Source organism: Nocardioides panacisoli, assembly GCF_019448235.1.
In the GTDB taxonomy this organism is placed as follows: Bacteria; Actinomycetota; Actinomycetes; order Propionibacteriales; family Nocardioidaceae; genus Nocardioides; species Nocardioides panacisoli_A.
This window is the reverse complement of the sequence record NZ_CP080409.1, coordinates 3,496,292-3,549,718: the sequence shown is the minus strand read 5'-3', so window position 1 is coordinate 3,549,718 and position 53,427 is coordinate 3,496,292. Positions and strand designations below refer to the sequence as shown.

Below are 53,427 nucleotides of genomic sequence, written 5' to 3'. Positions count from 1 at the left end.
GCGGCCGACGGGGCCGAAGATGCGGGTGCCACGCGGCTCGCCGTCCGCCTTGAGGATCACCGCGGCGTTCTCGTCGAAGGCGATGTAGGAACCGTCGGCACGACGGCGCTCCTTGACCGCACGGACGATGACGGCCTTGACGACCTCGCCCTTCTTGACGTTGCCGCCGGGGATCGCGTCCTTGACGGTGGCGACCACGATGTCACCGATCCCGGCGTACCGACGCCCGGAACCACCGAGCACCCGGATGCACAGGATCTCCTTGGCACCGGTGTTGTCGGCGACGCTGAGTCGCGACTCCTGCTGAATCACTTTGCACGCTCCAGAATCTCCACGACGCGCCACCGCTTGGTGGCCGACAGCGGGCGCGTCTCCATGAGGCGGACCCGGTCACCGACGCCGCACTCGTGCTCGTCGTGCGCCTTCAGACGGGTGTTGCGGCGCATGACCTTGTGGTACTTCGGGTGCTTGACCCAGTCCACGACGGTGACGACGACGGTCTTCTCCATCTTGTCGCTGACGACGAGGCCCTCACGGACCTTGCGCGAGTTGCGCTCGGTCCCGGCCTGCTCGAGCTGCTCGCTCATGCGCTCTCCTCTTCCCCAGCCGGGGCAACCCGGATGCCGAGCTCGCGCTCACGCACCACGGTGTAGATCCGGGCAATGTCCTTCTTGACCTCACGAAGCCGACCGTGGCTCTCCAGCTGGCCGGTGGCCGCCTGGAAGCGGAGGTTGAACAGCTCCTCCTTGGCCTCGCGCAGCTTGGTCTCGAGGTCGATGTTGTTGAGCTCGTCCAGCTCGTGTGCCTTGGTGGCGGCCATCAGAACTCACCAGCCTCTCGCGAGATGATCCGGCACTTCATGGGCAGCTTGTGGACCGCGCGGCGCATGGCCTCGCGAGCCACCTCGTCCTCGACACCGGACAGCTCGAACATCACGCGACCGGGCTTGACGTTGGCGATCCACCACTCCGGCGACCCCTTGCCCGAACCCATGCGGGTCTCGGCGGGCTTCTTGGTCAGCGGGATGTCGGGGAAGATGTTGATCCACACCTTGCCGCCACGCTTGATGTGGCGGGTCATGGCGATACGAGCAGCCTCGATCTGGCGGTTGGTCACGTAGTGACCCTCGACCGCCTGGATGCCGTAGTCACCGAAGGCCAGCTTGGTGCCGCCCTTCGCCATCCCCTTGCGCTTGGGCGCGTGGGGCTTGCGGTACTTGGTGCGCTTGGGCATCAACATGGCTCAGGACTCCTTTCCTGCGGTCTGCTCCGCGGGCGCCTCGGCGCCGGCGGAGGAGGAGTCCGCGCGACCCGAACGGGTCGGGCGGTCACCGCGAGCCGGACGGCGTGCGCCACCGCGGCCGCCACCGCGGCCACCACGACCGGGGACGCCCGCGCGGGCCGCGGCCTGGGCCTGGCGCTCGGCACGGGTGCCGGCGACCTCGCCCTTGTAGATCCAGACCTTCACGCCGATGCGGCCGAAGGTCGTGCGGGCCTCGTAGGCGCCGTAGTCGATGTCGGCACGCAGCGTGTGCAGCGGCACCTGGCCCTCACGGTAGAACTCCGTGCGCGACATCTCGGCACCGTTGAGGCGACCCGAGCACTGGATGCGGACACCCTTGGCGCCCGAGCGCATCGCGGTCTGCATCGCCTTGCGCATCGCGCGGCGGAACTGCACGCGACCGGCGAGCTGCTCGGCCACGCCCTGCGCGACGAGCTGCGCCTCGGTCTCGGGGTTCTTGACCTCGAGGATGTTGAGCTGCACCTGCTTGCCGGTCAGCTTCTCCAGGTCACCGCGGATGCGGTCGGCCTCGGCGCCGCGACGGCCGATGACGATGCCCGGCCGGGCGGTGTGGATGTCGACGCGGACGCGGTCGCGGGTGCGCTCGATCTCGACCTTCGCGATGCCCGCGCGCTCCATGCCCTTGGACAGCAGCTTGCGGATGGCGACGTCCTCGCCGACGTAGGCCTTGTAGTCCTTGTCGGCGTACCACCGCGACTTGTGGTCGGTGGAGATGCCGAGCCGGAACCCGTTCGGGTTGATCTTCTGACCCATCAGGCGTTCTCCTCGATCGTTGCGGGCTGGACCGCGAGGGTGATGTGGCTCGTGCGCTTGTTGATCCGGGTCGCCCGGCCCTGCGCACGCGGCCGCCACCGCTTCATGGTCGGCCCCTCGTCGACCCGCACCACGGTGATGACCAGGTCATCGGCGGTGAGGCCCTCGGTGGACTCGGCGTTGGCCACGGCGCTCTCGAGGAGCTTCGCGATGGTCTGCGAGGCGCCCTGGGGGGCGAACTCGAGGATCGCGCGCGCCTCGTCGACCGACCGGCCACGGACCAGGTCGGCCACGCGACGGGCCTTCATCGGGGTGATGCGCTGGTGACGCGCGCTCGCGAAGGCGCCCGGCTGGTCGCCGAGCAGCGACTCGCGGCGGGCGCTGGTGCGCCGGCGCTCAGTAACGCTCATGCTCGTTGTCTCCAGTCTCTTCTCGGACCGGCCGCGCTCAGCGGCGGCGGCCCTTCCGGTCGTCCTTCACGTGCCCGCGGAAGGTGCGGGTGGGGGCGAACTCGCCCAGCTTGTGGCCGACCATCGAGTCGGTGATGAACACCGGCACGTGCTTGCGGCCGTCGTGGACCGCAATCGTGTGGCCGATCATCGACGGGACGATCATCGAACGGCGCGACCAGGTCTTGATGACGTTGTGCGAGCCCTTCTCGGTCTCGGCGTCCACCTTCTTCATGAGGTGGTCGTCGACGAAGGGACCCTTCTTCAGGCTGCGAGGCATTGGTGGCTTCCTTCTCTCAGCGCTTCTTGCCGGTCTTGCGGCGTCGGATGATCTGGGCGTCGCTGGCCTTGCGCTTGCGCGTGCGGCCCTCGGGCTTGCCCGACGGCGACACGGGGTGACGACCACCGGAGGTCCGGCCCTCACCACCACCGTGCGGGTGGTCCACCGGGTTCATGACGACACCACGGACGGTCGGGCGCTTGCCCTTCCAGCGCATGCGGCCGGCCTTGCCCCAGCGGATGTTGGTCTGCTCGGCGTTGCCGACCTCGCCGACCGTGGCGCGGCAGCGCACGTCGACGTGGCGCATCTCGCCCGAGGGCATGCGCAGCGTGGCCTTGCTGCCCTCACGGGCGACCAGCTGGGCGCTGTTGCCGGCGGAGCGGGCGATCTTCGCGCCGCCGCCCGGCCGCAGCTCCACGCAGTGGATGGTCGTACCGACCGGGATGTTGCGCAGCGGCAGGTTGTTGCCGGGCTTGATGTCGGAGCCGACACCGGCCTCGACGTTCATGCCCTGCTCGAGCTGCTTGGGCGCGATGATGTAGCGCTTGTCGCCGTCGGCGTAGTGCAGCAGCGCGATGCGGGCGGTGCGGTTGGGGTCGTACTCGATGTGGGCGACCTTGGCCGGCACGCCGTCCTTGTCATAGCGACGGAAGTCGATGATCCGGTAGGCGCGCTTGTGCCCACCACCCTGGTGACGGGTGGTGATCCGCCCCTGGTTGTTGCGGCCGCCCTTCTTGGGCAGCGGCTTGGTGAGCGACTTCTCCGGCGTGGTCCGGGTGACCTCGACGAAGTCCGCCACCGAGCTGTTGCGACGACCCGGGCTGGTCGGCTTGTACTTGCGGATAGCCATGTGTGTTCAGTCCTCTTGTCCGCTCCGGCCGATCAGGCCGGGCCTCCGAAGATGTCGATGCGGTCGCCCTCGGCGAGGCTCACGATGGCGCGCTTGACGTCCTTGCGCTTGCCCATGCCGTAGCGGGTACGACGCTGCTTGCCCTTGCGGTTGATCGTGTTCACGCCGGTGACCCGGACGTTGAAGATCTTCTCGACCGCGATCTTGATCTCGGTCTTGTTCGCGTCGGGACGGACCTCGAAGGTGTACTTGTTCGCGTCGAGGAGGCCGTAGCTCTTCTCCGACACGACCGGCGCGATCAGGACGTCGCGGTGGTCCTTGTGCAGGGTGCTCACTTCTCGCCCTCCTTCGTGCCGACGAACGCGTCGTAGGCAGCCTTGGTGAACACGACGTCGTCGCTGGCGAGCACGTCGTAGGTGTTGAGCTGGTCGACCGCCACCAGGTGGACCTCGGGCGCGTTGCGCAGCGAGAGCCAGGTGAGCCGGTCCGAACGCTCGAGCACGACCAGGAAGTGGCTGCGCTCGCTGATGCCGGCCAGCGCCGCGACGGCGGCCTTGGTCGAGGGCGTGTCGCCGCTGACCAGCGAGTCGACCACGTGGATGCGGTCGTTGCGCGCCCGGTCAGAGAGGGCACCGCGCAGGGCGGCGGCCTTCATCTTCTTCGGGGTGCGCTGCTCGTAGCTGCGCGGCTGCGGGCCGTGGACGGTGCCGCCGCCGACGAACTGCGGCGCACGGATCGAGCCCTGGCGGGCGCGACCGGTGCCCTTCTGACGGTAGGGCTTGCGGCCACCGCCGCGGACGGCGCCGCGGGTCTTGGTGGCGTGGGTGCCCTGGCGCGCTGCGGCCTGCTGGGCCACGACGACCTGGTGGATCAACGGGACGTTGACCTCGACGTCGAAGATCTCGGCGGGGAGATCGACCTTGACGGTGTTGGTGGTCATGCTCAGGCCTCCTGCTTCTGCTTCAGCTTCACAGCCGAACGGAGCACCACGACGCTGCCCTTGGGGCCGGGAACGGCGCCCTTGAGGAGGATCAGGCCCTTCTCCACGTCGACCGCGTGCACGGCGACGTTCTGGGTCGTCACGGTCTCGCTGCCCATGCGACCGGCCATGCGCATGCCCTTGAAGACACGGCCGGGGGTCGCGCAGGCGCCGATCGCGCCGGGCTTGCGGTGGTTGCGGTGGGCACCGTGGGAGGCACCGACGCCACCGAAGCCGTGACGCTTCATGGTGCCGGCGAAGCCCTTGCCCTTGCTGGTGGCGGTGACGTCGAGGAGGTCGCCCGCCTCGAAGGTGTCCACGCCCAGCTCCTGGCCGGGGGTGTACTCGGCGGCGTCACCGGTGCGGATCTCGACCACGTGGCGGCGCGGCGTGATGCCGGCCTTGGCGAACTGGCCGGCCCGCGGCTTGTTCACCTTGCGGCCCTCGATCTCGCCGTAGCCGACCTGGATGGCGTTGTAGCCGTCCGGCTGGGGCTGGCGGACCTGGGTCACGACGTTGGTCGCGGCGGAGACGACGGTCACCGGGACGACCCGGTTGTCCTCGTCCCACAGCTGGGTCATGCCGAGCTTGGTGCCCAGCAGTCCCTTGACGTTGCGTTCGGTCTTCAAAGTCATCGTTGCTCCCCTGAACTAGAGCTTGATCTCGATGTCGACGCCGGCCGGCAGGTCGAGCCGCATCAGGGAGTCGACGGTCTTCGGGGTCGGGTCGAGGATGTCGATGAGGCGCTTGTGGGTGCGCATCTCGAAGTGCTCGCGGGAGTCCTTGTACTTGTGGGGCGAGCGGATCACGCAGTAGACGTTCTTCTCGGTCGGCAGCGGCACCGGGCCGGCAACCTTCGCACCCGTGCGGGTGACCGTGTCGACGATCTTGCGCGCCGAGGTGTCGATCACCTCGTGGTCATAGGCCTTGAGCCTGATGCGGATCTTCTGTCCCGCCATAGGTCTCTCTCGTCCTTCTGTAGTCCGCGTCACGTATCGAGGCCGTCCGGGTTGGAACGGTCCCGCCCTGTTGTCCACCCCACCGACCCCCGAGGTCGGGCGTGTCGGCAAGTCGTGACACGCGTGACCGCGTTGATCGTCGTGCTGTGTTGTGGGGCGTCCGACGGTTCGTCGGACTGATCGGGTCTCCAGGTGCAGCGGTGACACACGTCGACCACCGGACCCAGTCACGAGGCAGCCCGGAGGGGCTGCTTCGGGAGACGCGATTCAGTAGTCAAATGTGTGTCGCACCCGACGCACCCGTCGGAGCAACCTGAATATCTTGGCAGAGAACGCGCGGCCCGCCAAATCTCCGGGACCATCGGTCCGCGGAGGGGCCCGCGGGGGCGTCGACCGGGGAGGTCGAGGGCCACCGTCTCCGTCACACCCTAGTGCCTCGCCCGACCGTCCACCGAGCCAGTGCGAGGATGTGCAGGCCCCCGATCACCCCCGAGACGAGCCGAAGGAGTGGGATGAGCGACGGCCCCACGCCCGAGTTCCCGCCACCGGGTGCCACGCCCCCGCCCGAGCCGTCCGGGACGTCGTACGGCGCCGCGGGCCACCCGCCCCCGCCGGCGTACGCACCGCCACCCCCGGGCGGGCCGCCACGGACGTACGGCGAGATGCTCGGCGCCGCCCACAAGCCCGGCGCCATCCCGCTGCGCCCCCTCACCCTGGGCGCCATCTACGACGGGGCGTTCCGCATCATCCGGTTCAACCCGAAGGCGACCGTCGGCGCCGCGGTGCTGGTGACCGCGATCGCGAACCTCATCCCGGTGCTGGTGACCGCGGCGATGACCTTCGCCCTCTCGGTGCCCTTCGAGGGGGTCATGACCGAGGACCCCGAGACCCTGGACGAGATCAGCACCGCCGACGTCGCCGGACTGGTGGCGCTGGTGAGCTCGCTGTTCCTGGGCGCCGTCGCGACCTGGTTCGGCATGGTCTTCGTCACCGGCATGGTCGCCCACGTCGCCCGGGCCGCCGCCGTGGGGCGCCGGCTGAGCCTGGGCGAGGCGTGGCGGGCGACCCGCGGCAAGCGCTGGCGGCTGGTCGGGCTCAACGTCGTGCTCTCCCTCGGCCTGCTCGTCGGCTTCACCGCCTACGCCCTGCTGTGGGTGGTCCTGGTGGTCGCGGGGACCGATCCGCTGCTGCTCCTCGGGTTCGGCCTGGTGAGCGTGCCGGCCCTGCTGGTCGCGCTCTTCTGGTTCTGGATCCGCGTCTACTACCTCCCCGTGCCCGCGCTGATGCTGGAGGACGTCGGCGTGTTCGGGGCGATCGGCCGCGGCTACCGCCTCACGTCCCGGCAGTTCTGGCGCACCTTCGGCATCGCGCTGCTCACCTGGCTCCTCACCACCATCGCGGGGCAGGTGCTCAGCACCCCCGTCAGCCTCGTCGGGCAGCTGCTCGCCCTCGCGGTGCCGGAGTACGGCTGGCTGGTGCTGGTGCTGACCAACTCGCTGGCCTACGTGCTGCTCTACGCCTTCGTCGCCCCGTTCACCTCCGCGGTCGTCGCGTTGCAGTACCTCGACCAGCGCATGCGCAAGGAGGCCCACGACGTGGAGCTGATGCGCGACGCCGGACTGATGCCCCGGTGAGAGCCCTGCTGCGCGTCACCGAGCCGCCCCTGGACCCCGACGGCGACCGGGGCCGCTCCCTGCTGCGCGACGAGCTCGCGGACCCGCAGTACTACTCCGACGACCTCATCGAGCGGGCGCTGACCTGGATCTCGCGCTGGCTGGACGGACTCGTCGACACCGCCACCCGCGCCGACGGGCTCAGCGCCTTCCTCGCGATCGTGGTCGCTCTCGCCCTGCTCACCGCGCTGCTGCTCCTCGCCGGCCGGGCGCGGCGTACGACGCGGCTCGAGCGGGCCGACCGGGCCGCCCTGCCCCGGGAGCGGGTCTCCGCCGCCGAACTGCGGGACCGCGCCGAGGCCGCGCTCGCCGAGCAGCGCCACGACGACGCCCTCGTGGACGGCTTCCGGGCGCTGGCCGTGCGCCAGATCGAGCACGGCCGCATCGCCGACGTGCCGCAGGCCACCGCCCACGAGCTCGCCCACGAGCTGGCGGGCCGCTTCCCCGACCACGGCCCGGCCATCGCCGCGCTCGCCGACACCTTCGACGCGGTCCTCTACGGCGACCACACCGCGACCGGCGGTCGGGCACGGGACGCCCTCGCCCTCGACGACCTCCTCGCGGGGGTCCGCCGGTGACCACCACGACCACGGCGCCCCCACCGACCGGCTTCTGGCAGCGCAACCGGATCTGGTTCGCCGTCGCGCTCGCCCTGGTGGTGGCGGTGGCGATCTCGGCCTGGGCCAGCAGCGGGGACGGCGAGTACGACGATCCGCTGGACCCGCAGAACCCCGGGCCGCAGGGCGCGCAGGCACTCGCCGCCGTGCTGGACGGGCAGGGCGTCGACGTCAGCGTCGCCCGCGACGCCGCCGCCCTCGAGGACGCGACCGTCGACGCGGACACCACCGTGGTCGTCACCGGCAGCGACGAGCTAGCGCCCAGCACCACCGAACGGCTGCTGGACCACGCCGCCCCCGGCCGGCTCGTCCTCCTCGACCCCTCCCGCGCGCTCACCGATGCCGTCGCCGACGACCTCGGCACCCGCACCCGCGTCGAGCCCGACGGCGTCGCCGCCGGCTGCCCGGCGTACGACGGCCTCCGGGTGACCGTCGACGCGGCCGTCGGGTGGCGCGGGGGCGAGGGCTGCTTCACCACCGGCGGCGTCACGCTGCTGCACCGCACCGGCGACGACACCGCCCTGTTCGGTGCGGGCACCGCGGTGAGCAACGACCAGGTGCTGCGTGCCGACAACGCCGCCGTCGGGCTGCGGCTGCTGGGGGCCACCGACCGCCTCGTCTGGTACGTCCCCACCGCCGAGGACGCCGCGAGCGACGAGGCCCCCGCCCTCACCGACCTGATCCCCGACTGGATCGTGCCCGGCCTCTGGCTGGCCCTGGCCGCCGCCACCGCACTCGTCCTGTGGCGCGCACGTCGGCTCGGCGCTCTCTCCACCGAGCCGTTGCCCGTGGTGGTCCGGGCCGTCGAGACGGCGCGCAGCCGCGGCCGGATGTACCACCACAGCAACGACCGCGGCCACGCCGCCGCCTCCCTGCGCGCCGCGTCACGACGACGCCTCGCCCACGGCCTCGGGCTCGCACCGGGCGCCCACCCCGACACGGTGATCGACGCGGCCCACCGACGGCTCGGCCACGACCGCGACGAGCTGCAAGGCCTGCTCGCCCCCGACGCCCCACCCCCGACCGACGACGAGGCGCTCGTGCGCCTCGCCGACGCCCTCGCCCGACTCGACGATGAGGTGATCCGCCGATGACCGACGCCTACCCACCCCCGCCGCCCGGCACCCAGCCGGTCTCCCCCGACCCCACGCCCGCCGAGGACGGGCCCCGCGGCCGCCTGCTCGCCGTACGCCGAGAGGTCGCCAAGGCCGTGGTCGGCCAGGACTCGGCGGTCTCGGGCCTGCTCGTGGCGCTGCTGTGCGAGGGCCACGTGCTGATGGAGGGCGTGCCGGGCACGGCCAAGACGCTGCTGGTGCGCAGCCTCGCGGCATCGCTGTCGGTCGACACCCGACGGGTGCAGTTCACCCCCGACCTGATGCCGGGTGACATCACCGGCTCGCTGGTCATCGACTCCCAGCGCGGCGGTGAGCTGACCTTCCGCGAGGGTCCGGTGTTCACCAACCTGCTGCTCGCCGACGAGATCAACCGCACGCCGCCCAAGACCCAGTCCGCGCTGCTGGAGGCGATGGAGGAGGGCCAGGTCTCCGCCGACGGCGCGACGCGGCCGCTCCCCCGGCCGTTCCTGGTGGCCGCCACGCAGAACCCCGTCGAGCACGAGGGCACCTACCCGCTGCCCGAGGCGCAGCTGGACCGCTTCCTGCTCAAGCTCGAGCTGCCGGTGCCGCCGCGGCAGGACGAGGTCACCATCCTCACCCGGCACGCCGACGGGTTCGACCCGCGCGACATCGCCGCCGCGGGCGTGACGCCCGTGGCCGGTGCCGACGACATCGCCGCCGGACAGCGTGCGGTCCGCGAGGTGCAGGTCTCGGCCGAGGTGGCGGCGTACATCGTCGACGTGGCGCGGGCGACGCGGGAGTCGCCGTCGCTGTCCTTCGGCGTCAGCCCCCGCGGCGCGACCGCACTGCTGCGGGCCGCACGGGCGTGGGCGTGGCTGTCGGGTCGCGACTTCGTCACGCCCGACGACGTGAAGGCGTTGGCCCGCGCGACGCTCGCGCACCGGCTGGGCCTGCGCCCGGAGGCCGAGCTCGAGGGCGTCGACGCGGCGCAGGTGCTGGAGTCGGCGCTCGGATCGGTCCCGGTGCCGCGGTGAGAACGTGATGGCGATCTCCGGTCGGGTCCCGCTGCTGCTCCTGCTCGGGGTGGGCGCGGTCGTGCTGCGCCCGCTGGCGGGCACCGCGTGGCTGTGGCTGCTCGGCGTGCTGGTGCTGGTGGGCCTCGACCTGCTGCTGGCGAGGTCGCCGGCGCGGACCACGCTGCACCGCCGCGAGGTCGGCAGCGTGCGGCTCGGCGAGGAGACGGCATCGACGGTCGTGGTCGGCAACGATGCGAGCCGCCGGGTCCACCTGGAGGTCCGCGACGCGTGGCAGCCCTCCGCCGGGGCGACCGGCAACCGGGCGCGGTTCTCGCTGCCGGCGGCCGGCCACGACACGCTCCACACCGGCCTGCGACCGACGCGCCGTGGTGACCTGGCCGCGGACGGGGTGACGGTGCGCAGCTGGGGGCCGCTGCGACTGGCCGCCCGGCAGCGCACGTTTCCCGTGCCGGGCACGGTCCGCTCCCTGCCGCCGTTCGAGTCGCGCAAGCACCTGCCGTCGCGGCTCGCGCGGCTGCGCGAGCTCGACGGCCGCGCCGCGGTCCGGGTACGCGGCCAGGGCACCGAGTTCGACTCACTGCGCGAGTACGTCCGTGGCGACGACGTCCGCTCCATCGACTGGCGTGCCTCGGCGCGGTCCGCACAGGTCGTGGTGCGCACCTGGCAGCCCGAACGGGACCGCCGCGTGGTGCTGGTGCTCGACACCTCGCGTACGGCGGCCGGGCGGGTCGACGACGTCCCCCGGCTGGACGCGGCCATGGACGCCGCGCTGCTGCTGGCCGCCCTCGCCTCGCGCGCGGGGGACCGCGTCGACTTCGTCGCCGGCGACCGGCAGGTGCGGTCGCGGCGGCGCCTGACCGGTGCCCGGGACGTGGCCGGCCGACTCCAGGACGCGATGGCTCCGCTGGCCGCCGAGATCGTCGAGGCCGACTGGGACGCGCTGGCCAGTGCCGTGCAGCAGTTCGGCAAGCAGCGCGCCCTCGTGGTGCTGCTGACCCCGTTGGAGCCCTCGGCGATCACCGAGTCGCTGCTGCCCGTGCTGCCGGTGCTGACCAACCACCACCGCGTGGTGCTCGCCTCCGTCCGCGATCCCGAGTTGTCGCGGATGGCCCGGGAGCGCTCCTCCGTCGCGACGGCGTACGACGCGGCGGCGGCGGAGTCGGAGCTGGCCCGCCGCGCCGACCTCGCCGAGGTGCTGGGTCGGCTCGGCGTCGACGTCCTCGACGCCGACGCTGCCTCCCTCCCGCCGCGCCTGGCCGACCACTACCTCTCGCTGAAGGCCCGCGGCCTGCTGTAGGCGCCGAGTCGGCGTGAACTCGGCGAATGACCCGCGCGAGTCGGCGTGAACTCGGCACTCACCCGGCCGCGAGTGCCGAGTTGGCGCCGACTCGGCACTCCCGACAGCCGAGTTGGCGCCGACTCGGCGCTCAGGACTGGGTGGCGACGCGGTCCTCGAGGAGGGACTCGGCGACGTCGCCGGTGATGCCGCGGACGACGGCGCGGCGGCCGAGCACGAAGACGTAGGCGAGGAAGACCAGCTCGGCCAGGATGCCGATGCCGACCCGTGCCCACGTCGGCAGGGGCGACGGGGTCACGAACGCCTCGATCACGCCGCTGACCGCCAGCACCGCGACCAGGCCGAGGGCGACGGTGATGGCCATCCGCCCGGCACGGGCGAGGGCGGCGGGGCGCGACCGGTCCCCCGGTTCGACCCAGGACCAGAACAGCCGCAGGCCGACACCACCGGCGACGAACACGGCCGTCAGCTCCAACAGGCCGTGCGGCAGGATCAGGCCCCAAAACAGGTCGGCCCGGTCCGCGCGGGTCATGATCGAGCCGATGATGGCCAGGTTCGCGATGTTCTGGAACAGCAGCCAGATCACCGGCAGCCCGAGGATGCCGAGCGCGATCGCCAGGCCCGAGACCCAGGCGTTGTTGATCCACACCCGCGTCGCGAAGGCGCTGGCGGCGTTCTCGGAGTAGTAGCTCTCGAAGTCGTTGTTGACCAGCTGGTCGACCTCGCCCGGCGACATCAACGTCTGCTCGACCGTGGGGTTGCCGACCAGCCACCACATCATCACCGCGGTGACCAGCACGTTGCCGGCCAGGCAGCCGAGCCACCACCACCGCATGCGGTAGAGCGCGGCCGGGAACTGCTCGGTGAAGAACCGCCCCGCGGCACGCCAGTGCAGGACGCGCGCGCCCAGCATCGCCACCCGGGCCCGGCTCAGCAGGGAGGACAGGTGGGCCACCAGCTCCCCGTCCGGGGCCGCGGTGCGTACGACGGACAGGTGCGTCGCGACCTGCTGGTAGCGGTCGACGAGCTCGTCGGCCTGGGCCCCCGTCCGGCGCCGGGTCCGCACCAGCTCCTCCAACCGCTGCCACTCGTGGTGGTGCGCCATCACGTAGGCGTCGAGGTCGATGCGGGGCACGCGCCCAGCGTAGGGGTCTCGACAGGCTCGACCAACGGGGCCGACGGCTCGACCAACGGGACCGACGACTCGACCAACGGGGACGGGCTCGATCATCAGCCGCCCGAGCCCGACCGACGGAACGGTGCCGCGACCAGCCGGTGGCCGCCTAGGCTGGGCGGTGATGTCGACGCCGGCCCCGGAGTTCGCGACGCTCACCCGTGACGACCTGGTCACCGGGGAGGGCGTCGCCCTCGACCTGCCCCCGGCCAGCCTGGGCGTGCGGATGGCCTCGGGCGTGATCGACGTGGTGGCGGTGGCGCTGCTCCTGCTGATCTCCTTCCTCGTGCTGGGCCTGGCCGCGCTGCCGGCCCGCGACGACGCGCTGATGGCGGCCGCTGCCGTGGCCGCCAACGTGATCACCTTCCTGGTGTTCCCCACGACGCTGGAGACGCTGACGCGGGGCCGGTCGCTCGGCAAGCTGGCGATGGGGCTGCGGACGGTGCGGGACGACGCGGGCCCGATCACCTTCCACCACGCGCTGACCCGCGCCCTGATCGGCTTCGTCGAGATCTACGCCCTGGCCGGCGTCCCTGCGTTCTTCTCGATGCTGCTCAGCGGCCGCGGCAAGCGGCTCGGCGACTACGCCGCCGGGACGTACGTCGTCCGCGACCGCGTCCGCCTCCGCCTGCCCGAGCCGACCCCGATGCCGCCACACCTGGCGGGGTGGGCGCACCGCGCGGACGTCGCGGCCCTGCCCACCGGGGTGGCGTTGGCGGTGCGGCAGTTCCTGGGCCGCCGCGCGCAGCTGGACCCCGCGACGCGGCACCGGGTCGCCGGTCAGCTCCTGGCCGACGTGTCGCCGTACGTCGCCCCTGCGCCGCCGACGCAGGCACCGGCCGAGGACGTGCTGGCTGCGGTCATCGCGGTCCGGCGCGAGCGCGACCTGCAACGACTCCAGCGCGACGAGGACCTGCGACGCCGTCTCACCTCCTCCCGTGACTTCCACGGGGGTGGGTAGTTTTGTCATCGCCGTTGTCTCCGCCCACGGCGTCGGCTCCGGCCGAGTGAGGAACCCGCCACGAATGCCAGGAGTCCGACCGTCATGACGACCACTCCCGACACCTCCGCCTCGGCGGCCAGCACGATGACCGCCGCCGAGCTGGCGCGGGCCACCGAGACCATCGAGCAGGTCAGCGCGGCGTTCTCGAGCCGTGTCGTGGGCCAGGAGCGCGTGCGCACCGCACTGCTCGTCGCGCTGCTCGCCGAGGGACACATCCTGCTCGAGAGCGTCCCCGGGCTCGCCAAGACGTTGGCCGCCTCGACGTTGGCGCGGTCGGTGGACGCGGAGTTCGCCCGCATCCAGTGCACGCCGGACCTGTTGCCCAGCGACATCATCGGCACCCAGGTCTACGACCCGCGCCACCACGAGTTCGAGACCCAGCTGGGTCCGGTGCACCGCAACTTCGTGCTGCTGGACGAGATCAACCGCGCGAGTGCCAAGACCCAGTCGGCGCTGCTGGAGTCGATGCAGGAGCGGCAGACCTCGATCGCCGGGACGATCCACAAGCTCCCCGAGCCGTTCATGGTGATGGCCACCCAGAACCCGCTGGACGAGGAGGGCACCTATGTCCTCCCCCACGCGCAGATGGACCGCTTCCTGCTCAAGGAGGTCATCACCTACCCCGCCGAGGCCGACGAACTGGGCGTCCTGGACCGCATCGACGACGACCGGCTGGGCCAGCACGCGCCGGAGCTGGAGGCGGTGGCCGACCTGGTCCAGGTCCGTGAGCTGCAGGCACTGGTCCGGCGGGTGTACGTCGACCCGGCGGTGCGCCGCTACGTCGTCCAGCTGATCCGGGCCACCCGCAACGTCAGCGAGGTCGTGGGCCCCGAGCTCGGCTCCTACGTCGAGATCGGGGCGAGCCCCCGCGGCTCGATCGCGTTCTTCCAAGCCGCCCGCGCCATGGCGGTGGTCCAGGGCCGCCACTACGTCATCCCCGAGGACGTCCGCGAGCTGCGCCACAGCGTGCTGCGGCACCGCCTGCACCTCACCTTCGAGGCGCTGGCCGACCGGGTCCCGCCCGAGACGATCATCGACGCGGTGTTCCGCGCCGTCCCGACGCCATGAGCTCCCACCTCACCCGGGTCAAGACGCACCTGTCACTCCACGCCCACCGCAAGGTGCGCGGCATGTTGGAGGGCGAGTACGCCTCGGTCCAGGTGGGGCGCGGCATCGACTTCAGCGACCTGCGCAGCTACGTGCGCGGGGACGACGTCAAGGACATCGACTGGAAGGCGTCGGCGCGCACGCGCCAGTTGCTGGTCAAGCGCTACGTCGCCGAGCGCAAGCACACCATCCTGCTGACGGTCTCGACCGGCCGGAGCATGGCCGCCCTCAACGACGTCGACGTGAGCAAGCGGGACCTGGCCGTCTTCGCGGCGGGCCTGGTGGGCTACCTCGCCGCCAAGCACGCCGACCTGGTCGGCCTGGTGCACGGCGACGCGGCCGAGCAGCACGTCCGGCGGGCCGCCGGCGGCGAGGTGCACCTGGAGCGCCTGCTGGCGACCGTCCACGACGCCACCTCCCCCACCGGCGCCGCGAGCGACCTCGGCGCGGTGCTCGACTACGTCCGGCGCGCCGTACGCCGCCGCACGATCATGGTGGTGGTCTCCGACGAGACCGCGCTGTCGGAGGAGGTCGTGCAGCTGCTGCGCCGCCTGCGGGTGCAGCACGAGATCCTCTACCTCACCATCGGCGACCTGGACCCCACCGCGGCGGCGCTGCCGGTGGGCGCCGGGTCGGGTCCGATGGTCGACGTCGACACCGGCCGCGAGGTGCCGGAGTGGTTGCGCGGCGACGCCCGCCTCCAGCAGGAGTACGCCGCGCTGGTCGCGACCGAGGAGAGCACGATGCGCCGGCAGCTGGACCGGCTGGGGATCGTCCACGAGCGCATCCACGACCGTGACACCGCGGTGACCGCGGTGTTCCGGCTGCTGGAGAGGCATCGCCATGCTCGTCACGGCTGAGCTCCCCGCCGAGTTCAACGGCCCCGTCGGGTACTTCGACCGGTGGCTGTGGTTCGCGCTGCTCGCGGTGCTGGTGGTGATCGCCTACTACCTGGCCACCTGGTGGCTCACGCGGGAGCGCAGCGAGCCGGCCGACACCGCGCCGCCCCCGCCGCCGGCACCGGACGCCCAGGGGCGGCACCTGGCCGCGATCGACCGCATCGAGACCGAGGTGCGCAGCGGCGTCCTCGCGCTGCGCGACGGCCACCAGCAGCTCAGCGAGACGGTGCGGTCCTACGTCGACCTCACCACCCACCTGCCGGCGCGGACGATGTCGCTGGCGGACTTCAAGCGCACGGCGCCGGGGCAGCTGGCCGACACCATCGAGCTGATGTACCCCCCGGAGTTCGCTCCGGGCGAGGAGGGACGCGCCGGTGAGCGCTTCGACATCGCGGTGGAGCGGGCGCGCGGGTTGGTGTCGGCATGGAGGTGACCTGGATCGGCGGCGAGCTCGGCCTGCGGTGGCCGTGGCTGGTGGTGGCGCTGTCGCTGCTGGTGGTGGCGCTGCTGGTGCTGTGGCTGCGGCCGTGGCGTCGCCGCGCGGCGACGGACCCGGCGTGGGTGGCGCACGCGGAGCGGCTGCGGTCACTCCCCCGATTCCGGGACCTGGTGCGGCAGCGGGCGACGTTCGGTGCCCTGGCCAGCGTCGCGGTGCTCATCGCGATCGCCGGCACGATCATCCTGGGCGGTCGTGTCGAGCAACAGCGGGCGCTGGACGAGGACGTCAACGCGCGTGACGTCATCCTGTGCCTGGACGCCTCGGGCTCGATGGCGGAGTACAACGTCGAGGTGCTCCAGGAGATGCAGCGCGTCGTGTCGGGCCTGGACGGCGAGCGGGTCGGCCTGGCGATCTGGAGCAAGGCCACGATCACCATCTTCCCGCTGACCGACGACTACGACTACGCCCAGGAGCGGCTGGCCGAGGCCGAGGAGGCCTTCCAGGGCATCCAGGGCCTCTTCACCGACGACGCCGACCTGGACCGCTACTTCGAGTACGTCGCGGGCACCCAGCGCCTCGACGGCGGCGCCGACATCGTCTCCCAGATCGGCGACGGGCTGGCGTCCTGCGTGCAGCGCTTCGGCGACCTGGAGAGCGAGCGGGGACGCGCGATCATCCTGGCCAGCGACAACGAGCCCTACGGCCAGGGCGTCTTCACCCTCGAGGAGGCGTCGCAGTACGCCGTGCAGAACCAGGTGGTGGTGCACGGCATCGGCACCGAGGGGTTCGAGAAGCGCGCCGCCGACCTGACCGACTTCGAGGCGGCCGTGACCCGCACCGGCGGGCTCTTCGGCCACATCGACGACGAGTCCTCGGCCGCGAACATGGTGGCCCAGATCAACGAGCTCGAGGCGGCCCGGGTCGACGAGCCCCCGGTGGTGCAGACCTTCGACCGGCCGTTGCTGGGGATCATCGTCACCAGCGTCGGGATGGTCCTCCTGGTCGGGGTGTGGGTCGCCCAGTGGCGAGCCGGCCGTGCGGCGCGGGGGCGGCCATGACCCGGCCCACGCTCGTCCTGCTGCGGCGCATCGCCATCGCGATCGCCTTCGTGGCGGTCGTGCTGCGCCCCGAGTTCGGTGAGCGGGGCCTGGCCAGCCAGACCTCCGACGTGGAGGTCCTCGTCGTGCTCGACCGGACTCGGTCGATGGCCGCGCTGGACTACGGCGACCGGCGGCCCCGGCTGGAGGGCGTGACCCAGGACCTGCGGACCCTGGTCGAGGAGCTGCCCGGCACCCGGTTCGGGCTGATGACCTGGGCGACCCAGGCCCGACTGGAGCTGCCCTTCACCACCGACCACCAGGCGTTCCTGACCGCCGTGGAGACGACCCGGCTGCAGGACCCCTACGACGGTCCCGGCACGAAGGTGGACACCCCGCTGCGGGCGCTGGTGCGCGAGCTGCGTGACGCCGAGGAGCAGTACCCGGACCGCCGTCGGATGCTGGTCTTCGTCTCCGACGGGGAGAACACCACCGGCGACCAGCCACGCTCCTTCCGGCGGCTCGAGCAGTTCCTCGACGGTGGTCTCGTCCTGGGCTACGGCACGCCCGACGGTGCACCGATGCCGCTGGCGGCCGACCTCTCCGACGCCCGCGGCAACGTCCAGGCCGACGGCACGGACGCGATCTCGCGGACCGACCGCAAGGCGCTGCGGACCGTCGCCCGCCAGACGGGCACCGAGTTCGTGGCCCGCACCGGACCGGGTGGCATGCGGCGGTTGGCGGCGGACTTCTCCGGCCGCTTCACCGAGGAGTCCGACCAGCGGGTGACCGCCCCCATCGACTGGACGTGGCTGGCTGGCCTGGCGCTGTTCCCGCTGCTGCTGTGGGAGCTGCACGGGCACTGGCGCACGCTGTGGGAGGCGCGTACGACGCTCGGTCCCGGCCGCCGGCGGTGGCGCCCGCAGGAGGTGGAGCGGTCGTGAGGACCTCGATGACGCCCACGGCACCGACGGCGCAGCGCCGGCTCCGCCGCGCCCTGTGGCGAGCGGGGATCATCCCCGCGATCCTGGTCCTGGTGGTGCTGGGCAAGGTCGTGGTGATGATGTCCCACGACGACGAGGGGCGGACGGCGTTCGCCGATGCGTCGTTCGTGGAGGCCGCGGAGGAGTTCGCGGAGAACCGGTCGTGGAACTGGTTCGAGCCGTGGGTGGCCCCGTTCGACGAGGGCGCGGCGCGTCATGCCAACCAGCAGTACCCGCTCGCGATCGAGCACTACGAGGTCGCGCTGCAGACGGTGCCGACGGTCGAGGAGTGCACGGTGCGGATCAACCTCGCCCTGGCCCACGAGGCGCTCGGCGACCGTGCCGCGGACGGCTCTCCGCCGGACCGGCAGGAGGCGACGGCCCGGTGGCAGGCCGGCATCGACGCCCTCGCCGAGGGCGGGTGTCCCCAGGAGTCCGGTCGCGGGCAGGAGCAGACCGAGCAGGCGCAGGACGTCGACGAGCGGCTGCGGCAGAAGCTGGAGCAGCAGGACCAGCAGGACGACGACCAGCAGCAACAGCAGCAGGACGACCAGCCGCAGCAGCAGAGCCCCCAGGAGCAGGAGCTGGAGGACCGCAACGACGAGGGACGCGAGGACCGTCGCGACCAGCAGGAGGAGCGGGACCAGCAGAACCAGCCGGGCAGCGGTGACGGCGAGGGCGACCCCGGCAGTACCCCGCCACCCAGCTGGTGAGCCGGTCCCGCCGGCGGGGTGACCGCCGGCGGGACCGGCGGGTCAGCGGCGGCGCAGCAGCCAGCGCAGGACGACCAGCGCCGCGAGGGCGCCGAGCACCTGCTTGCCGTAGGCGCGCCACAGCACGGGCAGCGCGGTGGCGCCCAGGTCCAGCGCGTCGGCACCGGCGGTGGGGGGATCCACCGGTGCCGACGCGGTGGCCGGTGCGGCAGCGGGAGGCGTCCCGGACGATCCCGGTGCGGCCTCCCCCGCTGGTGACGCCGGCCCCGGCGCCGCCGGGGCCGGCGTGTCCAGGCGTTGCTCGAGGCAGGTCACGAACTGCCCCAGCAACTTGTCCGAGACGTCCTGCATCACACCACGACCGAACTGCGCCGGCTTGCCGGTGATCGCCAGCTCGGTGACCACCGTCACCGCCGTGCCCTCCGGGGCGTCGGCCATGGTGAGGGTGACGTGCGCGTTCGCCGTGCCGTTGCCGCGCTTGTCCTTGCCCTTGGCGTCGACGACGAAGCGGCGTGCGGCCTCGTCGCGCTCCACGAAGGTGCCCGACCCCTGGTAGGTCAGCGCGATCGGGCCCAGCTTGACCTTGCAGCTGCCGGAGAAGGTCTCGCCGTCGGTCTCGCTCACCTGTGCTCCGGGGAAGCACTCGGCCACGGCGGCGATGTCCTGGAAGTGCTCCCAGGTCTCCTCCGGCGTCGTCGGGACGGTGAACTCGTGGGTCAGGTCCATCAGGCGACTCCGGCAGCGGCGAGGACCGCACGACGGGTGAGGACGGTGGCGAGGTGCCGGCGGTAGTCGGCGTCGCCGTTCAGGTCGCTCGGGGGCTGGGTGCCCTCGGCGGCGTGGGCGGCGGCTGCCGCCACGGCGTCCTCGGTCGCGGGCTGGCCGGCCAGTGCCTCCTCGACCGCGGTGGCGCGCAGCGGGGTCGATCCCATGTTGGTCAGCCCGACCCGCGCCTCGGCGATGGTGTCGCCGTCGGTGCGGACGGTCGCGGCCACCGCGACGATGGGCCACTGGTGCACCACGCGCACGAACTTCTCGTAGCGCGCACCCCAGCCGGTGTGCTTGGGGAGGTGGACCTGGGTGAGGATCTCGTCCTCGCCGACCGCACTCTCGAACAGGTCGACGAAGAACTCCGAGGCCGGCACGGTGCGCGTGCCGTTCGGGCCGGCGATGACGAACGACGCCCCCAGGGCGAGCGCCGGCGCGCCGAGGTCCCCGGCCGGGTCGGCGTGGGCCAGCGCCCCGCCGAAGGTCCCGCGGTGGCGGACCTGGGCGTCGGCCAGGTGCGAGACGGCCTCGCTGACCACCTGGGCGTGCTCCCGGACCAGCGGGTCCCGCAGGACCGCGTCGTGGGTCGTCATCGCGCCGATGACCAGGTGGTCCCCGTCGTCGCTGATCCCCCGCAGGCTGTCGATGCGGCCCAGATCGATGACCCACTCGGGTGCGTTGAGCCGCATCCGCAGGATCGGCAGCAGGCTCTGGCCGCCGGCGATGATCTTGGCGTCGTCGCCGTGCTCGGCCAGCGCCGAGAGGGCCTCGTCGAGGCTGGTGGGTGCCACGTAGTCGAAGGTTGCGGGGATCATGCCTGTCCCTCCTGGGTGCGCGAGGCCTGCGCCTCGGTGATGGCTCGCCAGACGCGGTCCGGCGTACACGGCATCGTGATGTCGTCCACGCCCATCGGTCGCAGCGCGTCCACGACGGCGTTGACCACGGCCGGTGTCGAGGCGATCGTGCCGGCCTCGCCGACGCCCTTGGTGCCGAGCGAGTTGGTGGTGCTCGGGGTCGTGGTGTGGTCGATGTCGAAGTTGACGGTGTCCGCCGCGGTGGGCAGCAGGTAGTCGACGAACGAGCCCGACACCAGGGTGCCGCCCTCGTCGTAGACCGCCTCCTCCCACAGCGCCTGGGCGATGCCCTGGACCAGGCCGCCGTGGACCTGGCCGGCGACGATCAGCGGGTTGATGACGTTGCCGATGTCGTCGACGCAGACGTACTTGCGGATGTCCACCCGCCCGGTCTCGGTGTCGATCTCCATCGCGCACAGGTGGGTGCCGTGCGGGAAGGAGAAGTTGACCGGGTCGTAGGTCGCGTCGGCGTCCAGCGACGGCTCCATGCCCTCGGGCAGGTCGTGCGCGGCGAAGACCGCGGTCGCGATCTCCTGGATCGCCACGCCCTGGTCGGTGCCGCGGACGCCGAAGCGGCCGCCGGTGAACTCCAGGTCCTCCTCGGACGCCTCGAGCATGTGGGCGGCCACGCGCTTGGCCTTGGCGACGACCTTGTCGGTGGCCTGCACCAGTGCCTCTCCCCCGACCACCAAGGAGCGGGAGCCGTAGGTGTCCAGGCCCTTCGGCGCCACCTGGGTGTCGCCGTGGAGGATCTCGACGTCCTCGAACGGCACCCCGAGCCGATCGGCCACGATCTGGCTGAACGCCGTCTCGTGGCCCTGGCCGTGGGCGCTGGCACCGGTGGTCACCTCGACCTTGCCGGTGGCGAGCATGCGGACCTGGGCGTTCTCCCAGCCGCCGGCCCCGTAGTCCAGCGAGCCGAGCACCCGGCTGGGCGCCAGTCCGCACATCTCGGTGAAGGTCGAGACGCCGATGCCCAGCTGGACCTTGTCGCCGGACTCCCGACGCCGCTGCTGCTCTGCGCGGAGCTCGTCGTAGCCGAACATCTCCTTGGCCCGCGCGGTGGCCGCCTCGTAGTTGCCCGAGTCGTACTCCAGCCCCGCGACGGTGGTGAAGGGGAACTCCTCGTGCTTGATCCAGTTCTGCTCACGCACCTCGATCGGGTCCCGACCGAGCTCGTGGGCGAGCTCGTCCATCAGCCGCTCGATGGCGAAGGTCGCCTCCGGTCGGCCGGCACCTCGGTAGGCGTCGGTCCAGGCGGTGTTGGTGAAGACGGTCTGGCACCCGAACCGGTAGGCGGGGAACTTGTAGATCGCGTTGAACATGAAGGCACCCAGGACGGGGACGCCGCCGCCGACGACGGCGACGTGCGAGCCGAGGTTGGCCAGCAGCTCGACGTTGAGGCCGGTGACGGTGCCGTCCTTGGTGGCGGCCAGCGTGAGCCGCTGCCACTGGTCACGACCGTGGTGGGCGGCCACCAGGCTCTCCGAGCGCGTCTCGGTGTACTTCACCGGCTTGCCGAGGCGTCGTCCGACGGCCCAGGCGATCCACTCCTCGGGGGTCGTCTGCAGCTTGCCGCCGAAGCCACCTCCCACGTCGGGGGCGATCACGCGGATCTTGGACTCCGGTACGCCGGTGGTCGCCGCGAGCGCGAAACGCACGATGTGGGGCACCTGGGTCGCCGACCACATGGTGAGCTGCTCACCGGTGGGGTCGACCACGACGCTGCGGGGCTCCATGAAGGCCGGGATCAGGCGCTGCTGGCGGTACTCCCGCTCGATGAGGATCCCGTCGGTGCGGGCGGTCTCGATGGCCTCCTTCACGTCGCCGCCGGTGCCCATCTCGGCGGAGTCGAAGACCCAGTACGCGGACTTGTTGGTGCCGAGGTCGGGGTGGGCGAGGACCTGGTCCTGCTCGGCCTGCTTGAGGTCGACCACGGCCGGCAGCTCGTCGTACTCGACGTCGACGAGCTCGGCGGCGTCGCGCGCCTCGGCCGCCGAGCGGGCCGCGACGACGGCGACGATCTCACCGGCGAAGGACACGCGGTCGGCGGGCATGGGGCTGTGGACCGGGGCGACCTGGTCCGGGGTGATCGGCCAGGCGTTGATGCAGGCGCCGAGCTCCTCGCCGAAGTCGGCGCCGGTGAGGACCGAGACCACGTTCGGGGCGGCCTTCGCCTCGCTGGTGTCGATGCCGGTGATCGTGGCGTGGGCGAAGGGGCTGCGCACCATGGCCAGGTGCAGCATCCCGGGCAGCTTCATGTTGTCGGTCCACCGCGTGCGACCGGTGATGAGGCGCTGGTCCTCCTTGCGGCGCCGGTCGCGTCCGATCTCGGGGCTGGTGGGCTCCTGGGTCGCGGTCATGCCTGCACCTCCTGGCTGGTCTGCGCGCCGCTCTTGGCGGCGTGGCGCACGGCCCGCACGATGTTGTGGTAACCGGTGCAGCGGCACAGGTTGCCCTCGAGGCCCTCGCGGACCGCCTCCTCGGAGGGGTCGGGGTTGTCCCGGAGCAGGTCGATGCTCTGCATGATCATGCCCGGGGTGCAGAAGCCGCACTGGAGCCCGTGACACTCCCGGAAGGCCTCCTGGACGGGGTGGAGCTGCCCGTCCTGGGCCAGGCCCTCGACGGTGGTGACCTCGGCGCCGTCGGCCTGGACGGCCAGCACGTTGCACGACTTCACCGAGCGGCCGTCGAGGTGGACGGTGCACGCCCCGCAGTTGCTGGTGTCGCACCCGACGACGGTGCCGGTCCTGCCGAGGACCTCGCGGAGGTACTGCACGAGCAGCATCCGGGGTTCGACGTCGTCGACGACCTGCTGTCCGTCGACGGTGAGCTTGATCCGAGTCATGACACTCCCTCGCGCTGAGACGGTGACACACGCATCGTGTGACCCCGATCACGATAGGAAGGCCCGGTTGGCAGATGGTTGGCGCCGATCCCGACGGCGGTGAACGCGGGGCGAACCCCTGTCCACGCCGCCCCGATCGACCTATGCTGGAGGTCCGGCGACATGCCCCGAAGGAGGGATCACATGTCCGAGATGGGATACCTGATCTGGCTCATCGCCACGGCCGTCCTCACGACCGGCATCCTGATCGCGGTCGCACTCGAGGGCGCGATCGACAAGCGGCACGGGCCGCCGAGCCCACGCGAGGCCAAGCAGTACTGGCCCCACACCTCGGGCCAGCACCACTAGTCACGCAGGGACCCGCGCGTCCCTCGCGACCAGCTCACCCACGCGCGACGACCAGCCGTGCCCGCAGCAGGGCGGCGGCCGGGTGGGGGCGCCCCTGGACCGGTCGCAGCGACTCCAGGCACACCTCGACGACCTCGGCGTCGTACGGCGCGAGCTCGCTGTAGCGCAGCACGGCATCGGGGTGCGGGGAGGCCAGCAGCGCCTCGCGGACCGCGACGGCGACGTACTCGGCCATCTCGGCCAGGGCGGGACTGTTGGTGCCGGGGAGCAGGTCGCCGCCGTAGGCGTCCACGGCCGCCGCGACGTGGCCGCGCCGCAGCAGCGCCAGCACGTGGTCGACGTCGGTTGCGACCGGGAGCATCAGCCGATAGGGGCGGGACGCGAGCGCCCCGCCGAGGCTGTGGCGCAGGTGGGACACCTCGGCCTTGAGGGTGGAGAACGTGACCGCCGCGTCGCCGTAGAGCATGGCGTGCAGCTGCTCCAGGGAGAGCCCCTCGGGGTGCAGTGACAGCAGGGCCAGCACCTCGGTCTGCCGGCGGCTCAGCAGCAGTCGCTGCCCGTCCAGGCGCGCCTCGGCGGTGCCGAGCAGCGTCATGACCAGGCCCGGGTCGGCGGTCTCCTCCGCGGGTGCGTGTGCCGAGGTCGGCATCGCCCCCTCGATGAGGGTCGCGAGGACGCGCGCGGTGGCGAGCCCGATGGGGTGGGTGCGGTCCCAGGTGGTCGACAGGTCGATCACGCCGAGCTTCACACCCGTCACCGGGTCGTGGACCGGCGCGGCCCAGCAGACCCAGTTGTGCACGATCGGCGCGTAGTGCTCGGCACCGAAGACCATCGCCGGCGAGGAGTGGCGGTTGGCCAGGTCCAGCGCGTTGGTGCCGACCGAGGAGTCGTCCCAGCGGCCACCGGGGACGAAGTTGACGGTCTCGGCGCGGCGGCGCATGACCCGGCCGCCATAGGTCCACAGGACCCGGGTCTGGTTGTCGGTGACCCCGATGACCAGGTCGCCGTCCTCGGCCGTACGCCGCAGCTCCTGCTCGACGCGCTCGACCCCGACCTGGAGCGGCGAGTCGTGGAAGAACGACGCCGTCTCCCCCTCGTCGGCGAGCGGCGCGGCGTCGACGTTCACCGCCACGCTCTGCTCGGACCGGGTCCAGCTGTGCAGGATCTCGGGACGGACCGTCGCAGCGACGGGATCGACGCGGTCGAAGTGCGAGGACCAGGCGCGCGCGGCCGCCTGTCGACGCACGCGAAGGTCGGATTCGCCGGTCATGCCACCTCCAAGAGTGAGGTCGATCACACTCAGCGTACTCGGCCCCCGAACCGGCACCAGTCCGCGACTCCGCGAGCGGTCCGGGCACGGCTTACGTAGGGTGAACACACTCGGAACCACCCGAAAGGCATCCGTGGACGTACTCACTGACTGGCTCACCTACGTACAGACCAACTTCGACTTCATCCTCGAGGAGACGATCAACCACGCGCGGATCTCGTTGACCGCGGTGGCCGCGGCCACCGTGGTGGCGGTGCTCCTGGGGGTCTTCATCCAGCCCCGCCCGTTGCTGCGCGCCCCCGTGCAGTCGATCGTCGGCATCTTCCTCACCATCCCCTCCCTGGCGCTCTTCGCGCTGTTCGTGCCGCTGGTGGGGATCGGCAACTCCGCCGCGATCGCCGCGCTGTTCCTCTACGCGCTGCTGCCGATCCTGCGCAACACCGTGGCCGGGTTGGACGCGGTCAGCCCGGCCGTCGTGGAGTCCGCGAAGGGCATGGGGATGAACCGGACCCAGCTGCTGCTGCGGGTGCGGCTCCCGCTGGCCTACCCGGTGATCATGGCCGGCGTCCGCGTCTCGACCCTGCTGGCGGTGAGCATCGCGGCCATCGCGGCACTGGTCGGCGGCGACGGACTGGGCACCTTCATCGACACCGCACTGGGCCGCCTCGGCCTGCCCAACTCGGAGAACCAGCTGTGGACCGGAACGATCTTCATCGTGTTGCTGGGGCTCGTGCTGGACATCGTGCTCGCCACCGTCCAGCGATTCACCACCCCGCGCGGCCTGAAGCTGTGACCCCGTGACCATCGAAGTGACCGAGAGGAACCCATGAGCTCCGAACCCAAGATCCACCTCGACCGGGTCACCAAGACCTACCCCGGCACCAAGGCCCCGGCAGTGGAGGAACTGACCCTCGACGTCGCCGAGGGCGAGATCCTGGTGCTGGTGGGCCCGTCGGGCTGCGGCAAGTCGACGACCCTGCGGCTGATCAACCGGATGATCGAGCCGAGCGGCGGGCGCATCCTCCTCGACGGCGAGGACGTCACCAAGGTCAACCCCGACAAGCTGCGGCGCCGGATCGGCTACGTGATCCAGCAGATCGGCCTGTTCCCCCACCAGACGATCGCGCAGAACATCGCCACCGTCCCGAAGATGCTGGGCTGGGACAAGCAGCGCACGACCGAGCAGGTCGAGCGGCTGATGACCACGGTCGGGCTCGACCCCGAGCAGTACCGCAACCGGTACCCGAAGGAGCTCTCCGGCGGCCAGGCCCAGCGGGTCGGCGTCGCGCGGGCCCTGGGCGCCGACCCCGACATCATGCTGATGGACGAGCCGTTCGGTGCGATCGACCCGATCACGCGCAACCGGCTGCAGAACGAGTTCCTGCGGGTGCAGCAGGACCTGCGCAAGACCATCGTCTTCGTCACCCACGACATCGACGAGGCCATCAAGATGGGCGACCGGATCGCCATCCTCGGCGAGCGGAGCCGGATCCGCCAGATCGACACCCCCGAGCGGATCCTCGCCTACCCCATCGACGACTTCGTCGACGACTTCATCGGCACCGGCGCCACGATCAAGGGGCTGGACTTCCTCAAGGTCGACTCGGTACGCCTCGCGGAGTACCCCAGCATCTCGGTGCAGGACTCCGCGGAGACCGGCGCCCGCAAGCTGGCCGACAGCAGCCGGGAGTGGCTGGTGCTGACCGACGAGCAGGACCGCCCCGTGCGGTGGCTCCGCAAGGACGACCTGGACGGTCCGGCCTCGGGCTGGTCGAGCGCCGGTGAGGAGATGGGCGACGTCCTGCGATCCGACGACACCCTCTACCAGGCGCTGGAGGTGATGGTGCAGAGCGCGGCGAGCATCACCTGCGTCGTCGACGACCAGGGCCGGTTCGCCGGCGTGGTCGAGATCGCTCACCTCTCCAAGGCCGTGCGGCGGGCGCAGTACGAGGCCCAGCGACACTACGAGGACCTGGAGGCGCAGTCGTGATCGATGTCAGCGCTGCCGGGGCACGCCTGCCCGCCACGCCGGACAGCGACGGCCCGGACCCCGACCCGACCGACCAGCTCCACGGGCTGCGCGCCCTGGGGGCGCGGTTCGCCGGCAAGGGCATCTTCATCGCACCGGTCTTCATCGTCGTGCTGACCGGGCTGTGGCTGCTCCACCGGCGCAGCCTGGACCTGGACAACGCCCAGATCCAGCTGCAGAGCATCCTGGACTGGGAGGACGCGCTGCAGCCCCAGCTGCTGGACCACCTGCAGATCGCGGCCTGGTCGACGCTGATCGTCATCGCGGTGGCGGTGCCCCTCGGGATCCTGCTCACCCGGCCGGCGCTGCGACGGGTGAGCCCGGCGATCCTGACCATCGCCAACTCCGGGCAGGCGCTGCCGGCGTACGGCCTGCTGATCATCTTCCTGACCTTCATGGGCCAGGGCAAGGTCACCGCGATCTGGGCGCTGGCACTCTTCGCACTGCTGCCGGTGCTGCGCAACACCATGGTCGGCCTCGACAGCGTCGACCGCAGCGTGATCGAGGCCGGTCGCGGGATGGGGATGACGCGCGCCGGCGTGCTGGCGCGCATCGAGATGCCCCTCGCCGTGCCGGTGATCCTCACCGGCATCCGCACCGCGATGACCATCAACATCGGCATGGCCACGCTGGCCTTCCTGATCGGTGGCAGCGGTCTGGGCGTCTCGCTCTACGCGGCGATCCAGCTCAACGTGGACGCGGCGCTGATCTCGGTGGCATGGCTGGTGGCGATCGTGGCCATCACCTTCGACTGGATCGGCGCCCTCGCGGAGCGCTACCTGCACCCGCGCGGACTCTGAGGGCCGCCGAACACGACGACGCCGCCGGACGATGATCGTCCGGCGGCGTCGCTGTTGGTGGAGCGGGGCGTGGGCGCCTCAGAGGAGGCCGACGTCCTCCAGGAACTGCTCGGCCACCCGCTCGCGGGGCATGCCCTCCACGTCGACCTGCGCGTTGAGCTCGGCCATCTTCTCCTGGGAGATGTTGTCCCAGATGGTCTCGGCGATCTGGTCGAACGCCTCCGGGTTCTCCTCGTAGACCTCGTTGCGCATCGTGAAGGACGCGTTGTAGATGATCATCACGCCGGGGTCCTCGACCAGGTCCAGGTTGAGCGCGGTGATCCGGCCGTCGGTGGTGAAGACCTCGCCGAAGTCGCAGGCCCCGTCGGAGGTCTCGGTGTAGATCAGGCCGGTCTCGAGGATCTGCTGCTGGCCGCGGGGCAGCTCGTAGCCGGTCGCGTCCTCGAACAGCACCAGGCCGTCGGGGCGGTTGGGGAACTCGCTCTCCATGCAGACCGTCGCGTCCGGGTTCGCCTTCAGGTAGGCCGCCATCGAGTCGAAGTCGAAGCCACCCTCCTCCTCGGCGAGGTCACCGTTGGCCGCGAAGCCATAGGTGTTGTTGAACTGCGAGGTGCCGACCCACTTGATGTCGTTCTGCTCCAGGTCGGCCTCGGAGGTGACCTCGAAGAGCTCGGTGGGGTCGTCGCTGGGGTCGTCGTTGCCGAGGTGGACCGTCCAGCCGGTGCCGTTGTACTCGGGGTAGGTGTCGATCTCCCCGGCCTCGAGGGCCTGGCGGTTGACGTTGGTGCCACCGAGGTCGACCTGGTTGGTGACGTTCGCGCCCGCTGCCTCCAGCGCCTGGACGTACATCTCACCCAGGATCTGGTTCTCGGTGAAGTCCTTCGACCCCACCGTCACCGACACGCCGGACAGCGCGTCGCCGCCCGGGGAGGCCTCGCCCCCGCCGTCGTCACCGCATCCGGCCAGCGTCAGGCCGAGGGCGAGTGCCACGCCCGTGCCGAGAACTGTTTGCACACGATTTCGCATTCGACTTCCTTCGCTCGCTGCGTCCCCGAGGACTCGGTACCAGCGACTGGACTGCTCGTCACCGGCGTCGGGGCAGCCTCGTTGCCACCCCCCAGATCCAGCAGGATAGGCCGGTTCGCGCCGCGAGGGCGGGCAATCGGGCGACACGCACACAACGATCCGATTCCGATTCGCGCTCAGGGAGCGTCGTGCGGACCGCCCTCGGAGTGGTGGATCCGGCCCTCGGTGGCCGCCAGCGGCTCCCCCGTGCCGCCCCACTGCCCGGCGATGATCTCGGCCGCGATGCTGACGGCCGTCTCCTCGGGCGTCCGCGCTCCGAGGTCGAGTCCGATGGGGCTGCGCAGCCGGGTCAGCTCGGCCTCGGTCAGGCCGGCCTCCCGCAGCCGCTCCAGCCGGTCCTCGTGGGTGCGGCGCGACCCCATGGCACCGACGTAGGCGACCTCGGGGAGCCGCAGCGCCTCGGTCAGGACGGGCACGTCGAACTTCGGGTCGTGGGTGAGGACCGTGATGACCGTACGCCGGTCGATCCGGCCGGCTGCGACCTCCTGCTCGAGGTAGCGGTGCGGCCAGTCGACGACCACCTCGTCCGCGCCGGGGAAGCGAGTGGTCGTGGCGAAGACCGGTCGGGCGTCGCAGACCGTCACGTGGTAGCCGAGGAAGTCACCGACCCGCGCCACGGCAGCGGCGAAGTCGATCGCCCCGAAGACCAGCATGCGCGGCGCCGGCGCGAAGGCCCACACGAAGACGCGCATCCCCTCGCCACGACGCTCGCCGTCGGGTCCGTAGGTCAGGGTGCCGTGGTGGCCCGCGGCCAGCAGCCCGAGTGCGTCGTCGTGGACCGCGTCGTCCATCCGGGTGCTGCCCAGGCTGCCCTGCAGGTCCTCCCCCGGCCGCACCAGCGCCCGCCGACCGACGAAGGCCGCATCCGGGTGGTCGATGACGGTCACGACCGCGACGGGCCGGCCGGCGTCGATGTCGTCGGCGACCTCGCCCAGCTCGGGGAAGGTCTCCTGGTTGACGCGCTCCACGAAGACGTCGAGGATCCCGCCGCACGTCAGGCCGACGGCGAAGGCGTCGTCGTCGGAGACGCCGTACCGCTCCAGCACCGGGGTGCCGCTGGCCATCACCGACTGGCCGAGCTCGTAGACGGCCCCCTCGACGCACCCGCCGGAGACCGAGCCGACCGCGGAGCCGTCGGGACCGACCAGCATCGACGCGCCCGCGGGACGCGGCGCGGACCGGAACGTCGCGACGACCGTGCCCATGCCGACGGTCTCGCCGGCCTCCCACCACGGACGGAGCGTGGAGAGCACCTCACGCATCGCCGACCACCTCCATCAGCTCGGCATAGGTCGCCAGCGAGTGGCCGGCGAGGAAGGCATCCAGGTGCGGCAGGGCCGCCCGGACGCCGCCCTGGACGGGCTCGTAGCCCTGCTTGCCACGGTGCGGGTTGACCCAGATGACGCGGTGGGCGAGGCGCTGCAGTCGGGCGAGCTGCTCGGCGAGCAGGGCGGGGTCGCCGCGCTCCCAGCCGTCACTGAAGATCACCACGACTGCGCCGCGGGCCATGCCCCGTCGTCCCCACCGGTCGACGAACGCCTCCAGGGTCTCCCCGAGCCGGGTGCCGCCGGACCAGTCGGGCACCGTCGCGCCCGCCGCGGCCAGCGCCCGCTCGGGGTCGCGCGCTCGCAGCGCGCGGGTGAGGTGGGTCAGCCGCGTGCCGAGGGTGAAGGTCTCCACCCGGTGCCCGCTGGGCCGGTCCGCGCTCCGGGACGCTCCCCGGCCGCAGCGCGAGGCCGTCGTCATCCGGTGCGCCAGGCGCAGCAGGGCGTCGGCGTACCCGCTCATCGAGCCGGAGACGTCGACCAGGAGGACGACGCGGCGTGACCGGGTGCCGCGGCGGCGCCAGCGCACCGTCGTCGGCTCGCCGAAGTTGCGCAGGCTGGCCCGGAGCGTGCGGGCCGCATCGATGCGCCCGCGGTGCCAGGCGACGTGGCGCGCCGTCGGCCGGGTCGGGGTGCGGGGCCGGAGCGAGGAGAACAGGGCGGCCAGGTGGCGGCGTTCGGCGGCCGACATGCTCGCGACGTCGCGATGGCGGAGCACCTCGGTGTCGCTGGCCGCGGCGGGCACGACGTCGCCGTCCGAGTCCTCCTCGCCGCCGCCCTCGCCCTCGCCGAGGTCGACCTGCACGGGCGTGGGGTTCGCCGCCGGTCGCCGGCCGGTGGGCAGTGGCTCACCACCGAACCACGCGACGAAGATCCGGTCGTAGCGGGCCAGGTCGTCCGGCGAGGCGCACAGCGTGGCGCGGCCCGCGGCGTAGGTGGCGCGGCGGTCGTCGGCTCCGGCGATGGCCGCCGCCGCGAGGAAGGCCTGCGAACGGTCCTGGGTGACCGCGACACCGGCGGACCGCAGGGCGCGGGCGAAGCCGAGCAGCACCTCGTCGGCACCGTGGTCGGCCTCGGCCCGGACGCTCATGCCAGCATCCGATCCAACGCGGCCCGCACCCGCTCGGTGTCCTCGCGGTACTTCACCAGCGCGCCGAGGGTGGTGGCGGCCGCGTCGAGGTCGAGGTCGGCGACGCCGAGGTACTGCAACGACCGCGCCCAGTCCAGCGTCTCGGCGACGCCTGGCGGCTTCTGCAGCCCCTCCTCCGCGCGCAGGCGCTGCACGAGTACGGCGACCTGGCGGGCGAGCTGCTCGCTCACCTCGGGCGCCCGGGCCCGCACGATCGCGACCTCACGCTCCAGCCCGGGGTGGTCGATCCAGTGGTAGAGGCAACGGCGCTTGAGCGCGTCGTGCAGGTCGCGGGTGCGGTTGGAGGTGAGGACGACGGTCGGTGGGGTCGTCGCGGTCACCGTGCCGTGCTCGGGGATGCTGACCTGGTAGGTGGAGAGGACCTCGAGCAGGAAGGCCTCGAACTCGTCGTCGGCGCGGTCGATCTCGTCGACCAGCAGCACCGCGGGGCTGCGCTGCAGCGCGGCCAGCACCGGGCGGGCCAGCAGGAACCGCTCGTCGTAGAGCGACTTCTCCGCCTCCTCGAGCCGGTCCGGCGTCGCACCACCGGTCGCCTCCAGTGCCCGCAGGTGCAGGATCTGCCGCGGGAAGTCCCAGTCGTAGAGCGCCTGGGTGGCGTCGATGCCCTCGTAGCACTGCAGCCGGATCAGCGGCTGGTCCAGCGCCGCGGCGAGCGCCTCGGCGAGCGCGGTCTTGCCGGTGCCGGGCTCCCCCTCCAGCAACAACGGTCGCTCCATGACCTGCGCGAGGTGGAGCACGGTGGCCAGGTCCTCGTCAGCGAGGTAGCCGGTCTCACCGAGGCGTGCAGCGAGCGAGGCCACCCGGTCATCCATGCTCTCGACCCTAGATCACCCTCGTTGGCCAGCGGTTGGCTCGTCGTCACAAGCGTTCGTGCTCAATTTCGTCAACGACCACAGCAAGAACGCTGGTGGCGACGGACTACGGCAGCCGGTCGACGTCCTCGCCGGTGGCGAGGTCGCCGCACTCGATCGCGACCGGCGGGTGCGCGGCGAGGTAGTCCCGGGCACCGCGGTCCTCGTGCGCCGCCGCACGGATGCCGGGCCAGTGGTCCCGGCCGAGCAGGACCGGGTGACCGGGCCGGCCGTCGTACGCCGCCCGGGCGAGGGTCGCGGGACCGGTTGCGGCCTCGCGGACTCGGGCCACGACGGGTGCGGTCACGTCGGGCAGGTCGACGAGGTGGACCAGGGCGACCTCGGCCGCGGTGTCGGCGAGCGCACCGAGACCGCACCGCAGCGATGCGCCCATGCCCTGGGACCAGTCGGCGGCGTGGACGACCTCGACCGGCCGGTCGGTGTGCGACGGTGCGCCGGCCAGGAGTCGAGCAGCCTCCTCGCCGCCGGCCCCCAGCACGACGGTGACGCTGCGGCAGCCACCCCGGTGCAGGACCTCGACCGAGCGCAGCAGCCACGGAGTGTCGTCCGCGGCACGGACCAACGCCTTGGGTCGTCCCATCCGCCGGCCGGCCCCGGCGGCGAGCAGCAGTCCGTGCACCACGCCCCCATCCTGCACCGGACACGATCGAGCCCCGCCGCCCGGGAGGCGACGGGGCTCGACCCCAGCAGTGGCGTGCGTCAGAGCACCGGCGAGAAGGGCTCGGTGCCCTCGACCAGCTCCAGCCCGGCGATGCCGGAGTGCTGCTGGGCGTAGGCCAGCTCGCGGGAGAGGTCGCCGATGTTGTTCGAGGCCGGCAGCGGGGCCAGGCCGAGCGTGGACAGCGTGCCCACGGCACGGCCCTCGCCGTCGAGGAAGGCGCTGCCGGAGTCACCGGGGACACCGGGGCTCAGCGTGTAGAGCGCGTGGGTCCAGCCACCGCCGCTCGAGCCGAGGCTGGTGCCGGTCTTGGGCGAGAGCGGCTCGAGTCCGCCCCGCAGGCTGGAGTTGCCGTAGGAGTAGACGCGGTCACCGGCACTGGTGCCGTCGGTGTTGATCCCGACCGGACCGCCCCAGAAGGGGATGCTGGGGTTGACCTTGCCCACGTCGGCGGCGTCGACCTCGATGAGCGCGAAGTCGTTGTAGGCGCAGGTGTCGGCGTCGGTCTCGTTGATGTCCTGCATGGTGTTCCAGGAGCTGTAGACCAGGGTGCCGGCACCGACCTGGGTGCCCTCACTGAGCAGGCTGCCGCCCTCGTTGAAGGTGACGCGGGTGCCCAGCGGGAGGGTGCCGGACTCGCAGCCGTTGGTGGAGGTCGAGCCGCTGGTGCCCGAGCAGTGGGCGGCCTGGCCGAGGTAGACCTTGTCGGCGGCGTCGGTGAAGACGAAGTTGGCCGTGCACTGGCCGCCTTCGGTGTAGGTCTGGACGCCCGGCGTGATGGCGGCCGAGTCCGCCGGGGCCCATCCGTCGGCCGGCGCAGCAGTGGCGCCCGGGACGGCGAGCGCCAGCGCGGCGACGGTGCCGAAGCCGGCGAGGGCGGAGGCGAGGGGACGGTGGGACATCAAGGAACCTCTCATCTGTGTTCGCTGTCACAGGGCCCAACGGGTGTCCCACCGGCGAAGTTACGGGTCGGTAACCGAGCGAGGGCGCAGTCGGCAGCGGGTCATGCGCCCGAACGCAGCCGGTCGACCTGCGCCAGCAGCGGCTCGACCGTGGCCGCGAAGGTCCCGCGCGACCATGACCCGGGCATCGTGGAGTGGTAGTAGAGCCCCTCCCCGATGAGCATGATCGCCTCGGCGGCGTGGTCGTCGCCGACCTCGGCGCGGATCAGGTCCAGCCAGGCGGCGTGCGCGGACTCGAGCGCGGTGATCGCCGCCTCGTTGGCGGCCTGCGCGAGCCGGTGGACCGCGGCGAAGTAGTGGTCCATCTCGGTCCCGGAGTGGACCGAGGTGCGGACGAAGTTGCGGGCCGGCCCCTCCTCGGCGTGCTCCATCTCGGCCAGGCCGAGGGCGGCGATCTCCTCGAACCGCGCGATCAGCGCCTCGGCGAGGGCCTCCTTGGACGGGAAGTGGTAGAGCAACCCGCCCTTGGACACCCCGGCCGCGGCAGCGATGGCCTCCATGGTCGCGGCACGCTCGCCGTCCTCGCGCAGGAGGCGGCAGTAGGCGTCGAGCACCTTCTCGCGTGCGTGCGGGGGCCGGGTCATGACGCATCACCCTACGAGGTCGACCCGCGGCGAGGGCGCAGGTGTGGCGACGCGGATCACAGTCGGCTCGACCTGATAACTAAACCGTCCAGACGGTACAGTAATGCGGACGACCACCGCACCACCCCAGGAGCCCGCCATGGCGCACACCCTCGCCACGACCCCGCTCGGCGCCGCACCACTCGGCCCCCGCCGACGCTGGGCGGCGCTCGCCGTGCTGATGCTGCCGGTGCTGCTGGTCTCGGTGGACAACACCGTGCTCGCCTTCGCCGTGCCGACGCTGACCACGGCCCTGCAGCCCTCGGGTGACGAGCTGCTGTGGCTGATCGACAGCTACCCGCTGGTGCTCGCCGGCCTGCTGGTGACGATGGGGACCCTCGGCGACCGGGTCGGCTGCCGCCGGTTGCTGCTGGTGGGTGCCACCGGGTTCGCGATCGTCTCCGTCGCCGCGGCGTTCGCCCCGGACGCGCGGTCACTGATCGCGGCGCGGGCGCTGCTGGGCGTCTTCGGCGCGATGCTGATGCCCGCGACCCTCGCGCTGCTGCGCAGCATCTTCACCGACCCCGACCAGCGCCGCACCGCCGTCGCGATCTGGGCGTCCGGCTTCTCCGCCGGCGCCGTGCTGGGACCGATCGTGGGCGGCTGGCTGCTCCAGCACTTCTGGTGGGGGTCGATCTTCCTGCTGGCCGTGCCGGTCCTCGTGCCGCTGCTGGTCCTGGGGCCGCTGCTGCTGCCGGAGGCGCGCGACCCCTCCCCCGGCCCCTTGGACCCGACCAGCGTGCTGCTGGCGATCGGCACGATGCTGCCGCTGGTGTTCGCGATCAAGACCGCCGCGGGCCACGGGTCGGTCGCCCTCGCCGCCGTCGCGACGGCGGTCGGCCTCGCGAACGGTGTCACCTTCGTACGCCGCCAGCAGCGCCGGCCCGCTCCGATGCTCGACGTCGGCCTGTTCCGCAACCCGGTCTTCAGCGGTGCCCTGACCCTGAACCTGCTCAGCGTGCTGGCGATGGTCGGCTTCGTCTACTTCCTCTCCCAGCACCTCCAGCTCGTGGCCGGGATGTCGCCGGTGCGGGCCGCCGCCCAGATGGTGCCGGGACTGCTGATGACGATCCTCGCCGGCCTTGCGGCGGTCGCCCTGGCACGGCGACTCGGCACCCGGACGGTGGTGACGCTCGGCCTCGCCCTGAGCGGGGCGTGCTACGCACTGGTCGCCGTCGGCGGCCACACCGGGTCGGTGCCCCTCCTCGTCACCGCCTTCGTGCTGCTCGGGGCCGGCGTGGGCATGAGCGAGACCCTGTCGGGCGACCTGGCCCTCGGGGCGGTGCCACCCCACAAGGCCGGCGGTGCCGCGGCGCTGTCGGAGACGGCGTACGAGGTCGGCGCCGTGCTGGGCACGGCGGTGATGGGCAGCCTGCTCAACGCCGCCTACACCCGCGGCCTCGACCTGCCGGCCGGCCTCACGGCCGCGGAGGCCGAGCAGGCCGGGGAGACCCTCGGCGGGGCGCACGGCGTCGCGGCCGAGGCCGCCGCCGACCGGCCCGAGGTCGCCGCGGACCTGCTCGATGCCGCGGCCCACGCCTTCGACGCCGGCGTGACCCTCACCGCCGCCCTCGCGGTGGTCCTGATCGCCGTCGCGACCCGGGTCATCCGTCGCGCCCTGCGGGACGCCTGAGGGCACCGCACACGCAACAGGGCCCCGGCCGAGTCGGCCGGGGCCCTGCTGGTGGTGCGCGGGTGCGCGGGCCTTACATCATGCCCATGCCGCCCATGTCACCCATGCCGCCCATGTCGCCGGCACCGGCGCCCGCGGGCTCCGGCTTGTCGGCGACGACGGCCTCGGTGGTGAGGAACAGCGCGGCGATCGACGCGGCGTTCTGCAGCGCCGAACGCGTCACCTTGGCCGGGTCGATGATGCCCTCGGCGACCATGTCGACGTAGTCACCGGTCGCCGCGTTGAGGCCGTGGCCCGGCTCGAGGTTGCGGACCTTCTCCGCCACGACGCCGCCCTCGAGGCCGGCGTTGATGGCGATCTGCTTCAGCGGCGCCTCGGTGGCGAGCTTGACGATCGCGGCACCGGTGGCCTCGTCGCCGGTCAGGTCCAGCTTGTCGAACGCGCCGACCGAGGCCTGCAGCAGGGCCACGCCGCCGCCGGCGACGATGCCCTCCTCGACGGCCGCCTTCGCGTTGCGCACGGCGTCCTCGATGCGGTGCTTGCGCTCCTTGAGCTCGACCTCGGTGGCCGCGCCGACCTTGATGACGGCCACGCCGCCGGCGAGCTTGGCGAGCCGCTCCTGCAGCTTCTCCCGGTCGTAGTCGGAGTCGGAGGCCTCGATCTCGGCGCGGATCTGGTTGACCCGGCCCTCGATCTGGCCCTGGTCACCGGCGCCCTCGACGATGGTGGTCTCGTCCTTGGTGACGACGACCTTGCGCGCCTGGCCGAGCATCTCGATGCCGGCGCTGTCGAGCTTGAGGCCGACCTCCTCGGAGATGACCTGGCCACCGGTCAGGATCGCGATGTCCTGCAGCATGGCCTTGCGGCGGTCGCCGAAGCCGGGCGCCTTGAGGGCGACGGACTTGAACGTGCCCTTGATCTTGTTCACCACGAGGGTGGAGAGGGCCTCGCCCTCGACGTCCTCGGCGATGATGACCAGCGGCTTGCCCGACTGCATGACCTTCTCCAGCAGCGGCAGCATCTCCTTGACCGAGGAGATCTTGGAGTTCGCGATGAGGATGTAGGGGTCCTCCAGCACGGTCTCCATGCGCTCGGGGTCGGTCACGAAGTAGGCCGAGATGTAGCCCTTGTCGAACCGCATGCCCTCGGTGAGCTCGAGGTCCAGCCCGAAGGTGTTGGACTCCTCGACGGTGATGACGCCTTCCTTGCCGACCTTGTCCATGGCCTCGGCGATGATCTCGCCGACGGTCTCGTCGGCGGCGGAGATGGAGGCGGTGGAGGCGATCTGCTCCTTGGTCTCGATCTCCTTGGCCATGTTGAGGAGGTTCTCCGACACGGCCTCGACGGCAGTCTCGATGCCGCGCTTGAGGCCCATCGGGTTGGCGCCGGCCGCGACGTTGCGCAGGCCCTCGCGGACCATGGCCTGGGCCAGCACGGTGGCGGTCGTCGTACCGTCGCCGGCGACGTCGTCGGTCTTCTTGGCGACCTCCTTGACCAGCTCGGCGCCGATCTTCTCGTAGGCGTCCTCGAGCTCGATCTCCTTGGCGATGGAGACGCCGTCGTTGGTGATCGTGGGGGCGCCCCACTTCTTCTCGAGGACGACGTTGCGGCCCTTGGGGCCGAGGGTGACCTTCACAGCGTCGGCGAGCGTGTTCATCCCGCTCTCGAGGCTGCGCCGGGCCTCCTCGTCGAATGCAATCAGCTTCGGCATAACTCGTGCGATCCTTCGCAGGTGCTCAGTGTGGTCCGGGCCGATGGGCTGCCCGCGACGGCACGACCGCGGCGATCTCGGCGAACCCTGCTCGCCGATGCGCCGGGCCCAACGTCACCGGTCCGGTATTGGCACTCTCATGATATGAGTGCCAATCAATGTTTAGCACTCGCCCCCCGCGAGTGCAAGACCGGCGCGGACGCCCCGGACCTCACCGGGCACCCACCGAGCACCCTCACAGCGAGGTGCGCAGCACCGCGGCCCCGTCGGCGTCGCGCACGACCACGGCGACCACGTCCTCGCGCAGGGCGGCCGACTGCAGGTTGCAGACCAGCTGGTCGGGGCCGGTGCCGATGAACTCCCCTGCCGGGACCAGCTCGCCCGAGGAGGTCCGGAAGGCTGCCCGGAAGACCTTCCCGTCCTCGAAGCCGTCGGCGACCAGCCGCAGCTCCACGCCCCAGGTGTGGTCGACCAGGTCGGCACGGGCGACCTCCACGTCGGCACCGTCCGCGGCGCGCTTGAGCGCGATCGGCTCCAACGGCGCGGCCGCCGGCTCGGGCGCGGTCACCCGACCGACCACCCCGCCGCCGACACCGCCGACCCCGACGGCCACGACCAGCGCGGCCGCCACCAGCAGGCCCGTCCGCCGGCGGCCGCGGCGGGCGCGCAGCTCGTCCTCGACCCGGGCCACGTGCCGGGCCGCCTCGATGCTCTCCCGCTCGGCGGCCACCTCGGACCGGATCAGGTCACCGAGGACCGCCGGAGGGACCGGCGGCGCCGCGAAGGCGTCCGGGTCGACCTGGTCCAGCAGTGGGGCCAGCGGTGCGATGTGCGCGAGGTCCTCCCGGCAGGCCGCGCAGCCGTCCAGGTGGGCGCGCACTCGGTCGACCTCGCTCCCGTCGAGGTGTCCCAACGCGTACGAGCCCAACATCTCCCGCACCTGCTGGTGCGTCCGCTCCTCGTTCACGGGCTCACTCCCATCTCGTCCATCGCCTCCCGCAGGGCGCGCAGGCCGTAGAAGACCCGGCTGCGCAGCGTGCCCACGGGGATGCCCAGCTCGGCGGCCACCTCGGCGTAGGGCCGCTCCCGCAGGTGCGTCTGCACGATCGCCTCCCGGTGGTGGTCGGCGATCCGGCGCAGTGCCTCCTCGACCAGCCACGCCTCGAGCAGCCGGTCGGTCGAGTCGGCCGCGGCGCCGCCGATCGCCTGCGCCGTGGTCGGATCGACCAGGTGCTGCTGCCACGGGCGGACCCCCGCCGCCCGCGCGTGGTCGATCATGGTGTTGCGGGCGATCCCGAACAGCCACACCCGCAGCGTCGCCAACTGCGGATCGTAGCGGTGCGCGTGGCGCCAGGCCTTGAGGAAGGTCTCCTGCGTCACGTCCTGGGCGGCACCGGGGTCCCCGAGGCCGCGCAGCACGAAGCGGTAGACCTCCGCGCCGTAGCGCAGGTAGGCCTCGTGCACCTGGTCCTCGTCGCCCAGTCCGGCGACGGATCGCGCAGGCTCGCCCGAGCCCCCACCTCGCTCGTCCACGCCACTCGCCCCCACGGATCGCAGTCTGCCGGTCACACCAGTCAGTACGGCGAACGCACCGCCGACGTTCACGACATCGGTCGAACCCGTCCGAGGCCGGGTGAACGTGGCCCGGACCACAGCCGTACCCACCGACGAGGCCGTGGGGATCGCCCGCGACCGCAGCGGGCCGCAGCGGTCCGCACCGCCGACGAAAGGGCACGCACATGTCAACCACACCGACCCGTGGGGGCCGGCTGCTGAGCGGGGTGGGCACGGCCGCACTCGCGCTGGGCATCCTCGCCGCAGCTCCCAGCGGCACGGCATCAGCAGCGAGTTCGACCCCGGCCTCCGCCGCGCAGGCACCCGCCAGCAGTGCGGTGGCCGCGGCACCCCGACGCTCGGTGCGCGTCAGCACCGAGTGGCAGCTGCGTCGGGCCGTGGCCCGGGCGAACAACCGCAAGGGCGCGGTCACGATCCGCCTCAAGCGCTCGATCACCTTCAGTGACTCCCGCCCCACCAACGGCGGCGCGTGGCGTGGCGACATCGACGTGCGGGGCGACGTCAAGGTGGTGGGTTCGGGACGCCGGATCAACGCCGCCGGCGTCGACCGCATCTTCGACGTCCGCTCCGGCGGCCGGCTGATCGTGAAGAAGATCCGGCTGACCCGCGGCCAGGCCCCTCAGGGCGAGAACGGCGGCGCGCTGCGCAGCAGCGGCAACCTGATCGTCAACAAGGCCAACGTCAACCGCAGCGTCGCCTCCGGCGACGGCGCCTCGGGCGGCGCGATCGCCAACGAGGGCGGCAAGTTGCAGGTGCGCAAGAGCTGGATCGCCAAGAACGAGTCCGACCGTGCCGGTGGCGCGATCGAGGCCGTCGGCGGCACGACCTGGATCAAGGGCACCACCCTGAAGGGCAACGACGCCGGTGCCGCGCCCGGCAACGGCGGCGGCTTCCACCTCACCGACGCCGGCAAGGTCACCGTGCGCTTCAGCCGCTTCGTCGGCAACCGCGCCGGCGCCGAGGGCGGCGGTCTCTGGAACTCCGCGGCCGGCACCATGACCGTGGCGCAGAGCGTGGTCAAGAACAACGTCGCCGAGGGCGCCGAGGCAGACCAGGGCGGCGGCGGCCTCTACAACGACGGTGGCGACCTCAGCGTCCCCAACACCCAGGTGCGCGGCAACAGCGCCACCGGCGCGGCCGGCTCCGGCGGCGGCCTGCTCAACAACGGCGGTGAGCTGGACCTGTGGTCGAGCACCGTGGCCGGCAACGACGCCCAGCGCGCCGGTGGCGCGGTCGAGGCCGTGGCCGGGGAGACCGTCATCAACCGCTCGTGGCTGATGAACAACACGACCGGCGCCGCACCCGGCAACGGCGGCGGCCTCCACCTGACCGGTGAGGGCGACGTCGAGGTCAACGGAAGCACCGTGGCGGGCAACACCGCGGCCGCCGAGGGCGGCGGCCTGTGGAACTCCGCCACCGGCACGATGACCGTCACCGGCACCACCCTGCGTGGCAACGTCGCCGAGGGCGCCGAGGCCGACCAGGGCGGCGGCGCGCTCTTCAACGACGGCGGCACCATGACCGTCGAGGGCGGCACGATCCAGGACAACCGAGCCACGGGGGCCTCCGGCTCCGGCGGCGGCATCCTCAACAACGCCGGCGACCTCACCGTCGAGCGGGCCAAGCTGAGCGGCAACTCGGCCTCGCGGGCCGGCGGCGCGATCGAGGCCAACGTCGGCACGACCACGGTCAACGCGACGACGATGGCCGACAACGAGACCGGCGCGGCTCCGGGCAACGGCGGTGCGATCCACCTGACCGGCGCGGGCACCGTGGACGTCACCGGCGGCAGCGTCAACGGCAACACCGCGGCCGCCGAGGGTGGCGGCCTGTGGAACTCCAGCGGCGGCACCATGACGGTGACGAACACGTCCTTCAGCGGCAACGTCGCCGAGGGGGCGGCGGCCGATCAGGGCGGCGGCGCACTGTTCAACGACGGCGGCACCATGACCGTCGACGGCGCCACCATCGCGGACAACGACGCCACCGGCGAGGCCGGCTCCGGCGGCGGCATCCTCAACAACGCCGGTGAGCTGACCGTCACCGACACCACCCTGTCGGGCAACTCGGCGGTGCGCGCGGGCGGCGGCCTGGAGGCCAACGTCGGCACGACGACGCTGACCGGTGTGGACATGACCGACAACGAGACCGGGGGCAACCCCGGCAACGGTGGCGGCCTGCACCTCACCGGCGCGGGCACCGTGAACTGGGACGGTGGCACCGTCACCGGCAACGAGGCCGCGGCCGAGGGTGGCGGCATCTGGAACAGCAGCACCGGCACGATCATCGCGGAGAACATGACGGTCGAGAACAACACCGCACCGGACGGGCCGGACGTCTTCAACGACGGCGGCACGTTCACGCTGAACGGCACCCCGGTGCCGACCACCTGAGGTGGTCCGGCCTGACCTCCGGACCGTGCCGGTGGTCAGGCCGTCTGCGGGGGGAGGTGCCCGAACGGCACCTCCTCCCGCTCCCCCAGCGCCGTCAGCACCGAGGGCAGCAACGCCTTGGCCGTCCGCTTGTAGCCCAACGCGCTGGGATGGAACCGATCGAGGCTGAACATCTCGTCGGGGTTGGTGATGAAGAACGGCCCCACCACCCGGGCCAGGGACACCGCGTGCGCACCGTTGCGGACCGCGACCTCGGCCTGGGCGGCCGCCAGCTGGCGCGACATCCGCGACCCCAGGCTCCGCAGCGGCTGCGGCACCGGCCGCAGGCTCCCGAGGTCGGGACAGGTGCCGACCACGACCTCGGCCCCCAGCTCCCGCAGGCGGCAGATCGCGTCCTCCAGGTGGTCGGCCGAGGTGGGGGTCGGGACCCGATGGGTCACGTCGTTGCCACCCACGATCACCACCGCGACGTCGGGCCGGTAGTCCTCCGGCAACCGGTCGAGCTGGGCAGCGAGCATCGAGGACTCCGCCCCCACCTGCGCCACGGTGCGCAGCCGCACCGAGCGGCGTACCTGCTTGGCCAGGCCGCGGGCGACGCGGGCACCGAGGGTGTCCTTGCGGCGCTCGGCCCCCAGTCCCGCGGCGATGGAGTCCCCGACCACCACCAGGTCGAGCGGGTCCCCGAAGGACTTCTTCCACAGCCGGTCGGCGTCGATGGCCTCCTCCCCGAGTGGCTTGCCGATGCGGTCCCGGGCGAGCGCGGCCTGGCGGCGCAGCAGCTCCCGCGCGCCACCGGCGGTCACCCCGGCGCCGGCGACGGCCGCCGCGAGCGCGATGAGCGCGGTACGTCGTACTCCCATGGTCGTGTTGAACCAGATCGTGCTGAACCGGCGGTGACACGAAGGTGGCGAAACGCTGGACGAGAACACGTTCTAGCCAGCAGAGTGTCCTCGTGAGCCCTCGACCGCTGAACCTCGCCGACGTCCTCGAAGTCATGGCCGACGCCGTCCCCGACCGCGTCGCCGTCTTCACCATGGACCGTGCCTACACCTACGCCGAGATCGACGAGCGCGCCAACCGCTTCGCGCACCACCTGGCCGACCTCGGCGTCGCCCCCGGCGAGCACGTCGCCGTCCACTCCCCCAACCGCATCGAGTGGGTCGACGCCCTCTACGGCTGCTTCAAGGCGCGGGCCGTGCCGATCAACGTCAACTTCAAGTACCGCCACGACGAGCTCGCCTACCTCTACGACAACGCCGACTGCGTGGCCGCCGTGATCGCACCCGAGTACGTCGAGGCGGTCACTGCCCTGGACCTGCCGACGCTGCGCCACCGGATCGTCCTCGGCGAGGAGTACGACGCCGCGATGGCCGCCGCGTCCTCCCTACGACCCGAGACCGGCCGGACCGGCGACGACCGATACGTCCTCTACACCGGCGGCACCACCGGCCAGCCCAAGGGCGTCGTGTGGCGCCACGAGGACATCATCCGCGCCGCCCTGAACGCGGCGCGCTACGGCGCCCCGATCGAGTCGGTCGAGCAGCTCGGCGAGGAGGCGGCGGCCAACGAGTCGCCCATGACGCTGCTGGCGTGCGGCCCGATGATGCACGGCGGCAGCCAGTGGATCCTCGGCAACGGCCACGTCGCGGGCCAGACGGTGTCGCTCTACACCGAGCCCGGCTTCTCGGCCGAGTCGATCCTCGACCTGGTGCAGGCCGCAGGGGTGAACTCGCTGACCTTCCTCGGTGACGCCATGGGCCGCCCGGTCGCCGAGGCGATCCTCGCCGAGCCGGACCGGTGGGACCTCTCCAGCCTGGTCGCGGTCTCCAACGGCGCCGCCCCACTCAGTGACGGCGTACGCGAGGAGATCCGGCGAGCCCTGCCCGGCCGGTTCATCCTCGACTCCTACGGCGCCTCGGAGTCCGGGGCGGCCGGGTCCCGCGTCGACGACGGGCAGGAGGAGTCCGGCGGCGCGCCGCGGTTCGAGGTCAACGCCGACGTCGAGGTCTTCGACCCCGAACGCAGGCCCTGCCCGCCGGGCGTGACGGGCATGCTCGCGCGGTCCGGCCCGGTGCCGCTGGGCTACTACAAGGACGAGGCGAAGTCGGCCGCGACGTTCGTGGAGGTCGACGGCAAGCGCTGGGCCATCCCCGGCGACATGGCACGTCGCGAGGAGGACGGCTCGGTGACCGTGCTGGGTCGCGGCTCGGTGTGCATCAACACCGGCGGGGAGAAGGTGCACCCCGAGGAGGTCGAGGCCGTGCTGCTGCGCCACGACGACGTGTTCGACGCCGCCGTGGTGGGCACGCCGCACGAGCGCTGGGGCGAGCAGGTGACTGCCCTGGTGCAGGTGCGCGAGGGCGGCCGCCTCTCGGCGGAGGACCTGCGGGCCCACTGCCACGAGCTGATCTCGAACTACAAGGTGCCCAAGGAGGTCCTCTTCGTCGACCAGGTGCCGCGTACGCCGGTCAGCAAGGTGGACTACAAGGCGAGCAGCGCACTGGCGGTCGAGCTGCTCGACGTCGGCGGCTAGGTTGGTGCCATGGCGCTGACTCGCTGGCTCGTGGCGGTGGTGGCCGCCCTCGCCCTGCTCACCGGCTGTTCGGGCGACCCCGAGGAATCCTCGACCGCGAGTGGGTCGAGCGACTCGAGCGAGGCGGAGGAGGCCGCGCCCGCGATCCCCGAGGACCTCCAGGTGGTCGAGGCCGACGCCTCCGGCGTGCGCTTCGGCGTGCCCGAGGGCTGGCAGGTGACCGGCCCCGAGGCGCTGGACAACCCCGGCTCGCAGGCCGAGCTCGAGGCGCTCGCCGCACAGTCGGGGATCCCGCTGGAGCAGTTCCAGCAGATGGTGGGTCAGGTCGACGTGCTGGCGATCTCGCCGGACGGCGCCGAGAACGTCAACGTGCTGCCGCTGCGGGGCGTGGGTTCGGTCCCCGAGCCCGGCCTGATCCGCGCCGACCTCGAGCGCGTCGGCGCCACCGTGACCGACGTGGTGGAGATCGACACGTGGCTGGGCACGGGACAGGCGGTGACCTACTCGCTGCCGACCCAGCGCGGCGAGCAGCACGGCATGTCGCTCTTCGTGGTCGCCGACGGCAGCGTGGTCAACCTGACGGGCACGACCGGATCGGCGGACCGCTCGGCCGCGCTGGTCGAGCAGGTCGCCGACACGCTGCGCACCCTGGACTGACTCAGCCGCCGGCGACGGCGGGGATGATCGACACCTTGGTGCCGTCGGGGGTGGGGGTCTGCAGGTCCTGGAGGAACCGGACGTCGTCGTCGGCGACGTAGACGTTGACGAAGCGACGCAGCTTGCCCTCCTCGTCCAGGACCCGCCCCTTGATGCCGGCGTAGTTGGCGTCGAGGTCGTCCAGGACGTCGGCGAGGGTGGCGCCGTCGGCGTCCACCTCGGAGTCACCGCCGGTGTAGGTGCGGAGGATCGTCGGGATCCGGACGCTGACGCTCATGCTGCTCGCTCTCGGTTGCTCGGTGGGGACTCGGCGGGCGCGACCGCCGGTGGTCGCGCCCGTCGGGACTAGATGTCGGTGGCCTTGAAGGCGTCGTAGGACGGGGCGATGGTTGCGCGCGGACCGACCTGGTCGGCGATGGCCTCCAGGGTCTTCAGCCCGTGACCGGTGTTGATGACGACCGTCTCGAGGTTGGGGTCGAGCTGGCCGGTCTCGACGAGCTTCTTGGTGACGGCCAGCGTCGTGCCGCCGGCGGTCTCGGTGAAGATGCCCTCGGAGCGGGCGAGCTGGACGATGCCGGCACGGATCTCGTCGTCGCTGACCTCCTCCACGGCGCCGCCGGTCTCGCGGCACACGTCGAGCACGTAGATGCCGTCGGCGGGGTTGCCGATCGCCAGGCTCTTGGCGATGGTGTCGGGCTTGACCGGCCGGATGGCGTCGACGCCGGCCTTGTAGGAGGAGGCGACGGGGTTGCAGCCCTCGGCCTGCGCACCGAAGACCTTGACCGGCTTGTCCTCGACCAGGCCGAGCTTGACCAGCTCACCGAAGGCCTTGTGGACCTTGGTCAGCTGGGACCCGGACGCGACGGGGATGACGATCTGGTCCGGCAGGCGCCAGCCGAGCTGCTCGGCGATCTCGTACCCCAGCGTCTTGGAGCCCTCGGCGTAGTACGGGCGGACGTTGACGTTGACGAACGCCCAGCCCTCCTCCTCGCCGGCGATCTCGGAGGCGAGCTTGTTGACGTCGTCGTAGTTGCCGTCGACGGCGACGAGGTTCTCGGTGTAGATCGCGGAGTTGACCTGCTTGGGCTGCTCCAGGTTGGCCGGGATGAACACGACCGTCTTGATGCCGGCACGGGCGCCCGCGGCGGCCACGGCGTTGGCGAGGTTGCCGGTGGAGGGGCAGGCGAAGACCTTCGCGTCGAGCTCGCGGGCCGCGCTCAGGGCGCAGGCGACGACGCGGTCCTTGAAGGAGTTCGTGGGGTTGGTCGAGTCGTCCTTGACCCACAGCGTGTCGATGCCGAGCTCGGCGGCGAGGTTGTCCGCACGCAGCAGGCGGGTGAAGCCGGGCTCCATGTTGGGGCTCTCGGCGATGTCGGTCGGCACCGGCAGCAGCGGCTGGTAGCGCCAGATGTTCTTGGGCCCGGCCTCGATCTGCTCGCGGGTGACCTCGGGGAACTCATAGGCCACCTCGAGCGGCCCGAAGCACTCCGGACAGGCGTAGAACGGGCCGAGCGCGACGGCGTGGCCGCACTCCCGGCAGGAGAGGCCGACGGCGTTGCCGAACCCGCCCTCACGGATGGTGGAACGGGCGGTCGTGTCCTCGGTCGCCACAGCGCTCACGGAGTCCTCCTTCTCATCTGTCCCGGCGCGACGGTCGCGCAGGGCCGGACTTGGCACCGTTTCCGCAGGACTCCGACGGGGGTCGGAGCGGGGTGCTGCGGCGGTTGCCGGGACTTCGACGGGCCGTTCCCTCAGTCCCTCTGGATGAGCTGCGCCCAGCCTAGGAGCCGGGACCACACGGCACGAATCGGCGTCCCGTCAGGCGAGACGGCGGTCCGCGATGTGGGATCGCTCAGCGGCGACGTACGTCGTCGACGAGTTGGCGGAGCAGGCCCAGCACGCCGTCCGGGCCCCGCACGATCACGTCGGCGCGGTCGGCCAAGGCGGTGTGCTCCTCGGAGAGCGAGCACACCCGCAGCGTGGCGAGCCCGCGCTCGCGCAGGGCCTCGACGGCCTCGAACGCCTCGATGTCACCCAGGTCGTCCCCGGCGTAGAGGAAGCCGCGGGCGTCGCGGGCGGTGGCGAGCTCGTCGACCACGCTGCCCTTGTGGGTCGCGGCGTCGCGCACCTCGATCACGCTCTTGCCCAGCTCCAGGGCGAGCCCGTGCCGGTCGGCCAGCCCGCGCAGGAGGGGCAGCAGGCGGTCGAACGCCGCGGCCGGCTCGGCCAGCCGCCGTGTGTGCACGGCGACCGCCAGGCCCTTGTCCTCGACGTAGGCCTCCTCCGCGCCGGCCGAGCGCAGCGCCCGGGGCAGGTCGCGCTCGAAGGTCGCCAGCCCCCGGGGCGGCCGCGGGCTCACGATGCGCCGGGTGCCGGCGCTCCAGCGCTCGTTGCCGTACTGGCCGTAGACGTCGAACGCCCCGCCGGCGGCGCGGATCCGGGCGCCCAGGTCGTCGAGGTTGCCCAGTTCGAGCACCTGGCGGACCGGGCGGCCGGTGATGATCGCGACCCCGCCCACCTCGGCGGCGAGGTCCACCAGCACCGGTGCGGCATCGGGGTGGATGTGGGCCCGGGTCGGGTCGGCGACGATCGGCGCCAGCGTGCCGTCGAAGTCGAGTCCGATCACGACCGAGGGCGCCGCAGCGGCCAGGTCGGCGTAGCGGCGTTCGGCGCGGGCGGATGCGAAATCCACACCGCCATCCCATCACGCCGCCCCTCCGGCCGGTCCGGCAGCCGCCCCGCTCGGCCCCGGTCCGCGCGTGGGTCAGCGGGCGCAGGCCGCGTCGAGGTGGCGGATCAGGGCGATCTCCATCGCGGCGTCGTGGTCCCCGCCGACCTCCTCGGTGACCTCGCCGGTCTCGTCGTGCCAGGTGAGCACGAACGGCTGCGCACTCGGCGTCCACTCCGTGGCCAGGTCGCAGTCCCGCGGGGACACCGCGAGCCGGATCGGGACGTAGGAGCGGTTGACCGACAGCTGCACCGGCAGCGCGGGGGCGTCGATCGCAACACTGCCGCCGGGACGGTGGACGCCGGTGACGGTCGCCGTGCCGTCGCCGCGACCGTGGAGCAGGGCGGCCTCGATCTGCAGCACCCCGTCCGCGGCGTCCGCGGCGGGCACGACGCGGTGGAGCACCAGGCGCACCTCGCTGGCGCCCCACGCAGCGGCAGGCTCCCGCGGGGTCGCGGGCGGGGCCGCCGTGTCCGGCGGGAGGTCCCGCCACCACCACAGCGCGACCACGGTGCCGAGCACGCCGCCGAGGAAGGCCAGGACGAGTGAGCCCCGGCGCCGCCGGCGGGGCGTGAGTACGCCGCGCAGCCAGTCACCGACCGGCCGTGCGAACGGCACCTCGCGCCGCGGGGACGGGAGCGGGGGCTCCATGCCTCGACGCTACACCGGCGCGAGCGCCACGGGACCGCGCCTGCGGTGGCGGGAGGCTCAGTCGAGCTGGCCGGTGAGGATCAGGGTGAGCCGGTCGTTGCTCATCGACTCGATGGCCGGCAGGACCCGCTCGACCCCGAGGTCCAGCGCGAGCTGGTTGGCGGCGCGCTTCATCTGCGGGCCGTGGTACACCGTGGTCGCCGGCACGGTGCCGTACCAGTTGTCGGCGGCGACGACGTCCCAGCCGACCTCGGTGGCCCGGCCGGAGACCTGGCCGGCGAGCCCGGTGATGCCGGTGTTGTTGAACACCACGACCGGCACCTGGCCACGCTGGACCGGCGGGGGCTTCTTCTTCTGCTGCTTCTTCTTCTGCTGCTCGGTGGCGTCGGTGCTCGGCTCCTCGCTCGTCGCGGGCGAGGACGTCGAGGACTCGCTGGAGGAGGCCTGGTCGACCACGCGCTCGGCCGGCTCGTCGCCGGTGGTGACCACGAAGGCGACGGCGGCGAATGCCACCGCGAGGACCGACAGGATGACGACCGGCGAGGGAAGGACCGTGCCGCGCTCGGTGCGGGCACCGGCGGTGCGACGGGGACGGTCACGCATCATTCAGACCTCGAAACCCAGTCGACGCGCCGAGCGCTGCCGCTGGCGCTGCGCACGCAGGCGGCGCAGGCGACGTACGAGCAGCGGGTCGGACTCCAGCGCCTCGGGACGGTCGATGAGTGCGTTGAGCACCTGGTAGTAGCGGGTGGAGCTCATGTCGAACTTCTCCCGGACCGCGGCCTCCTTGGCCCCGGCGTACTTCCACCACTGGCGCTCGAAGTCGAGGATGGCCGCGTCGCGCTCACTCAGGGACGCGACGTCCGCGCCACCCTCGGGCTCTGTGCTCAGCTGCGGGTCCATGGCTTCTCCTCGCCCCCATCCAGCGGTTGCTGACGCGGCCAACTGTAGACCCCTAATCACATCGATGTCATTCGGCACGCGGCGACGCGCCGGGCGCGGTCCAGATCGTGTCCGGCCGGGGTGGATCGCTCGACTAGAGTGACCCCCGTGGCCAACCACCTGGTGATCGTCGCCAATCGACTCCCGGTCGACCGGGTCGTCGGTCCCGACGGCGCGCCCGGGTGGCGGCGCTCCCCCGGCGGACTGGTCAGCGCCATCGAGCCGGTGATGCGCTCCGGCGACGGCGTGTGGGTCGGTTGGCCCGGCGGCACCGAGCAGGACCTCGCCCCGTTCGAGGTCGACGGACTGTCGCTGGTGCCGATGTCGATGACCGACGAGGAGATCGAGGGTCACTACGAGGGCTTCTCCAACGGCACCCTGTGGCCGATCTACCACGACGTGGTCGCCAAGCCGGAGTTCCACCGCGAGTGGTGGGACTCCTACGTCGAGGTCAACCGGCGCTTCGCCGAGCAGGCCGCCGAGCTCGCTGCCGAGCACGCCATGGTCTGGGTGCACGACTACCAGCTCCAGCTGGTGCCGCAGATGCTGCGCGAGCTCCGTCCCGACCTGCGGATCGGCTTCTACCTCCACATCCCCTTCCCGCCGGCCGAGCTCTTCCAGCAGCTCCCGTGGCGCCGCGAGATCCTCGAGGGGCTGCTCGGCGCGGACCTGCTCGGCTTCCAGCTGCCCGGAGGCGCCACCAACTTCGTCCGCCTCGTACGCCAGCGCGTGGGCCACAAGACCCACCGCAACACCATCTCGCTGCCCGACGGGCGCGAGGTGCGGGCGGCGGCCTTCCCGATCTCCATCGACGCCGCCGGGTTCGAGGAGCTCGCCCGCGACGACGAGGTGGTGCAGCGCTCGAAGGCGATCCGCGAGGCCCTGGGCAACCCGCGCAAGGTCTTCCTCGGCATCGACCGGCTCGACTACACCAAGGGCATCCACGCCCGGCTGCGCGCCTTCTCCGAGCTGATCGCCGAGGGGCACTTCTCCGTCGAGGACGCCGTCTTCGTGCAGGTCGCGGTGCCCTCGCGGGAGCGGGTCGAGCAGTACCGCATCCTCCGCGACGACATCGACCGGCTCGTCGGCCGCATCAACGGCGACCTCGGCCGCATCGGCCGGCCGGCGATCAGCTACCTCCACTCCTCCTACCCGCGCGAGGAGATGGCCGCGCTCTACCGCACCGCCGACGTGATGGCGGTGACGCCCTTCCGTGACGGGATGAACCTGGTCGCCAAGGAGTACGTCGCGTGCCGGGTCGAGGAGGACGGCGCCCTGGTCCTCTCGGAGTTCGCGGGCGCGGCGGCCGAGCTGCGCCAGGCCTGGCTGGTCAACCCCTACGACATCAACGGGATGAAGCAGGCGATGCTTGACGCCTACCACGCCGACTCCAAGGACCTGCGCCGCCGGATGCGCGCGATGCGGCGCACCATCGCCCAGCACGACGTCGAGGCCTGGGCGACCCGCTTCATGACCGAGCTCGAGGACTCCTGAGCCCGACGGCTCCCCGGACAACCGCGACACCGGGGACGTCCCGGGGGTAATTTCACCCCATGGACCTGCTCCCCAAGCCCGACCAGGTCGTCTCGGCCGCCGGCAACGTCGCCCACAAGGTGCTCTACGGCGGCCTGGCCGACCTGCGACCGATGCCGCGCACCCTCATCGACGAGGGCACGCTGCGGGAGCTCTACCACTACCGCCCCTCGGCCACCGCCCGTGAGACCGGCGACCCGGTGCTGCTGGTCACCCCGCTGGCCGCCCCGGCGCTGTGCTTCGACCTGCGGCGCGGGTGCTCGGTGGCCGAGCACTTCGTCACCGGCGGCCGGCCGACGTACCTGGTCGAGTACGGCGAGGTGTCCTTCAAGGACCGCAGCCTGGGCATGGAGCACTGGATCGACGAGGTCGTCCCGGAGGCGATCCGCGCGGCCTCCGAGCACGCGGGCGGCCGTCCGGTGCACGTCGTCGCCTGGAGCCTGGGCGGCATCTTCGCGCTGCTCACCGCCGCCGACGCCGACGACCTGCCGCTGGCCTCGCTGACCATCGTGGGCTCTCCCATCGACGTCAGCCAGGTGCCCCTGATCGCCCCGATCCGCCCGCTGCTCAACCTCGGCGACCGGTTCAGCCCGATCACCCGGGGCTACCAGCTGCTGGGCGGCGCCCCGAAGCCGCTGGTGAAGTGGGCCTTCCAGCTGTCGTCGTTCCAGAAGCTGGTCACCAAGCCGCTGGCACTGGCGGCCAACTCCGACGACGCGGACTTCCTCGCCCAGATCGAGGCCGTGGACCGCTTCACCGACAACATGATCGCCTACCCCGGGCGCACCTTCGGCCAGCTCTACCACCGCTTCGCGAAGGGCAACTCCCTCGTCGGTGGCGAGTTCGAGCTCGACGACCGCACGATCTCCTTCGCCGACATCGACGTACCGGTCCTGGCTTTCGCCGGCGCCGTGGACGGCATCGCGCCGGTCAAGTCGGTGCAGGCGCTCATGCCGCTGCTGACCGGCTCGCCCGAGACCCGCTTCGAGGTCGTGCCCGGCGGGCACCTGGGCATGCTCACCGGCCGGGCCGCCCGGCACACGACGTGGCAGGTCATGGACGAGTGGATCACCCAGTGGTCCAGCGACGCAGCGGACGACGAGGAGGACGGCACGGCGGAGGAGGCGACCGAAGGCATCGGCACCAACCGTCGGCGGCGCCACTCCTCCTCGGCCTCGCGAGCCCTCTCGCGTTGACCGCCACCGGTCCCGGCCGCCTGCCGCGCGGCGTCCGCATCGGGTACGGCGCCGGATCGGTCGCGACCGGTGCCTTCGGCACGGTGCCGGGGCTGATGCTGCTGCCCTTCCTCACCGACTCCCTGGCCGTGCCGGCGCTCCTCGCGGGCGCCATCGTCTTCCTGCCCAAGGCCTGGGACGTCGTCCTGAACCCGATCGCGGGCCGGATCAGTGACCGCACCGTCGACCCGCGCGGCCCGCGCCGCCCCTGGCTGCTGCGGGCCGGGGTCGTGCTGGCGGCCTGCTTCGCGCTGCTCTTCGCGGCGCCGGAGATGGGACGCACCGCCGACGCCGCGTGGGTACTGGTGGCGTTCCTGGCCTGCGCGACGGCGTACGCGTTCTTCCAGGTGCCCTACGTGGCGATGCCGGCCGAGATCACCGACCGCTACGAGGAGCGCACGCGGCTGATGACGTGGCGGGTGGCGCTGCTGGCGTTCACCATCATGCTCACTGGTGCCACCGCCCCGCTGATCCGTGACGCCGTCGGGGGCCGCGACGGCTATCGCGTCATGGGCGTCGCCATGGGGGCGGTGATCCTGATCGGCGCGCTCGCGGCGTACGCCGGCACGCGGCGGGCCCCGCACCTGGAGGTCCAGCCGGGACCCGGTTCGCTGCGCGAGCAGCTGCGCATCGTGGCCGCGGTGCGCGACTTCCGGCTGCTGCTCACCACATTCGTGGTCCAGGCGCTCGCGACCGGGTGCATGCTCGCCGGGGTCGACTACGTCGCCGGCGACGTGCTGGAGGTCCCCGGGGCGACCACGCTGCTCTTCGTCTGCTTCGTCGGCCCCGCCCTGGTGCTGACCCCGGTGTGGGCCGCCATCGGTGCCCGGGTGGGCAAGAGACGCGGCTTCCTGGCCTCCTCGGTGGTGCTGGCGACCGGTGCGGCGGGCGCCAGCGCGGCCGGGGTCGCGCCCGACGCCTGGGCCTTCGTCGCCACCGGCCTGGTCGGCGTCGGTTACGCCGGCTGCCAGGTCTTCCCGCTGGCGATGCTGCCCGACACCGCGGCGGTGGACGCGCGGCGTACCGGCACCTCGCGGGTGGGGGTCTTCACCGGGGTCTGGACCGCCGGCGAGACGCTGGGCCTGGCGTTGGGCCCCGGGGTCTACGCCGTGGTGCTCGCGCTGGGTGGCTACCGCTCCAGCAGCGACGGCGAGGTGGTGCAGGGCGAGGCGGCGCTGATGGCGATCACGCTGGGCTACTCGGTGCTGCCGGCGGTGCTGGTGGTGGCGAGCCTGTGGTGGCTGTGGCGCTACACGTTGGACGAGCGGACCGTGGACCGGACCGAGGAACTGGAGGTGCTGGAGTAGATGAGCGGGAGTGAACAGACCGCGCGGGTGCGGTCGCGGCTGGCCGAGATGCGGGCGGGTGACCTGCCCGTCGGGGGCGGTCGCACGCTGGCCTACGTCTTCGACTCCGGCCTGGAGGCGGTGGAGGCGGTCGCCCGGGAGGCCGTGGCGACGCACGCCTTCAGCAACGGCCTGGACCCCACGGCGTTCCCCAGCCTGCTGCAGATGGAGAACGAGCTGGTCGGCTTCGCCGCCGACCTGCTCGGCGCCCCCGAGGGCGTCGTCGGCTCGGTGACCTCCGGCGGCACCGAGTCCTGCCTGCTCGCCGTG

Annotated in this window: 59 protein-coding genes and 1 riboswitch (2 of these 60 only partly in view); of the genes, 24 read left to right on the top strand and 35 right to left on the bottom strand. The window is 72.1% G+C overall.

The annotated features are described in order from the left end of the window. The 12 genes in view from rplN to rpsJ are tightly spaced (at most 37 nt apart) and all read right to left on the bottom strand, a layout consistent with a single transcriptional unit that may run on beyond the window. On the bottom strand, window positions 1-312 hold the 5' portion of the coding sequence (rplN, locus tag KUV85_RS17385; RefSeq protein ID WP_219961147.1) for a 50S ribosomal protein L14. The gene continues 57 nt to the left of window position 1, outside the view; only the first 312 of its 369 coding nucleotides appear in the window; it begins with the start codon at window positions 310-312; its stop codon lies off the left edge, out of view. Continuing rightward, a complete protein-coding gene (rpsQ, locus tag KUV85_RS17380; protein ID WP_219961146.1) occupies window positions 309-587 on the bottom strand; it encodes a 30S ribosomal protein S17 in 279 nt (92 codons plus the stop codon). Before rpsQ ends, rplN begins: the two co-directional genes overlap by 4 nt. After that, window positions 584-820 carry a 50S ribosomal protein L29 gene (gene rpmC / locus KUV85_RS17375; RefSeq protein ID WP_219961145.1) on the bottom strand — a complete coding sequence of 79 codons (237 nt, stop codon included), beginning with the start codon at window positions 818-820 and terminating at the stop codon, window positions 584-586. Before rpmC ends, rpsQ begins: the two co-directional genes overlap by 4 nt. Then, window positions 820-1,239, bottom strand: coding sequence for a 50S ribosomal protein L16 (gene rplP / locus KUV85_RS17370; protein WP_219961144.1), 420 nt, complete (start codon window positions 1,237-1,239; stop codon window positions 820-822). Before rplP ends, rpmC begins: the two co-directional genes overlap by 1 nt. Before the next feature lie 3 nt (window positions 1,240-1,242). Further along, complete coding sequence (gene rpsC, locus KUV85_RS17365; RefSeq protein WP_219961143.1) at window positions 1,243-2,055, bottom strand: 30S ribosomal protein S3; 813 nt, start codon at window positions 2,053-2,055, stop codon at window positions 1,243-1,245. Beyond that, complete coding sequence (gene rplV, locus KUV85_RS17360) at window positions 2,055-2,465, bottom strand: 50S ribosomal protein L22 (RefSeq protein ID WP_219961142.1); 411 nt, start codon at window positions 2,463-2,465, stop codon at window positions 2,055-2,057. Before rplV ends, rpsC begins: the two co-directional genes overlap by 1 nt. 37 nt (window positions 2,466-2,502) lie before the next feature. After that, window positions 2,503-2,784 (bottom strand): 30S ribosomal protein S19, encoded by a 282-nt coding sequence (rpsS, locus tag KUV85_RS17355; protein ID WP_219961141.1) that lies wholly within the window; start codon window positions 2,782-2,784, stop codon window positions 2,503-2,505. Window positions 2,785-2,800: 16 nt separating this feature from the next. Further along, window positions 2,801-3,634, bottom strand: coding sequence for a 50S ribosomal protein L2 (rplB, locus tag KUV85_RS17350; protein WP_219961140.1), 834 nt, complete (start codon window positions 3,632-3,634; stop codon window positions 2,801-2,803). A 32-nt stretch (window positions 3,635-3,666) separates the two neighbouring features. Next, a complete protein-coding gene (gene rplW, locus KUV85_RS17345; protein WP_219961139.1) occupies window positions 3,667-3,969 on the bottom strand; it encodes a 50S ribosomal protein L23 in 303 nt (100 codons plus the stop codon). Next, window positions 3,966-4,574: a 50S ribosomal protein L4 gene (gene rplD / locus KUV85_RS17340; protein ID WP_219961138.1), complete on the bottom strand. Its 609-nt coding sequence runs from the start codon at window positions 4,572-4,574 to the stop codon at window positions 3,966-3,968. Before rplD ends, rplW begins: the two co-directional genes overlap by 4 nt. A gap of 2 nt (window positions 4,575-4,576) precedes the next feature. Beyond that, a complete protein-coding gene (gene rplC, locus KUV85_RS17335; protein WP_237690314.1) occupies window positions 4,577-5,242 on the bottom strand; it encodes a 50S ribosomal protein L3 in 666 nt (221 codons plus the stop codon). Window positions 5,243-5,263: 21 nt separating this feature from the next. Further along, window positions 5,264-5,572 (bottom strand): 30S ribosomal protein S10, encoded by a 309-nt coding sequence (gene rpsJ / locus KUV85_RS17330; protein WP_219961136.1) that lies wholly within the window; start codon window positions 5,570-5,572, stop codon window positions 5,264-5,266. A gap of 512 nt (window positions 5,573-6,084) precedes the next feature. Between rpsJ and KUV85_RS17325 the strand changes: the two genes are divergently transcribed. The 5 genes from KUV85_RS17325 to KUV85_RS17305 are packed head-to-tail and all read left to right on the top strand — an operon-like array spanning window position 6,085 to window position 11,272. After that, window positions 6,085-7,206 (top strand): hypothetical protein, encoded by a 1,122-nt coding sequence (locus tag KUV85_RS17325; RefSeq protein WP_219961135.1) that lies wholly within the window; start codon window positions 6,085-6,087, stop codon window positions 7,204-7,206. Then, complete coding sequence (locus tag KUV85_RS17320; protein ID WP_219961134.1) at window positions 7,203-7,823, top strand: DUF4129 domain-containing protein; 621 nt, start codon at window positions 7,203-7,205, stop codon at window positions 7,821-7,823. Before KUV85_RS17325 ends, KUV85_RS17320 begins: the two co-directional genes overlap by 4 nt. Then, complete coding sequence (locus KUV85_RS17315; RefSeq protein ID WP_219961133.1) at window positions 7,820-8,956, top strand: DUF4350 domain-containing protein; 1,137 nt, start codon at window positions 7,820-7,822, stop codon at window positions 8,954-8,956. The genes KUV85_RS17320 and KUV85_RS17315 overlap by 4 nt, the downstream gene beginning before the upstream one ends. Then, on the top strand, window positions 8,953-9,972 hold the full coding sequence (locus tag KUV85_RS17310) for an AAA family ATPase (protein ID WP_219961132.1): 1,020 nt from the start codon (window positions 8,953-8,955) through the stop codon (window positions 9,970-9,972). The genes KUV85_RS17315 and KUV85_RS17310 overlap by 4 nt, the downstream gene beginning before the upstream one ends. Window positions 9,973-9,979: 7 nt before the next feature. Further along, the gene (locus tag KUV85_RS17305) at window positions 9,980-11,272 is read left to right on the top strand and encodes a DUF58 domain-containing protein (protein ID WP_219961131.1); all 1,293 of its coding nucleotides are present in this window, start codon (window positions 9,980-9,982) and stop codon (window positions 11,270-11,272) included. Window positions 11,273-11,402: 130 nt separating this feature from the next. Here the strand turns inward: KUV85_RS17305 and KUV85_RS17300 are convergent, their stop codons facing one another. After that, complete coding sequence (locus KUV85_RS17300) at window positions 11,403-12,407, bottom strand: stage II sporulation protein M (protein WP_219961130.1); 1,005 nt, start codon at window positions 12,405-12,407, stop codon at window positions 11,403-11,405. A 163-nt stretch (window positions 12,408-12,570) separates the two neighbouring features. Between KUV85_RS17300 and KUV85_RS17295 the strand changes: the two genes are divergently transcribed. The 7 genes from KUV85_RS17295 (at window position 12,571) to KUV85_RS17265 (ending at window position 18,627) form a co-directional block, all read left to right on the top strand. Next, window positions 12,571-13,407, top strand: a complete 837-nt coding sequence (locus KUV85_RS17295; RefSeq protein ID WP_219961129.1) for an RDD family protein — start codon at window positions 12,571-12,573, stop codon at window positions 13,405-13,407. Between the two features lie 84 nt (window positions 13,408-13,491). Continuing rightward, complete coding sequence (locus KUV85_RS17290; RefSeq protein WP_219961128.1) at window positions 13,492-14,517, top strand: AAA family ATPase; 1,026 nt, start codon at window positions 13,492-13,494, stop codon at window positions 14,515-14,517. Next, window positions 14,514-15,416: a DUF58 domain-containing protein gene (locus tag KUV85_RS17285; protein ID WP_219961127.1), complete on the top strand. Its 903-nt coding sequence runs from the start codon at window positions 14,514-14,516 to the stop codon at window positions 15,414-15,416. The genes KUV85_RS17290 and KUV85_RS17285 overlap by 4 nt, the downstream gene beginning before the upstream one ends. Then, complete coding sequence (locus tag KUV85_RS17280; RefSeq protein ID WP_219961126.1) at window positions 15,400-15,888, top strand: hypothetical protein; 489 nt, start codon at window positions 15,400-15,402, stop codon at window positions 15,886-15,888. The genes KUV85_RS17285 and KUV85_RS17280 overlap by 17 nt, the downstream gene beginning before the upstream one ends. Further along, window positions 15,879-16,952 carry a vWA domain-containing protein gene (locus KUV85_RS17275; RefSeq protein WP_219961125.1) on the top strand — a complete coding sequence of 358 codons (1,074 nt, stop codon included), beginning with the start codon at window positions 15,879-15,881 and terminating at the stop codon, window positions 16,950-16,952. Before KUV85_RS17280 ends, KUV85_RS17275 begins: the two co-directional genes overlap by 10 nt. After that, entirely contained in the window at window positions 16,949-17,875 is a 927-nt protein-coding gene (locus KUV85_RS17270; RefSeq protein ID WP_219961124.1) for a vWA domain-containing protein, read from the top strand. The genes KUV85_RS17275 and KUV85_RS17270 overlap by 4 nt, the downstream gene beginning before the upstream one ends. Beyond that, window positions 17,872-18,627: a hypothetical protein gene (locus tag KUV85_RS17265; protein WP_219961123.1), complete on the top strand. Its 756-nt coding sequence runs from the start codon at window positions 17,872-17,874 to the stop codon at window positions 18,625-18,627. Before KUV85_RS17270 ends, KUV85_RS17265 begins: the two co-directional genes overlap by 4 nt. A gap of 42 nt (window positions 18,628-18,669) precedes the next feature. Here KUV85_RS17265 and KUV85_RS17260 read toward each other — a convergent pair whose 3' ends face one another. Genes KUV85_RS17260 through KUV85_RS17245 form a run of 4 tightly spaced genes read right to left on the bottom strand, consistent with a single transcriptional unit; the run spans window position 18,670 to window position 23,097 of the window. Then, complete coding sequence (locus KUV85_RS17260; protein ID WP_219961122.1) at window positions 18,670-19,353, bottom strand: SRPBCC family protein; 684 nt, start codon at window positions 19,351-19,353, stop codon at window positions 18,670-18,672. Continuing rightward, a complete protein-coding gene (locus tag KUV85_RS17255; protein ID WP_219961121.1) occupies window positions 19,353-20,210 on the bottom strand; it encodes an FAD binding domain-containing protein in 858 nt (285 codons plus the stop codon). The genes KUV85_RS17260 and KUV85_RS17255 overlap by 1 nt, the downstream gene beginning before the upstream one ends. Next, complete coding sequence (locus tag KUV85_RS17250) at window positions 20,207-22,612, bottom strand: xanthine dehydrogenase family protein molybdopterin-binding subunit (protein WP_219961120.1); 2,406 nt, start codon at window positions 22,610-22,612, stop codon at window positions 20,207-20,209. Before KUV85_RS17250 ends, KUV85_RS17255 begins: the two co-directional genes overlap by 4 nt. Continuing rightward, window positions 22,609-23,097 carry a (2Fe-2S)-binding protein gene (locus tag KUV85_RS17245; protein WP_219961119.1) on the bottom strand — a complete coding sequence of 163 codons (489 nt, stop codon included), beginning with the start codon at window positions 23,095-23,097 and terminating at the stop codon, window positions 22,609-22,611. Before KUV85_RS17245 ends, KUV85_RS17250 begins: the two co-directional genes overlap by 4 nt. A gap of 183 nt (window positions 23,098-23,280) precedes the next feature. On the opposite strand from KUV85_RS17245, the gene KUV85_RS17240 reads away from it, so the two are divergent. Continuing rightward, complete coding sequence (locus KUV85_RS17240) at window positions 23,281-23,445, top strand: hypothetical protein (protein WP_219961118.1); 165 nt, start codon at window positions 23,281-23,283, stop codon at window positions 23,443-23,445. Window positions 23,446-23,479: 34 nt separating this feature from the next. Here KUV85_RS17240 and KUV85_RS17235 read toward each other — a convergent pair whose 3' ends face one another. Continuing rightward, window positions 23,480-24,715, bottom strand: a complete 1,236-nt coding sequence (locus tag KUV85_RS17235; RefSeq protein WP_219961117.1) for a hypothetical protein — start codon at window positions 24,713-24,715, stop codon at window positions 23,480-23,482. 133 nt (window positions 24,716-24,848) lie between these two features. Here KUV85_RS17235 and KUV85_RS17230 point away from each other — a divergent pair, with 133 nt between their 5' ends. The 3 genes from KUV85_RS17230 to KUV85_RS17220 are packed head-to-tail and all read left to right on the top strand — an operon-like array spanning window position 24,849 to window position 27,544. Further along, complete coding sequence (locus KUV85_RS17230) at window positions 24,849-25,508, top strand: ABC transporter permease (RefSeq protein ID WP_219961116.1); 660 nt, start codon at window positions 24,849-24,851, stop codon at window positions 25,506-25,508. A gap of 33 nt (window positions 25,509-25,541) precedes the next feature. After that, complete coding sequence (locus KUV85_RS17225) at window positions 25,542-26,705, top strand: ATP-binding cassette domain-containing protein (RefSeq protein ID WP_219961115.1); 1,164 nt, start codon at window positions 25,542-25,544, stop codon at window positions 26,703-26,705. After that, window positions 26,702-27,544: an ABC transporter permease gene (locus tag KUV85_RS17220; RefSeq protein ID WP_219961114.1), complete on the top strand. Its 843-nt coding sequence runs from the start codon at window positions 26,702-26,704 to the stop codon at window positions 27,542-27,544. The genes KUV85_RS17225 and KUV85_RS17220 overlap by 4 nt, the downstream gene beginning before the upstream one ends. 78 nt (window positions 27,545-27,622) lie before the next feature. Here the strand turns inward: KUV85_RS17220 and KUV85_RS17215 are convergent, their stop codons facing one another. The 7 genes from KUV85_RS17215 to KUV85_RS17660 form a co-directional block, all read right to left on the bottom strand. Beyond that, on the bottom strand, window positions 27,623-28,534 hold the full coding sequence (locus KUV85_RS17215) for a glycine betaine ABC transporter substrate-binding protein (RefSeq protein WP_219961113.1): 912 nt from the start codon (window positions 28,532-28,534) through the stop codon (window positions 27,623-27,625). A gap of 212 nt (window positions 28,535-28,746) precedes the next feature. Continuing rightward, window positions 28,747-29,892 carry an XdhC family protein gene (locus KUV85_RS17210; protein WP_219961112.1) on the bottom strand — a complete coding sequence of 382 codons (1,146 nt, stop codon included), beginning with the start codon at window positions 29,890-29,892 and terminating at the stop codon, window positions 28,747-28,749. Next, window positions 29,885-31,045: a vWA domain-containing protein gene (locus KUV85_RS17205; protein WP_219961111.1), complete on the bottom strand. Its 1,161-nt coding sequence runs from the start codon at window positions 31,043-31,045 to the stop codon at window positions 29,885-29,887. Before KUV85_RS17205 ends, KUV85_RS17210 begins: the two co-directional genes overlap by 8 nt. Further along, the gene (locus tag KUV85_RS17200) at window positions 31,042-31,917 is read right to left on the bottom strand and encodes an AAA family ATPase (protein WP_219961110.1); all 876 of its coding nucleotides are present in this window, start codon (window positions 31,915-31,917) and stop codon (window positions 31,042-31,044) included. Before KUV85_RS17200 ends, KUV85_RS17205 begins: the two co-directional genes overlap by 4 nt. A 106-nt stretch (window positions 31,918-32,023) precedes the next feature. Next, a complete protein-coding gene (locus tag KUV85_RS17195; RefSeq protein ID WP_219961109.1) occupies window positions 32,024-32,599 on the bottom strand; it encodes a nucleotidyltransferase family protein in 576 nt (191 codons plus the stop codon). A 77-nt stretch (window positions 32,600-32,676) separates the two neighbouring features. Then, window positions 32,677-33,537: a hypothetical protein gene (locus KUV85_RS17190; protein ID WP_219961108.1), complete on the bottom strand. Its 861-nt coding sequence runs from the start codon at window positions 33,535-33,537 to the stop codon at window positions 32,677-32,679. 101 nt (window positions 33,538-33,638) lie between these two features. After that, window positions 33,639-34,181 (bottom strand): TetR/AcrR family transcriptional regulator, encoded by a 543-nt coding sequence (locus KUV85_RS17660; protein WP_219961107.1) that lies wholly within the window; start codon window positions 34,179-34,181, stop codon window positions 33,639-33,641. A 139-nt stretch (window positions 34,182-34,320) separates the two neighbouring features. Here KUV85_RS17660 and KUV85_RS17180 point away from each other — a divergent pair, with 139 nt between their 5' ends. Next, window positions 34,321-35,853 carry an MFS transporter gene (locus tag KUV85_RS17180; RefSeq protein WP_219961106.1) on the top strand — a complete coding sequence of 511 codons (1,533 nt, stop codon included), beginning with the start codon at window positions 34,321-34,323 and terminating at the stop codon, window positions 35,851-35,853. Between the two features lie 73 nt (window positions 35,854-35,926). Here KUV85_RS17180 and groL read toward each other — a convergent pair whose 3' ends face one another. From groL to KUV85_RS17165, 3 genes are all read right to left on the bottom strand, one after another. Further along, window positions 35,927-37,564 carry a chaperonin GroEL gene (groL, locus tag KUV85_RS17175; RefSeq protein ID WP_219961105.1) on the bottom strand — a complete coding sequence of 546 codons (1,638 nt, stop codon included), beginning with the start codon at window positions 37,562-37,564 and terminating at the stop codon, window positions 35,927-35,929. A 235-nt stretch (window positions 37,565-37,799) separates the two neighbouring features. Beyond that, window positions 37,800-38,531, bottom strand: a complete 732-nt coding sequence (locus tag KUV85_RS17170) for a zf-HC2 domain-containing protein (RefSeq protein ID WP_219961104.1) — start codon at window positions 38,529-38,531, stop codon at window positions 37,800-37,802. Beyond that, window positions 38,528-39,097 carry a sigma-70 family RNA polymerase sigma factor gene (locus KUV85_RS17165; protein ID WP_219961103.1) on the bottom strand — a complete coding sequence of 190 codons (570 nt, stop codon included), beginning with the start codon at window positions 39,095-39,097 and terminating at the stop codon, window positions 38,528-38,530. The genes KUV85_RS17170 and KUV85_RS17165 overlap by 4 nt, the downstream gene beginning before the upstream one ends. A gap of 206 nt (window positions 39,098-39,303) precedes the next feature. On the opposite strand from KUV85_RS17165, the gene KUV85_RS17160 reads away from it, so the two are divergent. Then, complete coding sequence (locus KUV85_RS17160; protein ID WP_219961102.1) at window positions 39,304-41,532, top strand: hypothetical protein; 2,229 nt, start codon at window positions 39,304-39,306, stop codon at window positions 41,530-41,532. Between the two features lie 35 nt (window positions 41,533-41,567). Here KUV85_RS17160 and KUV85_RS17155 read toward each other — a convergent pair whose 3' ends face one another. Then, window positions 41,568-42,392 (bottom strand): SGNH/GDSL hydrolase family protein, encoded by an 825-nt coding sequence (locus KUV85_RS17155; RefSeq protein ID WP_219961101.1) that lies wholly within the window; start codon window positions 42,390-42,392, stop codon window positions 41,568-41,570. A gap of 92 nt (window positions 42,393-42,484) precedes the next feature. On the opposite strand from KUV85_RS17155, the gene KUV85_RS17150 reads away from it, so the two are divergent. Continuing rightward, on the top strand, window positions 42,485-44,065 hold the full coding sequence (locus KUV85_RS17150) for an AMP-binding protein (protein WP_219961100.1): 1,581 nt from the start codon (window positions 42,485-42,487) through the stop codon (window positions 44,063-44,065). A gap of 9 nt (window positions 44,066-44,074) precedes the next feature. Continuing rightward, on the top strand, window positions 44,075-44,722 hold the full coding sequence (locus KUV85_RS17145; RefSeq protein WP_219961099.1) for a hypothetical protein: 648 nt from the start codon (window positions 44,075-44,077) through the stop codon (window positions 44,720-44,722). A 1-nt stretch (window position 44,723) separates the two neighbouring features. On the opposite strand, the gene KUV85_RS17140 is transcribed toward KUV85_RS17145, so the two are convergent. The 6 genes from KUV85_RS17140 to KUV85_RS17115 form a co-directional block, all read right to left on the bottom strand. Continuing rightward, window positions 44,724-44,999 (bottom strand): MoaD/ThiS family protein, encoded by a 276-nt coding sequence (locus tag KUV85_RS17140; RefSeq protein ID WP_219961098.1) that lies wholly within the window; start codon window positions 44,997-44,999, stop codon window positions 44,724-44,726. A gap of 68 nt (window positions 45,000-45,067) precedes the next feature. Next, the gene (gene thrC / locus KUV85_RS17135) at window positions 45,068-46,342 is read right to left on the bottom strand and encodes a threonine synthase (protein WP_219961097.1); all 1,275 of its coding nucleotides are present in this window, start codon (window positions 46,340-46,342) and stop codon (window positions 45,068-45,070) included. Window positions 46,343-46,352: 10 nt separating this feature from the next. Continuing rightward, window positions 46,353-46,493, bottom strand: a riboswitch (SAM riboswitch). Between the two features lie 81 nt (window positions 46,494-46,574). After that, window positions 46,575-47,414, bottom strand: a complete 840-nt coding sequence (otsB, locus tag KUV85_RS17130) for a trehalose-phosphatase (protein WP_219961096.1) — start codon at window positions 47,412-47,414, stop codon at window positions 46,575-46,577. Between the two features lie 72 nt (window positions 47,415-47,486). Next, on the bottom strand, window positions 47,487-48,101 hold the full coding sequence (locus KUV85_RS17125; RefSeq protein ID WP_219961095.1) for a hypothetical protein: 615 nt from the start codon (window positions 48,099-48,101) through the stop codon (window positions 47,487-47,489). A gap of 57 nt (window positions 48,102-48,158) precedes the next feature. Next, on the bottom strand, window positions 48,159-48,704 hold the full coding sequence (locus KUV85_RS17120) for a LytR C-terminal domain-containing protein (protein WP_219961094.1): 546 nt from the start codon (window positions 48,702-48,704) through the stop codon (window positions 48,159-48,161). A 3-nt stretch (window positions 48,705-48,707) separates the two neighbouring features. Next, window positions 48,708-49,004 (bottom strand): DUF3263 domain-containing protein, encoded by a 297-nt coding sequence (locus tag KUV85_RS17115; protein ID WP_219961093.1) that lies wholly within the window; start codon window positions 49,002-49,004, stop codon window positions 48,708-48,710. A gap of 147 nt (window positions 49,005-49,151) precedes the next feature. Between KUV85_RS17115 and KUV85_RS17110 the strand changes: the two genes are divergently transcribed. The 4 genes in view from KUV85_RS17110 to KUV85_RS17095 are tightly spaced (at most 59 nt apart) and all read left to right on the top strand, a layout consistent with a single transcriptional unit that may run on beyond the window. After that, window positions 49,152-50,537 (top strand): alpha,alpha-trehalose-phosphate synthase (UDP-forming), encoded by a 1,386-nt coding sequence (locus KUV85_RS17110; protein WP_219961092.1) that lies wholly within the window; start codon window positions 49,152-49,154, stop codon window positions 50,535-50,537. A gap of 59 nt (window positions 50,538-50,596) precedes the next feature. Next, complete coding sequence (locus KUV85_RS17105) at window positions 50,597-51,772, top strand: alpha/beta fold hydrolase (protein ID WP_219961091.1); 1,176 nt, start codon at window positions 50,597-50,599, stop codon at window positions 51,770-51,772. Then, window positions 51,769-53,118: an MFS transporter gene (locus tag KUV85_RS17100; RefSeq protein ID WP_219961090.1), complete on the top strand. Its 1,350-nt coding sequence runs from the start codon at window positions 51,769-51,771 to the stop codon at window positions 53,116-53,118. The genes KUV85_RS17105 and KUV85_RS17100 overlap by 4 nt, the downstream gene beginning before the upstream one ends. Continuing rightward, window positions 53,119-53,427: the 5' portion of a pyridoxal phosphate-dependent decarboxylase family protein gene (locus KUV85_RS17095; RefSeq protein ID WP_219961089.1), read on the top strand. Its footprint extends 1,134 nt past the window's final position; the window shows 309 of its 1,443 coding nt (coding positions 1-309); it begins with the start codon at window positions 53,119-53,121; its stop codon lies beyond the right edge, outside the window.

What these genes read in the sequence shown, in the direction of transcription:
- KUV85_RS17260 (WP_219961122.1), bottom strand. Translation starts at nt 19,353, where the DNA reads ATGGACCTGACCCACGAGTTCACCGTCCCGACGACGCCGGAGGAGACC.
- rplD (WP_219961138.1), bottom strand. Translation starts at nt 4,574, where the DNA reads ATGACCACCAACACCGTCAAGGTCGATCTCCCCGCCGAGATCTTCGAC.
- KUV85_RS17240 (WP_219961118.1), top strand. Translation starts at nt 23,281, where the DNA reads ATGTCCGAGATGGGATACCTGATCTGGCTCATCGCCACGGCCGTCCTC.
- KUV85_RS17140 (WP_219961098.1), bottom strand. Translation starts at nt 44,999, where the DNA reads ATGAGCGTCAGCGTCCGGATCCCGACGATCCTCCGCACCTACACCGGC.
- KUV85_RS17205 (WP_219961111.1), bottom strand. Translation starts at nt 31,045, where the DNA reads ATGAGCGTCCGGGCCGAGGCCGACCACGGTGCCGACGAGGTGCTGCTC.
- KUV85_RS17305 (WP_219961131.1), top strand. Translation starts at nt 9,980, where the DNA reads ATGGCGATCTCCGGTCGGGTCCCGCTGCTGCTCCTGCTCGGGGTGGGC.
- KUV85_RS17210 (WP_219961112.1), bottom strand. Translation starts at nt 29,892, where the DNA reads ATGCGTGAGGTGCTCTCCACGCTCCGTCCGTGGTGGGAGGCCGGCGAG.
- KUV85_RS17225 (WP_219961115.1), top strand. Translation starts at nt 25,542, where the DNA reads ATGAGCTCCGAACCCAAGATCCACCTCGACCGGGTCACCAAGACCTAC.
- KUV85_RS17160 (WP_219961102.1), top strand. Translation starts at nt 39,304, where the DNA reads ATGTCAACCACACCGACCCGTGGGGGCCGGCTGCTGAGCGGGGTGGGC.
- rplV (WP_219961142.1), bottom strand. Translation starts at nt 2,465, where the DNA reads ATGAGCGTTACTGAGCGCCGGCGCACCAGCGCCCGCCGCGAGTCGCTG.
- KUV85_RS17255 (WP_219961121.1), bottom strand. Translation starts at nt 20,210, where the DNA reads ATGATCCCCGCAACCTTCGACTACGTGGCACCCACCAGCCTCGACGAG.
- KUV85_RS17660 (WP_219961107.1), bottom strand. Translation starts at nt 34,181, where the DNA reads ATGACCCGGCCCCCGCACGCACGCGAGAAGGTGCTCGACGCCTACTGC.
- KUV85_RS17290 (WP_219961128.1), top strand. Translation starts at nt 13,492, where the DNA reads ATGACGACCACTCCCGACACCTCCGCCTCGGCGGCCAGCACGATGACC.
- KUV85_RS17155 (WP_219961101.1), bottom strand. Translation starts at nt 42,392, where the DNA reads ATGGGAGTACGACGTACCGCGCTCATCGCGCTCGCGGCGGCCGTCGCC.
- rpmC (WP_219961145.1), bottom strand. Translation starts at nt 820, where the DNA reads ATGGCCGCCACCAAGGCACACGAGCTGGACGAGCTCAACAACATCGAC.
- rpsJ (WP_219961136.1), bottom strand. Translation starts at nt 5,572, where the DNA reads ATGGCGGGACAGAAGATCCGCATCAGGCTCAAGGCCTATGACCACGAG.
- KUV85_RS17190 (WP_219961108.1), bottom strand. Translation starts at nt 33,537, where the DNA reads ATGTCCCACCGTCCCCTCGCCTCCGCCCTCGCCGGCTTCGGCACCGTC.
- KUV85_RS17200 (WP_219961110.1), bottom strand. Translation starts at nt 31,917, where the DNA reads ATGGATGACCGGGTGGCCTCGCTCGCTGCACGCCTCGGTGAGACCGGC.
- KUV85_RS17105 (WP_219961091.1), top strand. Translation starts at nt 50,597, where the DNA reads ATGGACCTGCTCCCCAAGCCCGACCAGGTCGTCTCGGCCGCCGGCAAC.
- KUV85_RS17115 (WP_219961093.1), bottom strand. Translation starts at nt 49,004, where the DNA reads ATGGACCCGCAGCTGAGCACAGAGCCCGAGGGTGGCGCGGACGTCGCG.
- KUV85_RS17125 (WP_219961095.1), bottom strand. Translation starts at nt 48,101, where the DNA reads ATGGAGCCCCCGCTCCCGTCCCCGCGGCGCGAGGTGCCGTTCGCACGG.
- KUV85_RS17275 (WP_219961125.1), top strand. Translation starts at nt 15,879, where the DNA reads ATGGAGGTGACCTGGATCGGCGGCGAGCTCGGCCTGCGGTGGCCGTGG.
- KUV85_RS17325 (WP_219961135.1), top strand. Translation starts at nt 6,085, where the DNA reads ATGAGCGACGGCCCCACGCCCGAGTTCCCGCCACCGGGTGCCACGCCC.
- groL (WP_219961105.1), bottom strand. Translation starts at nt 37,564, where the DNA reads ATGCCGAAGCTGATTGCATTCGACGAGGAGGCCCGGCGCAGCCTCGAG.
- KUV85_RS17245 (WP_219961119.1), bottom strand. Translation starts at nt 23,097, where the DNA reads ATGACTCGGATCAAGCTCACCGTCGACGGACAGCAGGTCGTCGACGAC.
- KUV85_RS17235 (WP_219961117.1), bottom strand. Translation starts at nt 24,715, where the DNA reads ATGACCGGCGAATCCGACCTTCGCGTGCGTCGACAGGCGGCCGCGCGC.
- rpsQ (WP_219961146.1), bottom strand. Translation starts at nt 587, where the DNA reads ATGAGCGAGCAGCTCGAGCAGGCCGGGACCGAGCGCAACTCGCGCAAG.
- KUV85_RS17270 (WP_219961124.1), top strand. Translation starts at nt 16,949, where the DNA reads ATGACCCGGCCCACGCTCGTCCTGCTGCGGCGCATCGCCATCGCGATC.
- KUV85_RS17250 (WP_219961120.1), bottom strand. Translation starts at nt 22,612, where the DNA reads ATGACCGCGACCCAGGAGCCCACCAGCCCCGAGATCGGACGCGACCGG.
- KUV85_RS17280 (WP_219961126.1), top strand. Translation starts at nt 15,400, where the DNA reads ATGCTCGTCACGGCTGAGCTCCCCGCCGAGTTCAACGGCCCCGTCGGG.
- rplB (WP_219961140.1), bottom strand. Translation starts at nt 3,634, where the DNA reads ATGGCTATCCGCAAGTACAAGCCGACCAGCCCGGGTCGTCGCAACAGC.
- KUV85_RS17310 (WP_219961132.1), top strand. Translation starts at nt 8,953, where the DNA reads ATGACCGACGCCTACCCACCCCCGCCGCCCGGCACCCAGCCGGTCTCC.
- KUV85_RS17120 (WP_219961094.1), bottom strand. Translation starts at nt 48,704, where the DNA reads ATGCGTGACCGTCCCCGTCGCACCGCCGGTGCCCGCACCGAGCGCGGC.
- rplP (WP_219961144.1), bottom strand. Translation starts at nt 1,239, where the DNA reads ATGTTGATGCCCAAGCGCACCAAGTACCGCAAGCCCCACGCGCCCAAG.
- KUV85_RS17285 (WP_219961127.1), top strand. Translation starts at nt 14,514, where the DNA reads ATGAGCTCCCACCTCACCCGGGTCAAGACGCACCTGTCACTCCACGCC.
- rpsC (WP_219961143.1), bottom strand. Translation starts at nt 2,055, where the DNA reads ATGGGTCAGAAGATCAACCCGAACGGGTTCCGGCTCGGCATCTCCACC.
- KUV85_RS17145 (WP_219961099.1), top strand. Translation starts at nt 44,075, where the DNA reads ATGGCGCTGACTCGCTGGCTCGTGGCGGTGGTGGCCGCCCTCGCCCTG.
- KUV85_RS17180 (WP_219961106.1), top strand. Translation starts at nt 34,321, where the DNA reads ATGGCGCACACCCTCGCCACGACCCCGCTCGGCGCCGCACCACTCGGC.
- KUV85_RS17295 (WP_219961129.1), top strand. Translation starts at nt 12,571, where the DNA reads ATGTCGACGCCGGCCCCGGAGTTCGCGACGCTCACCCGTGACGACCTG.
- rpsS (WP_219961141.1), bottom strand. Translation starts at nt 2,784, where the DNA reads ATGCCTCGCAGCCTGAAGAAGGGTCCCTTCGTCGACGACCACCTCATG.